This window comes from Rathayibacter sp. AC182 (assembly GCF_979253875.1).
The window spans coordinates 497458-551436 of sequence record NZ_CEEDEK010000005.1 but is presented as its reverse complement, the minus strand read 5'-3'; the positions used below and the strand labels follow the sequence as shown (position 1 = coordinate 551436).

The window sequence follows — 53979 nt, the reverse complement described above, 5'->3', positions numbered from 1 at the left end:
ACGCCGAGTCCCCGCACGAGCGACCGGGTGCGGTCGTCGACGGTGCTCTGTCCACCGTTGATGAGAAGGACGGGTGCTCGGACCGAGCCGGCCGCGGCGGCGGCGGCGAGGGCGTCGGGGAACCTCGCCGGTGGCGAGCCAGGCCTGCGAGGAGCCCTTCGGGAAGGCGGCCTCGACGAGCTGGGCGGCGGTGTCGTAGCGGTCGACGCCTCCGATGCGCTGGACCTCACCGGTCTTCGCGTAGGCGGCGAGCTCGGTGGCGAGGCGCTCGCTGATGCTCAGGTCGGAGCCGACGACGACGATCTTGCTCGGCTTGAGGCGGCGCAGCTCGTCGCGGACCGGCTGCGACATGGAGTCGCGGTCGACCAGCAGCAGCGGTCCGTTCTGCTTCGCGGCAGCCGGAGCGGCGGCGAGTGCGTCGGGGAAGCTGCCGCCGGTGGCGACGAAGACGACGGGCACGTTCGCGGCGAACGTCGCGGCCGAGACCTTCGCGGCGGTGTCCTGGCGGTCGGTGCCCGCGATGCGGGTGACGGTCACCGGGCCCCGGGCGTCGGCGTCGCAGTGGGCGTCGCGGTCGGAGTGCCGGTGGGCGTCGCCGTCGGAGTGGCCGTGGGCGTCGCGGTCGGGGTGGCCGTCGCGGTGGGCTCCGGCGTCGGGACGGCGGTGCCGGTCGGCGTCGGGGTCGGCGTGGCGGTGCCTCCGCACGACTGCGCGGTGACCCGGTAGCGGTACTGCACGTTCGCGGAGCTCGCGGCCCAGACCTCGAGGGTGTCGCCGATCTCGACGGGCACAGGGGCGAAGGCGAAGGCGCCGCCGGCTGCGGGCTGGGTCTTCCGCTCGACGGTGACGTCGTTGCGATCGAGGCCGAGAGCGGTGTCGCTCGCGGTGGCGTCGCTGGTTCGGAGACGACGGCGCCGACGGGGCCGTCGGCGTCGCGGGTGACGGCGGTCGAGGCGGAGGGAGCGGCAGCGGCGCTGAGTGCGGGGGTGAGGCCCGCGGACCCGGCGATCAGCGCGGCGGTGATCAGGGCGAGGCGGGAGCGGCGCGAGATCTTCACGGGGCCACCACCGCAGAGGTGCCGAGAGAGGAGAAAAGGAGCGTTGACGACATCGTGTCGGCTTTCTCGAGAGGGCCGGATCGGACCGTCGACGTCCTCGTCGGAGGGCCCGTTCGCTCGCGGCGAGACGCGACGATGCGACCGGATGCCGGGGACCGACAAGGAGTGGAACGGTCTTCGCAAGCTATCGTCACGCTCCGCGCCCGGGCAATGGGGACCGGCGCTGCGTCTCAAAAGGGGGTCCGCGACCGGGGCGCGCCACCGTGGCGGCGTCCTTCCGGGCTCGCGACACGCCGAACGCGCTCCCGCGACACGCCGAGCGGAGCGACGTCCGGCGACGGTCTTCCGACGTGACGCGTCATGCCTCTCGGATTGTGAGAGCGATCTCTCGGGAAGGGCGTTCCGCGCCTCCAGGGACGGCATTCGCGCTCACGTTGCTCTCCTCGGCGGAATTCGGCGGCGGGTACGGGGGAATCGGGCGCCAGCACTCCTTTCGAGCGGCCCTGCGGGGGCGGGACCGCACTGCTCGCGCCCGATTGTCGATGAGCGGCGGCGAGGAATGCGAATTCGAGTCGAGAGGCGCTGCTGATCCGCGTCGACGGCGACTCCGGAGCGGTCGGGGAGGTTGAAGCGGACACGAATGAGCTGGTCAGAAGATCTTTCGGCGCTACTCGTCAGCGTGCGGAACGGCCCGGAGAACAATCGTTCTCCGCCAGGTCCGACTCCTCATCAGGAAGAGTGATCGAAGCAGAGAACGATCATTTCTCCCGAGCGTGAGAGCATTGCATTCCGGAGTGACTTCTCCACGCTTCTCCCACGTCTTCTGCACACGTGACGCGAATGGCTGATGCGCCGTTATCCGCAAGGCCGTCCCCGAGAAATGCCGGAGCTCTCGACAAGCACCGCGAATCAATCCCGAGAGCCTTCTCGATGGCAACCCCCTCACGCGCCCCATCCGGGGGTGAAACTTTTTGCTGATTCTTCACCGTCCGGCGCAGTAGCTTGATCATCGAGCAACCCGATGCTCCGTGATCTGGTACAGACCGCAACGCTTCCCCCGAGCGACGGCCGGTCCCCCCTCACCCGTCGTCCGGCGACCCGAATCGCCTCACGACGGTCATCGGTGCGCGTTCCATCCGATCGAGTGAAGGACCCCTGGCCTTGACAGCGCACTCTGCGGGCGTGATGCCCGCTGCCCGGACGACCCCTGCGTCCGGAGCACCGACACGAGCGACCGCCCCCACGGCGACCGCCCGCGCCCTGACCCCCGCCGCGCCGTTCCGGTCGCTGGCGGCGGCGGGCGCCCCGCCGCTCCCCGTGCGCTTCGCCGATGCCCCGACCGGGAAGGCGAAGGCCGAGACCCCCGCTCCCGTGCGCCGGACCGCCACCGCCACCGCTGGACGCCACGCGTCCCTCGGTGGTCGGACGCCTCGTCGCCGTCCTCCCCGCGCACAACGAGGAGGCCGGCATCGCCGCCGCCATCCACGGACTGCAGAACCAGACCTCCCGCCCGACCGCATCGTCGTCGTCACCGACAACTGCACCGACGGCACCGCGCGCATCGCTCTCGAGGAGGGCGCCGAGGTCTTCGCGACCGTCGGCAACACCGACAAGAAGGCCGGCGCGCTCAACCAGTTCCTCGAGGTGCTGCTGCTCGAGCTCGAGGACGACGACCTCGTCCTCGTGCAGGACGCCGACTCGGCCCTGGACCCCGACTTCCTCGCGATCGCCCGCCTCAAGGTCGGCATCAAGCGGATCGGCGCCGTCGGCGGCGTGTTCCGCGGCACCCCGAGCGGCGGCGTCGTCGGCCACCTGCAGCGCAACGAGTACGCCCGCTACGCCCGCGACGTGCGGCGCCTGAACGGCAAGTGCCTGGTCGTCACCGGCACCGCCGCCGTGCTCAAGGGCGGACTGCTCCGCGAGATCAGCCAGGCCCGGCGCGCCGGGACGCTCCCGCGGGCGACGGCCGCGGCGGCATCTACGACACCACGGTGCTGACCGAGGACAACGAGCTCACCTTCGCGATCAAGCACCTCGGCTACGACGTGCTCAGCCCCCGCGGGCTGCACCCTCGTCACCGAGGTCAGCTGCCCACGTGGAAGGAGCTCTGGCACCAGCGCCTGCGCTGGAAGCGCGGGCGCCGTCGAGAACTGCGTCCAGTACGGGCTCACCCGCGTCACCTGGCCCTACTGGGGCCGTCAGCTGCTGACCATGGCCGGCTGCGTGATCACCTACGTGTACCTCGCGACCGTGATCTACGCCCTCGCGCTCGGCCAGCTCTCGATCCAGCCGTTCTGGCTCGGCATCACCCTCATCTTCGTCGTCGAGCGCATCGTCACGGTGCGCGACCGCGGGTGGAAGCACATGCTCCTCGCCGCCTCGATGTACGAGCTGTTCCTCGATCTGTTCCTGCAGATCGTGCACACCAAGGCCTACTTCGATGCGCTGACCCGCCGTCAGCGCGCGTGGTGAATCGAAAGGAAGAACCCGACCATGTACAGCAATCTCTCGCCCGCCCTCGGGGCCGGCGCCGGCGCAGGGGTCCTCGCGTCGACCGGCTTCAACTCGCTGTGGTTCGGCCTGGCGGCCTTCGCCCTCATCGCCACCGGCACCGCGATCATGCGCATCGTGCCGCGCCGTCACCGCGAGGTCCAGGAGTCCTGATCCCGAGGCGTCACCGGACGACGGCGGCCGTGGCCGTCGACGTCCGCGTGACGCTCGCGTAGCCGGTCTTCGAGCCGGTCACCGACACGGTGATCTTCAGGCCGACCAGCAGGCTCGTCGGCTTGTAGGTCGCCGCGGTCGCTCCGCTGATCGCGACTCCGTTCGCCCGCCACTGGTACTTCAGCGTCACCGGGGACGGCCCCCACGTTCCCGGCTTCGCGGTGAGCAGCGAGCCGACCTTCGCGGTTCCCGTGATCGTCGGAGTCGCGGCGGTCAGCGTCCCGGTCCCGACGGCCGCGGTCGGCAGCGACGTGCGGCTCGTGGTCGCGAAGCCGGTCTTCGTGCCGGTCACCTCGACCGTGATCTGCTTGCCCGCGGTGGCGGCGCCGAGCACGAGCGTCGGCGAAGTCGCTCCGACCAGGTCGGCCCCGTCGGCGCTCCACTGGTACGAGAGGGCGACCGGAGCCGGCTGCCACGTGCCGGGCTGGGCGGTCAGGGTCGAGCCGACCTTGGCGGTGCCGGTGATCGTGGGAGTCCGGGGCCGCCATCTCGGCCGCGGCCTCCGACCGGTAGACGGCGACGTGATCGACGCTCATCGTGCCTCCCGACGACTTCGGCGCCGCCGCGCTGTCGCAGCCGCAGACGCCGTTGGGCAGCCCGCCGCCGATCGCCAGGTTGAGGATCAGGAAGTAGTCGTTGCCGATGGCGGCGCTCCACGCCTCCGGGCTCAGCTGGGTCTGCTCGACCGTGTGGCGCACCTCGCCGTCGACGAGGAACTGCAGCCGCTCCTGCCCCGCGACCCTGCGGTCGACGAGGGCGGAGTAGGTGTGGAACTCGGTGAGGCAGCCGTCGCAGTCCTGGAACCCGCTCGTGAGCCCGTACGGCTCCTCGCACTCGCCGCCGTCCTCGAGGTCGCAGTGGAAGGTCTGGGTGACCTGCCCGGTGCCGTTGACCGCCTCGAGGATGTCGATCTCGCCCGTCCGCGGCCAGTCGATCCCGCCCTGCTCGTCCAGGCCCAGCGCCCAGAACGCGGGCCAGTACCCGGTGGCCTGAGCGGGGTTCGGCTGGCGGATCGACGCGGTCATCAGCAGCTGGCCGCCGGCGGGAGCCGAGAACGACTTGTCAGCGGTGATGATGCGGCCGGACGTCCATCCGCCCGCCGCGTCCTGCAGCGCGCGGATGCCGAGGTTGCCGGCGCCGTCGAGGAAGACGTTGGCCGTGGAGTCCGTGGTGCGGTCGACGGCGCCGGTGCCCCAGACGCCGATCTCGTGGATCCACTTCGCGCCGACGGGGAGCCGGCGGCACCGTCGAAGTCGTCGGCGAAGACGGTCGTCCAGCCCGCCGCGGGGGCGGGGGCGGCGAGGGCGACGGTGGGAGCGGGGGTGGCCTCGGCGGCCTGCGCGGAATCCGGGATGACGCCTCCGATGAGTGATGCGGCGAGAGTCGCGATCGCGGCCAGCGCGACCACTCTTGCAGAACGACGGTTCACGACGGACCCTGACCCACTCGGTGGAGCGAGGCCGTCCTCGCTCACGATCGGGGTCAGGCTAGGAGCGCGGGTCGGGACGTGAGCACCCGTCAGGCGGGGGTTCTGTCGCGAAGAATCCTCAGTCGTGCTCACGCGCTCGCCGCGAGTCCGCAGAAGTCGTCGTACTCGAGCCCGAGTACGACGACTTCCGAGGACTCGGGTCGGGCGCGCGGATCGAGTGCGCAGGAGTTGTCGTACTCGAGGCCGAGTACGACGACTTCCGAGGAGTCGCCGGGTCAGGCCGCAGCACCAGCGTCGAGAACGAGTCCGCGGGCAGCGTCGGCGCGAGCGCGACGTCGCCCACCACGATCGACACCGGCAGCGGCGTCCCGAGGTCGTTCTGCAGCACGATCACCGTGCTGCCGTCGGGGTTCGCGAACGCCAGCTGGTTCTCGTGCCCCGTCCAGCTGAAGGTGTCGAGCCGGCGGGCGCCGGGCTGCAGGAAGTGCGAGACGTGCCGCAGGAGGAAGTACTCGTGCGTACCGCGCGGTCCGCGTCACGGGATCGACGACCACGAGCGAGTTCTGCGCCCAGCCCCAGCGCGAGACGCCGCCTTCCGTCAGCGCGAGGTTCCAGTACGCGTACGACTCCACTCCCTGCGTGAAGAAGTGCTTCATCAACCCCCAGGCGTAGCGGCAGAAGCGCCAGTCGTTCCGGCCGTCGCCGCACTCCTGCTCGGTCTGGTAGAGCGCGAGCGACGGATGCGCGTGCCGCACGGCCGCGATCGCGCCCTTGCCCGCCCACTGGAACCCGACTCCCGAGATCCACTGCCCCGCCTCCGGATGCGCGAGCACCAGCTCGATCTGCTCGTCGTGCGGCCGCTCCTGCGTGCCGAGGAACACGCGCACCCCGAGTCGCGCCATCTCGGGGCCGAGCACCGCGATGAAGCGCGCCAGCCCCTCCGCCGACCAGACGCAGCTCGGGGAACACCTGCGCCGAGTTGAACTCGTTCTGCGGCATCACGGTCTCGACCTCGGATTCCCTCCTCGCCGTAGGCCTCGACGAACCGCGCGAAGTAGCGGGCGTAGGCCCGAGGTACCGGTCGTCGTCGACGCGGAAGAGGTCGGTGCCCTCGGTGCCGACCTGGTCGGGGCGCAGTCCGTTCTCGACCTCGCTGCCCGGCCACGGCAGGGCGGCCGCGTAGTGCCCGTTCGTCTTCATCCAGGTCGGCGGGCTCCAGGGCGACGCCCAGAGCCGGAGCTCCGGGTTGTGGCGCTGCGCGGCGCGGATGTAGGGGATCAGCGTGCCGCGGTCGTTCGCGACGTCGAAGTGCTCGAGGGCGAAGTCTCCGTCGACCTCGTCGAAGGAGTACCAGTCGCGCGAGAAGTCGTTGGCGCCGATCGGCATGCGGCAGAGCGAGAGGTTGAGACCGGCACCCGGTGCGAAGAAGTCGCGGAGGATCCGCTCGCGGTCCTCCTCGGACAGGAGGGAGAGCGCGTCCCAGCCGAGCTCGTTGAAGCAACCGCCGATGCCGTCGATCCGCTGGCGCGGGGCGTCGACGCCGATCATCACGTTCGGCATGCCGCGGAGCTCGGTGAGCGGCACGTCCTCCTGCCGCTGCCACGGGAGGACTCGGTGGTCGTGATCCATTCGACGGTGCTCGTCATGGTGAGCCTCTCGGTCGGCAGCGCTGCCGGGTCCTGATCCGGCCTCGCGCCGAATACCTAGCGACACTCTATATTCGCGCCGTGTACCGTGCACGCATGCGCTGGGGACGGGTCTACTTCGCCGTGCAGGCCCTCGGCGGCGCGCTCTGGTGGCTCGGCGTCGCCCTGCTGCCGGCCGTGCGGGAGGCGACGCTCGGCTCCCTCGACCCGGTGCCGATCGCGGTCCTCGACCTGCCGCTGTTCGTCGGCGCCTCGGCCCTGGCCGCGGCGGGCGTGCGGTGGGCGGCGTGGGTCGCGACGGTCTGGACGCTCCTCGTCGCCGCAGCGCTCGCCGTCGTCGCGACGGTCACGACGGAGGCGGGCTGGGGTGTCCTCGCGATGCTCGCCGCGGCGGGCGGCTCGGTCGCCGCGCTCCTCCTCCTGACCACCGGCCGCCTCCCGACCCGCTGGATCGCCTCCGGCCCCTTCGCCTTCCGCCTCGCCGCCCGCGGGCGCTCGCCGCTCGCGCACCTGGCCGCGACCGCCGCGCAGATCGTCGTCTTCTGGGGCGGGGCGCTCGCCGTGATCCCGGCGGTGATCGCGCTGCTGGAGTCCCGCTGGGGCGTGGGCGTGCCGATGCCGCCGGTCGTCGCTCCGCTCGGCGCGGTGCTGCTCGTCGCGGCCAGCGCGCTGGGCATCTGGTCGGCGCTGGCCATGTCGCTGCTCGGCGACGGCACCCCGCTGCCGAGCGCGATGCCGAACCGGCTCGTGATCGCCGGTCCGTACCGCTGGGTGCGGAACCCGATGGCGGTCGCCGGCATCGCGCAGGGCGTCGCGGTGGGGCTCCTCCTCTCCTCCTGGCTGGTCGTCGTCTACGCGCTGCTGGGCTCGCTGGTCTGGAACCACGCGGTGCGCCCGCTCGAGGAGGCGGACCTCGAGGAGCGCTTCGGCGAGCAGTTCCGCGCGTACCGCCGCGCTGTGCGCTGCTGGGTGCCCCGGCGGCCGGTGCAGAACCTCAGCTGACAGGGGGCGCTCGGCTGTCAGGCGCTGGACCCCGCTGACAGCAGAGGTTCTGAAGGCCCACCGCGCGGCCCCGCCTACGATGGACCGCGATGTCGATCGCCGCCCCGCCCCGCCCCCGGTCACGCACCGGTCGACGAGTGGGCATCGGGCTCGCCCTCGTCGCCGCCGCGGTCGCCCTGCGGCTGCTCTCGCCCGACGCGACGGGCGACGTGCTGTCCGACGCGATGCGCGACTTCCTGACCCTCTCGATCAGCGTCGTCATCGAGTCGCTGCCGTTCGTCTTCCTCGGCATCGTGCTCTCGATCGCCGTGCAGCTCTGGGTGCCCGAGGCGGTGCTGCTGCGGATCCCGCCGAAGCGCGCCCTGCCGCGGCGCCTGGTGATCTCGCTGCTCGGCGTGTTGCTCCCGGTCTGCGAGTGCGGCAACGTGCCGCTGGCCCGCGGGCTGATCGTGAAGGGCCTCTCGGTCTCGGAGTCGATGACGTTCCTGCTCGCGGCGCCGATCGTGAATCCGATCACGATCATCACGACCTACCAGGCCTTCGGCTGGGAGGACGGGATCCTCGTCTGGCGCATCGTCGGCGGCTTCGTGATCGCGAACCTGGTCGGCTGGATCTTCAGCCGCCACTCCGAGCCGTTGTCGCTGCTCACCGACCGCTTCCGCGCCGCCTGCGAGGCGGGGGGCGCGCGCCCGGCACCCTCCGCGCCCGCTCGCGCCGCAGCGTCCTGCTGTTCGCCGAGGAGACCGGGGCGATGCTGCCGGCGCTCTTCGTCGGCTCGGCGATCGCGGGGCTGATCCAGGTCGGAGTCTCGCGCGACGTGCTCACGGCGCTCGGCGGCAACCCGCTCTGGTCGGTGCTCGCGATGATGGTGCTCGCGTTCGTCATCTCGATCTGCTCGAACGTCGACGCGTTCTTCGTGCTGTCCTTCGGCTCCACGTTCCTGCCGGGCGGTATCATCGCGTTCCTCGTCTTCGGGCCCATGATCGACATCAAGATGCTCGCGCTGCTGCGCACCACCTTCTCGGTGCCCACCCTCGTGCGGATGACGGTCCTGGTCGGGCTGTGCTCCGCGGTCCTCGGATTGGCGGTCAACCATGCGCTCTGAGCGCCTCCTCACCCGCTGGAAGGGCGTGGTCCTGAGCGTCATCGGCGTCGTCTCGACGCTGTGGCTCGCGGCGACCGGACGGCTCGGCCTCTACATCCACCCCCGCTACTTCGAGTTCACGGTGATCCTCGCCGTGATCGCGGCCGTGCTGCTGGTGCTCGCCTTCGCGATCGTGCCGGGGTCCGACGAGAGCGACGGGGAGAGCGTCGAGGAATCGGACGCCCACGGCCACCTGCACGACCACGCGCCCGGTCACCCGTGGCGGGCGCGGCTCGCGGTGCTCGGCTCGGTCGCGATCATCGTGACCGCCGGAGTCGCGCTGCTCGTCGTCCCGCCCGCCGCGCTCACCGCGGGCACGGCGACGCAGCGCGAGGTCAACACGAGCGCCGTCGACACGACCGCGGTCGTCGCCGCGCCGACCGGCGGCGACTACGCCTCGTTCTCGGTGCGCGACTGGGCCACGCTCCTCCGCTCCGGGGCGAGCGAGCAGTTCCTCGCGGGCACGACGGCGACGGTCAGCGGATTCGTGACTCCGGACGCCGACGACCCCGAGAACGTCTTCTACGTCGCCCGCTTCGTCGTGACCTGCTGCGCGGTCGACGCGCAGCCCGTCGGCGTGCCGATCTACGAGCCCGGCTGGGCCGACACGTACACCGAGGGCCAGTGGCTGGAGGCGTCCGGCGGCTTCGGGGCGAACGCGAGCGTCACGAGCGCCGAGGCGGTCGTGCTCGAGCCGTCGTCGGTCGCCGAGATCGACGAGCCGGCGATGCCGTATGTCTCACTGAGCCCTGGGGCGAGGAATCGTGGGAGTCGCGCCCGCGCCGCTCCCGGGAGCCGCGCGCCGCCTCCGCCCGCGGCTTCTCGCGCGTCTTCTGGGGCGCGACCCTCGTCCTCGCGCTCGGCGTCGGCGGGCTGACCGCGGCGACGATCAGCAGGGTCCGCGGGTCGCCTCGCTCGAGGTGAGCGCTGACGGCGTCGTCGAGCGCGACGGCGGCCGCGCCCGGCTGCACCTCGACCAGGACCTCGAGCCCGACGCGCTCGACCGGGTCGGCGTGACTCCCGAGGCCGAGCACACCGTCGAGCTCGAGGACGGAGGTGGTCACCGTGACGTTCGCCGACACCCTCCGCTACGCCACGACGTACGAGATCACGATCGACGACGCCCGCGGCCGCGCGACCGGGGCGACGGCCGATGTGCGCGCCTCCTTCACCACGAAGGACCCCGACCTCTTCACCCTCGACCGCACGCCGGACCCGACCGAGCCCGACGCGATCCGCGTGCGCCCGCTGTCGGGGGGATCGGGGACGAGACCCGCGTCGTCGCCACCGCCGACCGCATCCAGGACTACGTCGTCGTCGGCCCGCTGCTCGTGCTGGTGACGATCGAGCCGGACGACACGAACCTCATCCGCACCGTCGCGCTCGACACGGGGTCGGAGGGGGTCATCCCGCTGCCCGGAGCGGGCGTCGTGCGCGAGCTGCACGCCGCGTCCGAGAAGGGCGTGCTGGGCTGGACCTTCACCGGCGAGGCGCCGACCGGCCCGCTCGACCGCGCGCTCTACTCCTACGACCTCACCGATCAGAAGGCCGAGGCGGTGGCGGTGGTCGGGATCGACGGCGGACCCTGCGCGCCCGCGACTGGCTGTTCGTGCCGGGCACGACCTCCGTGGTGACGCACTCGGTCGACGACACGGTGCTGCTGGTCGACCTGCTCGTCCCCGGGGCGATCAGCCCGCTCGGGCAGCACGCGGAGCTGCGCGGCTTCGTACCGGGCGCGAACCGGCTGGTGGTCGCGGATCCCGACCGCGGGTCGCTGATCGATCTGGCCGACGGCTCGGTCGAGACGCTCGCACTGCCGGTCGCCGAGGTCAGCCCGACCGCGTCGCCCGTGCAGCTGCTCCTGCTCGACTCGACGAGCTACGTGGAGCTCGAGGCCGAGTACTCGCCCGAGACCGGAGCGACGCAGTACTCGGTCGTGCGCGTCGACGCGGAGGGGACCTCCGAGGTGTTCCGGACGTCGCCCACCGGCCGCATCCGGAGCATCTGCCTCTCGCCGAACGGGCAGTTCCTGGCCGTCGAGGCGGTCTCGGTCGAGGGCGAGCCCGACGACTACCCGGAGGTGCCGGGCTTCAGCGCGACGTCGACGGTGCTCGTCGACCTCGAGACGGGCGACACCTCCCGCAGCGTGAACGGCGTCTCCCGCGACTGGTGCGCGTGACCCCTCTGCTGCTCGAGCAGGCCCGGAGGGTCCCCTCCTGCTGATCGAGTAGGCCCCCGGGGCCGTATCGAGATTCCCGTCACCCGAGCGGCAGGCCTCCCCGCGCGGCTACTCGACCAGCGGGGCGTCGAAGCGCTCGCCCTCGGCACGGCCGGGCATCAGGAACCAGATCATCAGCACCACCCAGCCGGCGATCGGGATCAGGATGATCAGGAACCACGTCCCGCTCCGACCGACGTCGTGCAGGCGCCGCCAGATCAGCGCGAGCCCGGGGATCAGCGTCGCGAGCGCGATCAGGACCGACAGCCCGGTGACCCAGGGCGTCGAGAAGTCCGATCCCGTCGTGAACGGCGAGGTCGTGAAGGTGTACCGCGACAGCGACCCGTCGGCCCACCGCAGCAGCAGGTTGACGACCAGTGTCGCGAGGATGATCCACCAGTACTCGCGCGGCTCGCGCGCCCGCTGAAGGTCGCGTACTTGCGGAAGAAGCGGGCGATCGCCTCCCCGGCGGGCGCTCCCGGGTAGGGCAGGTGCAGCGGAGGAACCGTGGTGCGGCTCATGCGGAAGCTCCGGAGTCGGTGGTCGTCTGGGCCATCCTCCGACGCTACGCCGCGGAACGCCGCGCGCCCTCCCTCGCGAGGGGAGCGGACGTGCTCGGCAGCGGATCGCATCCGCTCGTACTCGGCGGAGCGCTCGAGACGACGCGGGACGGGGTGCGACGACCAGCGACGGCCCGGTCCGCGCCGACTCCGTGCGCCGGGCGACATGCCAGTGGACGCAGGACGGGGTGCGACGACCCGCCAGGGCCCGGTTCGCGTCCCGTCGGGCACCCGGGCGCCTCGCGAGTGGAGGCGAAACGGGCGCCGGCGTCGGCTACGCGCTCACCCGCTCCGCCCGACCCTGCACCGGCGCCGCCGCGCGCCCGCGCGCCACTCCACCAGCAGGCTCACGACGAGCCCGAGCGCGACGATGCCGAGCGCGACCCACGGCAGCGCGCCGAGGCCGCTGCCGTCGATGACCAGGCCGCCCACGATCGCTCCGCCGCCGATGCCGATGTTGAACGCCGTCGTCTGCAGGGCGGCCGCGAGGCTGCGCAGCTGGAACGACGCGGTCTTCAGCATCCGGGTCTGCAGCATCGCGGGGATGCCTCCGAACGCGATGTTCCAGACGATCGCCGCGACGACCACGAGCGCCGGCACTCCCTGAGCCCGCCGCGAAGGACAGGCCCGCGAGCGCCGCGAGGACCGCGAGGGCCGCGACGACGAATCCGGAGCGGGGGAACCGGTCGGTCGCGAAGCCGGCGAGCACGAAGGCCCACGGCACCGCGCCGCCGAAGGCGAACAGCACGAGCGGGATCGAGTCGGGCGCGAACTGCGCCTCCCCGAGCCACGGCGTGATGTAGGTCGAGAGGGTGTTCTGGCCGATCAGCACCAGGAGGATCACGAGGCAGACGCCGAGGATCCGCGGCAGCGAGCGGTCCTTGCGCGCCGGGAGCCGGATCTCGCCGGTGCGCACCGGGACGATGTGCTCGACCGCGGGCAGGTAGCGGATGACGACGAGCGCGAGGATCAGCACGATCCCGCCGAGGATCGCGAACGTCGGACGCCAGCCAGCGCGTGTACCGAGCGCCGTGCCCACCGGCACGCCGAGCACGAGGCCGCCGAGCCTCCGCCCGCCGTGATCGCCGTGGCCCGGCCGAGGTGCTCGGGAGCGACGAGGTGAGCGGAAGTAGGCGGCGACGACTGCCCAGAACAGCCCGTGCGCGAGTCCGCCGAGGATCCGCGCGCCGACCAGCAGCTCGAAGGTCGGCGCGAGGGCGGCGAGGACGTTCGCGACCGCGATGACGCCCAGCGCGACCAGCACGAGGCTCTTGCGCGAGGAAGCGCTGCGTGACGAGGGTCCAGCGGAGTTGTCGCCACCACGACCGTCGCCGCGAAGATCGTGACCAGCTGGCCGGTGAGCGGGATGCTCACGCCGAGATCGCGCGACATGTCGGGGATGAGCCCGGTCGGCAGGAACTCGCTCGTCACCGACACGAAGATCGCGCCGGCCAGCGTGAGCAGGCCGATCCAGGGGAACACGGGGGTCTTGACGTCGGTCAACAGGGTCCAAGCGGGGAGGGGCGGAGGGGGACCCTCCAGCGTCGCACGCCGGGGCGGCCCCGTGCGGGAGCCGACGGATTCTGGACAGCGGGTGTTCACCCGGGCGGGTCAGCCGGGGCCGGGCTGCGAGAGGTACGCGTGCCAGGCCGATTCCCCGTCGACCCACTCGATGCGCGCGTCGCAGACGGATCCCTCGGGATCGGTGAGGAGGATCCGGGCGGAGGTGGGGATGATGTCGGCGTGGATCGCGGGGGCGGGTGCCCGGACGGCGATCGGACCACAGCTCGCGGCCAGGGCGGCGAGGGCGGAGCGGTCGGTCGCCGGGAAGTGCTTCTCGAGGTCGCGCGACGGAATCGACCGCGGACAGGTCGTCGGCGAGGATCGCGGCGACCCGCTCGTTCTCGCCGTCCGGAGGACGTCGTGGCCGCGATCCGCCGCGAGCGTCGCGATCGCCGTCAGGACCCCGCCGACGAGGAGCACCGACGCGCCGCCCACCGCCCACCAGCGCTCACGCATGCACGGATCGTTGCGCCTGCCGTCGTCGACCGCAAGTGCGGACTTCCCGCGCGTGTTCCGCCGACCGCTGTCGTGGACCTACGGTCGTAACCATGCCCACGTCCGTCGCCCGCCGCCGCCTCGCGATCTTCGCCTTCATGCTCGTCTTCGGAGTCGGGATGGCGTCGTGGGTCGTCCGCACGCCCGCCGTCCGCGACCTCCTCAGCGCCTCGACCGCGCAGATGGGGCTCGTGCTGCTGGGTCTCTCCGGTCCGGCTCGATGACCGGGGTGCTCTCCTCCGCCGCGATCGTGCGCCGCCGGGGAGTGCGCTTCACGGTGACGATCGGCGGCCTCTCGTTCACGAGCGGAGTGGCGCTCGTCGGCCTCGCCGCGAACCTCTCGTCGGCGCCGGGCGTCTTCGTCGGCCTGGCGCTCGTGGGCCTGGGCATCGGCGTGTCCGAGATCGCCCTCAACCTCGAGGGCGCGGCGCTCGAGGCGGTGTCGGGCCGCTCCGTCCTGCCCGCGCTGCACGGCTGCTTCAGCCTCGGCACGGTGATCGGCGCCGTCGCGGGCATCGGACTCACCGCCGTCGACTTCCCCGTCCTCTGGCAGCTGCTCGCGGTCGCGGCGCTCAGCCTGGCGCTGCTGGTCACCGTGATCCGCTCGGTGCCGAGCGACACCGGCAAGATCGTGCCCGGCACGCTCCGGAGAGCCGGCGGCCGTGCGCACCGGCGGTCCGGTCTGGCGGCAGCCGCGCGTGCTCGCGCTCGGCGCGATCGTGCTCGCGCTGGCGCTGGCCGAGGGCTCGGCCATGGACTGGCTGCCCCTGCTGATGGTCGACGGCTACGGAGCGACCGCCACGGTCGGCACCATCGTGTTCGCCGGCTTCGCGGCCGCGATGACCGTGGGCCGCTTCGTCGGCGCTCCGCTGCTGGCCCGGTTCGGCAACGTCGCCGTGCTGCGCGCGAGCGCCCTGGTCTCGGCCGCGGGCATCGCCGTCGTCGTCGTCGCCGACAGCGCCGCGATGGCCGGAGTCGCGGTCGCGCTCTGGGGACTGGGCGCGGCGCTCGGCTTCCCGGTCACGCTGTCGTCGGCCGCCGACAGCGACGACCCGACGGCCACGGTCTCGGCCGTGGCGACCGCCGGCTACGTCGCGTTCCTGGTGGGTCCGCCGCTGCTCGGGTTCCTCGGCGAGCACTTCGGGCTGCGCGGGGCGATGATCGTGGTCCTCGTGCTGGTCGCGGCGGTGTCGCTGCTGACGGGAGCGGCGCGTCCGCGCGCGACCTCCGCTGCGGAGCCGGTGGCCGAGGCGGCCTGACGCGGACTTCTGCACCGGAGGCGGCGCATCGAGCGGCGGCGTCGGAGGTGCCCGGACGGGCCTCGGAAGTGAGGCTCCGCGACGCGATCCGGCGATTCTCGCCCTGATCTCCGCGCTCGGACTTCGTTGTGCAGGCCGAGTTGTTCGCAACCGAGGTCAGGAGCTGCTCGAACGGCTCGAACGGACTCCGCGAGGCCTACTGGCCTCGGTTACGAACAGGAGCAGAGGGCGGCGAGGCGGGACGCGGATGCGTGCCGGTCGAGTAGCGCCGGAGGCGCGTATCGAGACCCCCGGCTACGATATCGGCGGCCTGGGCCGGCTCAGTCGAGCGTGTACGCGCGCCCGTTGATGAGGAGGGTGTCCGAGGAGCTGTCGACGCCGCGGTCCTCCGACGTGTTCGACGTCTCGGCGGCGGCCGCCGTCTGGGCGGCGACGCCCGACGTGAGCAGGAGTCCGGCCGCGAGGGCGGTGATCATCTTCGTGCGGTTCATCGGCGTCGTCCTTGGCGTCGTGGTGTCGGCCGCACTCCGGGTCCGGAGGCGTCGTGCGGGCGAGACCACGGTCGGAGTCGAGGAGGGCCCTGGGTCGTTGCTGTGACCCGTCTGTGCGTCGTTGCGGCGGAGCGGCCGAGCCGCTCTCCACCCTATGTTCACCTCGCCATCCGCGGAAGAGCTGCGGCGGCTCACTCCGCCTCGGGTGGGAACACCACGCCCTTCTGCAGCACGAAGCAGCCCCACGGCGCCGGATCGAGCACGTGCACGACGGCGAACGCCGACCGCGCGCGCTCGTAGAACTCGAGCCGCGGGATCACGCCCCACTCGAGCGGCCGCGGGTGCGCGCGTCGGGCGATCGCGAGCACCGCGTCCTGCTCGGGAGTCGTGACGGACGGGTCGCCGTCGACCTCCATCCGCTCGAGCGGGGTGTCGACGAAGACGTCGAGCGGGAAGACGCTGAGCACGGCGCTCATCGCCCGGCTCATCGTGGCCTCGCCGAGGTGCACGACGGGCAGACCGGTGGCGACGGCCGGGAAGTTGCGGTCGACGAGCAGCAGCTGATCGCCGTGGCCCATGTCGTCGAGCAGGTGCAGCAGCGCGCCGAGAGCAGCGGATCGACGCCCTTCAGCACGGGAGCGCCTCCGCTCGGCCGGCAGTGCAGGGCGCGGTCGGGCGCCGGGAAAGGGATTCCACGGGTCGTTCTCCTCATCGTCGAGTCGAAGTGGCTCGGAATTGGCGAACCGGTTGACAGGCTACCGAACCACGTGCCACCGTGCCATCAGCAGCTGCACCGGATGTCCCGCGCCAGCCGCTCAGCCGGCCCGCCGCCCGCTGCCGTTCACCGCCGAACACCTCCCCTGGGAGCGACATCGATGTCCCGATCCTCACGACGACCCGTCCGAGCGTGGATGGTCCTCACCGCTCTCGCCGCCGTCGTCCTCGTCGCCGCGGCCTTCAACGTGAAGGTCGTGAGCGCCTCCGACGCCGACACCGCCGCGTCCGAGGGGCAGCTGGATCCCGCCGCCTACGCCGCCGAGCGCTTCGACGACATCGCCGCGCAGGTCGAGGACGAGGCCGTCCCGCTGGCCGACCTGCTCGCCCGGCTCGAGGGCGGCGCCGACGAGGCCGAGTTCGGCAACACGTCGGGAGCGAGCAGCGCCTACGCGTTCCCCGTCACCTTCACCGCCGTCGCCGGCACCGCGACTCCGCCGATCCTCCCGGTCACCGTCGAGGGCGTGCCCGCCGAGACGACCGTGCAGGTGCAGATCGGCCCGGCGCTCAACGGCACGGCGCTGCGCGACGTCACCGGCGAGATCTCGTTCAACGAGTTCACCAACCAGCTCGAGTACCAGAACGTGTCGACCGAGCTGAACGACCTCGTGCGGACCGACGTGCTCGAGGGCTTCGACGCCGCGGCTGCCGCAGGGAAGACCGTCGAGGTCACCGGCGCGTTCCTCCGCGTCAATCCGCAGCTCGTGTCGGTCGTCCCCGTCTCGATCGAGGTGATCGGATGACCGGCGAGGTCGTGATGCGCGCCGTCGGCATCACGAAGGTCTACGGGGCGACCCGGGCGCTCAAGGGCGTCGACTTCGAGATCCGGCGCGGATCCGTCACGGTGCTCTTCGGCGAGAACGGCGCGGGCAAGTCGACGCTGATGAAGATCCTGAGCGGAGTCGAGACCCCCACGGCGGGCACCCTCGAGCTCGACGGCGAGCCGCTGCAGCTGCGCGGCACCGTGGACGCGGTCGAGAAGGGCATCGCGATCATCCATCAGGAGCTGAGCCTCGCCCCGAACCTCAGCATCCAGGACAACATCTTCATGGGGCGCGAGCTGGCCCGCGGCGGGCTGATCATCGACTCCCGGACGCAGGCGTCGCAGACCGTCGAGCTGCTCGCGCGGCTGCAGGAGCCGCTGGACCCCAAGACGCTGGTCGCCGACCTGCGTCTGGGCCAGCAGCAGCTCGTCGAGATCGCCCGGGCACTGGCCGGTGACGCGCGGGTGCTCATCATGGACGAGCCCACCTCCGCCCTCAGCGGCAGCGAGGTCGAGGTGCTCTTCGAGTCATCCACGACCTGACCTCGCGCGGCGTCGCGATCGTCTACATCTCGCACCACCTCGAGGAGGCGCTCGAGATCGCCGATCACGCGGTCGTGTTCCGCGACGGCGAGCTCGTCGCCCGCGGCGACCGCCACGAGATCGACATCAACTGGGTGATCGCGAACATGGTCGGCCGCAACGCCGACGACCTGAACCCCGATCTGCTCGAGACGTTCGGCGAGCCGGTCCTCGAGATCGACGGCGTGAGCGTCGCCGATCCGTCCGAACCCCAGCCGCCTCAGCGTCGACCGGCTCAGCCTGACGGTGCGGGCCGGGGAGATCGTCTGCCTCTACGGCCTGATGGGCGCAGGCCGCACCGAACTGCTCGAGGCGGTCGCCGGGCGACTGGCCCTGCGTGACGGGGACGTGCGCCTCAAGGGCGTCTCGGTGAAGGGACTCGACGTCCGCCGGCGCATCGCCCGCGGCCTCGCGCTCGTGCCCGAGGACCGGCAGCGGGACGGACTGGTGCAGACCATGTCGGTCGGCGAGAACCTCTCGCTCGCGTCGCTGCTCGACTTCGTCCGCGGCGGCTTCCTCCGCCGCGGCCCCGAGCGCGCCTCCGTCGACGCGGGCGTGCGCGACGTGCGGGTGAAGACCGCCGGACCGCAGGCCTCCATCACCTCGCTCTCGGGAGGCAACCAGCAGAAGGTCGTCATCGGGAAGGTCCCGATGACGCAGCCCGACGTGCTGCTGCTCGACGAGCCCACCCGCGGCATCGACGTCGGAGCGAAGGCCGAGATCTTCGCGCTCATGGCGCGGAGGCGCGGCGCGGACTGGGCGTCCTCTTCGCGACGAGCGAGATCGGCGAGGCGCTCGGCGCCTCCAACCGCGTGATCGGCGTCGAAGGGCGCATCGTGCGCGAGTTCGACCCCCGCACCGCGGAGCGGGACGACGTCATGGTCGCCAGCGGCGAGACCCATCAGGACCCGGAAGAAGAGGCGCGCACACCGATGACCAGCAGCACCAAGGCCGCGACGAAGCGCGACTTCGACCTCGGCGCGCTCCTCCCGGAGGGGCGGGCGTTCATCGCCCTGATCGCGCTCATCATCATCTTCTCGCTGCTCTCGGACGCCTACCTGACGCTCCCGAACCTCATCACGATGACCCGACACGTGGCGATGAACGCGATCCTCGCGCTCGGGATGCTCTTCGTGATCCTCAAGGGCGGCATCGACCTCTCGGTCGGCTCGACGGTCGGGCTTTCGGGCGTCGTCGCCGGGGTCCTGCTGCAGGGGCTGCGGATCGACGCGCGCTCGACGTGGTCCTTTATCCCAAGGTCTGGTCGTCGTCCTGTGCTCGCTGCTCGTCGGCTAGCTCGTGGGCCTCGTGAACGGCCTGCTCGTGACCCGGTTCAACGTGGCTCCGTTCATCGCGACGCTCGGCATGCTCTACATCGCCCGCGGTGCGGCGCTGCTGATCTCGAACGGATCGACGTACCCGCGGCTCCAGGGCGACGAGTCGCTCGGCAACACGGGCTTCAACCTGACCGGCGGCGGCCGGTGCTGATCCCGATGGCGATCTGGATCATGATCGTCTTCGCCGTCATCGCGCTGATCGTGCTGCGCAAGACGCCCTTCGGCCGCTGGGTCTACGCCACCGGAGGCAACGAGCGGGCCGCCGAGCTCGCCGGCGTGCCGACCAAGCGGGTCAAGATGAGCGTCTACATCATCAGCGGCTTCGGCGCCGCGACCGCCGGCCTGATCATCTCGTCCGAGCTGACCGCCGCCGCCCCGCAGACCGGCGAGAGCTTCGAGCTCAACGCCATCGCGGCCGTCGTCATCGGCGGAGCGGCGCTGACCGGCGGCCGGGGCAACGTGCGCGGAGTGCTGCTCGGCGCCTTCGTGATCGGGTTCCTCAGCGACGGCCTGGTCATCGTCGGGGTCTCGACCTTCTGGCAGATCACCATCAAGGGCGCCGTCATCGTGCTCGCCGTGATGCTCGATCAGACCCAGCAGAAGATCACGCGCAACAAGAACGCCGCACTCGCCTCGTCGAAGGGCGCTCCAACCGAGCCGCCCGCGACGGGGAGCGACGACACGCGGCGGGCGCCTCCGCGCCCGTCGGGAAGCTCTGACCGGCAACGGCGTCGGTCAGCACAGAGAAACGAAAGGTACCGGACACATGATGCGACGCAAGCTCGTTCTCGCCACCGCGACCGTGGCGGTCGCCGCCCTCGCGCTCGTCGGCTGCTCCTCGGGGGGCGGCACGGAGACCAGCGGTGGAGGGGAGTCCAGCGCCAGTGAGGCGGGCGGTCTGATCGCCATCATCACTCCGCCGCTCGAGAACCCCTTCTTCAAGGCCGAGGCGGACGCGGCCCAGGCCGAGGCCGAGAAGCTCGGCTACGAGACCTCGGTCGCGTCCCACGACGACGACCCCAACCGCCAGAGCGGGCTCATCGACTCGGCGATCAGCCAGAACGCGAAGGCGATCATCCTCGACAACGCGGGCGCCGACGCCTCGATCGGCCCGATCCAGAAGGCCGAGGACGCCGGAGTCGCGGTGTTCCTGGTCGACCGCGAGATCAACGCGACCGGCATCGCCAAGTCGCAGATCGTCGCCAACAACGCGCAGGGCGCCGCGGCCGTGGCCGAGGAGTTCGTCGCGGCGCTGCCCGACGGCGGCAACTACATCGAGCTGACCGGCAAGGAGTCGGACACCAACGCGGGCGTGCGCTCGGAGGCGTTCGCCAGCGTCGTCTCGCAGTACCCGCAGCTCGTGCAGACCGCCAAGGAGACCGCGAACTGGAGCCAGGACGAGGCCTTCTCGAAGGTCGAGACCCTGCTGCAGCGCGACCCCGACGTGCAGGGCATCATCGCCGGCAACGACACGATGGCCCTCGGCGCCGTCGCCGCGGTCGAGGCCGCGGGTCTGATCGACCAGATCAAGATCGTCGGCTTCGACGGCAGCCCCGACGCGGTCGAGGCGATCAAGGCGGGCAAGCTCGTCGCCACGGGCCTCCAGCCCGCCGTGCTCATCTCGCAGCTCGCGGTGCAGCAGGCCGACGCCTACCTCACCGACGGCGAGACCGGCGAGGACGAGAAGCAGTCGATCGACTGCATCGTCATCAACGCCGCGAATGCGGAGTCGTACACGCTGTTCGCCCTGGAGTAAGAGGAAGCGGGTTCCGCTCGGGAGCACCTGTTCCTCGCTCCGACGCCCTTGCGGGTGGTCGGGGCGAGGGGCGGGTGCTTCTGCGTGTGGGGATCCGGCCGGGTCGGCAGGGGCGCGCGGCCCCTCGGATCCCGCCGCGTCCGACGGCAGGACGACGGACGGCCCCGGCGCTGGTGCACCGGGGCCGTCCGTCCGCTCGCGGGTCAGACCCGCTTCAGTGCGATCGGTGCGCTCGTGGTCGTGTTGCCGTCGGTGTCGACGGCCTTGGCGGTCACGGGGTAGGTGCCCACGGCGAAGCCCGCCGCGTTCACGGCGAGGGAGTAGCGGCCGTCCTCGCCGAGGACGGCGTCACCGAGCTTCGTGGTGCCGACCCAGTAGCCGACTCCCGCGACGCCCTTGTCGTCGGAGGCGACGGCGACCAGGGTCACGACTCCGGTGACCGACGAGCCGGTGGTCGGGGCGACGATCGCGACGGTCGGTGCCGAGGAGCCGACGGGCGCCGGGGTGGCGGTGGCCGTCGCGGTCGGCGCAGGGGACGGGGACACCGTGGGGGTCACGGTCGGCGTCGGCTTGCCGGGCTTCGGCTTGCCGTTGCCGGGCTTCGCGGTGGCGGTGGGCGTCGGTGTCGGGGGCGTCGGGGTCGCGGTGATGGTCGGCGTCGGCGCGACGGTCGGCGCAGGCGTGACGATCGGAGTCGCGGTCGGCGTCGCTGTCGGAGCCGGAGTGGCGGTCGGCGTCGGGGTGGCGGTCGGAGACGGAGTCGCGGTCGGGGGCTGGGTCGCCGTCGCTGTGGGCGTCGGCGTGGCCGTCGGCGTCGCGGTCGCGGTCGGCATCGGAGTAGCGGTCGCCGTCGGGGTCGCGGTGGCCGTGGGGGTAGTGGTCGGGGTCGCGGTGGCCGTGGGGGTAGCGGTCGGGGTGGCGGTAGCCGTCGGAGTCGCCGTGGGGCTGGCGCTGGGCGTCGGGGCGGCTGTCGGGGTGGCGCCGGGCGTCGGGGTGGCCGTCGGAGTCGTGGCCGCGACGACAGTCAGCTGGATCGGCGCACTGGTGCCGGTGTTGCCGGCGGCGTCGCCCGCCTTCGCGGTGACCGTGTAGGTGGTCCGGGCGAGCGTCGACGTGTTCAGCGGGAGCCGCCATGTGCCGTCCGAGGCGAGGGTCGCGGTGCCGAGACGCGTGGTGCCGGCGAAGAAGCCGACTCGGTGGCGGCGACGTCGTCGGAGGCGCGTGCGACGAGCGTCACCGTGCCGGAGACCGAGCTGCCGGAGGTCGGAGAGGTGATCGCGACCGTGGGGGCGGTGCGGTCCAGCGGGGCCGCGGTGGCCGTCGGGGCGGGGGTGGCGCTCGCCGTCGCGGTCGGCACCGGCGTCGCCGTCGGAGTGGCGGTGGCGGTCGGCACGGGCGTCGCGGTCGGCGTCGGCGTCGCCGTCGCGGTGGCGGTCGGCGCCGGCGTCGCGGTCGGCACGGCCGTCGGGGTCCCAGTGGCGGTCGGGGTGGGCGTCGCCGTGGGCGCCGGCGCTGCGACGTCGTCCCAGATCCCGGCGAGGTACGCCGTGGTCGGCTTCGTGCTCAGCGCGTCGAGCTGGGCGGCGGTCATCGATCCGAGCGTCGGGTCGACCGTGAAGCCGCCGGTCGTCGCGGTCTTGCCGGTCATGTTCGTGCGGGTGTTCACCACGGTGTCCCACAGCGGCTGGAGGGAGCCGATGAAGGTCGAGTCCGAGGCGTCGACGTTGCCGCCGCCCGAGCCCTGGACGGCGCTGAGGCTGCCCGGACCGTTGATGGCCCCCGCGTATCCGGCGCCGCCCGCGAGGAACGGGTAGCGCTGGACGGCGGCGGCGCCGCCGAGCAGGAGCGCCTCCTGGAAGTCGACGTTCTTCACGCCGCCGATGATGGTGGCGCTGTTGTTCGAGGCGAACACGACGGTGTCGCGCACGGTGACCTGACCGGTCACTCCGCCGCCTTCGATCTGGAGCGTGTCGGTGTGGGGTCGAGCGGACCGGTGCCGCCGTAGACCGCGTCGACGTAGTAGGAGGGAGCGATGTAGCCGCTCGACCAGCACGTCGCTCATGATGTCCGGCGCGTACGCCTTGATCTGCGCAGAGTCGCCGTTCTTGAGCTTCGACTCGGGGGCGACGACCTCGATCAGCTCGACGTCCCGCACGGGGATGCCGGCCGAGGCGGCGAGGCCCGTCCAGTTGTCGTTCACCCGCAGCCAGGCGAAGGAGGAGGCGTCGCGCCCTTGACGTCCAGCGAGGCGATGTCGAAGCGCAGGAGCGTGATGCCGGTGACGGCACGCAGAGCCCAGGCGCCGCCGGTCACCGATCGGAAGCCGTCGCGGGCGGTGATGAGCACCTCGTGGTCCCGGCGTTCCGGTAGCCGTTCAGCGCCGACAGGTCGGCGATGTGCCCCGGAGCGACGCGGATGACCGCGCCGGCCGCGATCTGCGCCGTCGTGAGGGCGTCGAGCGCCCGGCGGATCGCGAGACCCGAGGCCGCCACGTCGACGACCGTGAAGCCGGAGTAGGAGGAGCGGATGTCGGGGGTGTCCGACGGGTAGTGCGTGCCGTCCGGCCCGAAGGACGAGGACTCGGCGGCCGAGGCGGGTGCCGCGGTCTGGAGCGCCGCCCCCGTCACGGCGATCCCCGCGGTCAGCGCGATCGCCAGAGCGCGAGGACGGCCTTCCTCCCTCTCGTCGAGGGCGATGCCGGTGCCGTCGGCCTCCGGTGGGGCGACGTCGTGGCGGGAGTGGCTCTGGCCATGTGCGGTGTCCGATCGACTCGTGCTGGGGCGGGGGAGGGGGTCGCCGGAGCGCGTCGTGGCGGAGGCTTCGACGTCGCGTCACGGACCGGGCCCCTCAGCGGGGGAGGACTCCGGCTGCGCGCGTCCCTCCCTCGGGGGCGGGGTCGGACGTGCGCTCCCGTGGCTACCTGCGGTGACGCTATCCGCCGCTCCGAGGCCAGCAGGGCGGGTGAAGAGGAAGCTCCGCGATCGGGGCCCTCGAAGGCGGGTGGCGATCGACGTGAGGCCGTCATCGGAGACCCTGGATGACCCTCGTTCGGGCCGCTCGATCGCAGTGTTCCCGGGCCGTGCGGACTCGTCGCCCGAGAGTGACGGGCGCCACGAGCACCGGGGTCACCGCGCCAGCGCCGCCAGCTCCGCGCGGTTCCGGGCCCCGGCCTTCCGCAGCAGGTTCGACACGTGGAACTTCGCCGTGTTCTCGCTGATGCCGAGGTCGTCGGCGATGCGGTGGTTCGAGGCGCCGAGGGTGATCAGGTGCAGCACCTCGCGCTCGCGGGCGCTGAGGTCGGCGAGGTCGAGGCCGTCGGGCTGAGCGGGCGGGTCCAGTGGCAGGCGGATCGACAGGGTCGAGCCCCAGCCGGCGGTCGAGGCGATGCCGAGGTCGCCGTCGAGACCGCGCACGCGCTCGGCGATGGGGCGGAGGGCCTCGTCGCGGGCGGTGAGCTCGCCGCGGCCGTCGTCGCGGATCTCGATCAGCAGGTTCAGGCCGTCGCAGTCCCACTGGATCCGCACGCGCCGCGTCTGCTCCGGCTCGACGAAGGCGAGCACGGCGCTGCGGACGATCGCGCGGGCCGCGTGGGCGACCTCACCGGGCAGGGCGCGGCCGTTCGCGGGCGGCTCCACGAACTGCACGTCGAGGTCGCCGAACCGCACGAGCGGGCGCAGGTCGCTCGGAGGCGCGCGAAGGCGCCCACGACCGGCTCGAGCATGGCGCTGCGCTGCTCGTCGGTGGCGGTGCGCAGCTCGACCAGGGCGTTGGCGGCGATGTCGATCGCGACGGCGCGGGCGGCGCGGTCGTCGAGGCGCTCGGCGCGCAGGGCGGCGAGGACCGACTCCAGAGCGGCCGCTGCCGGTCGGCCTGCTCGGCGACGGTGCGGGCGTGCTCGAGCAGCAGCGCGCGGGAGGCGGGGAGGAGTCCATCCGACGAACCTACCCGTCCTATCCGTCGAGGAGGCCGCCTACTCGAACGGGTAGGCGGGCCTGCTCCATCAGGGGGCCGACTCCGCCGACCGGTGCGCGCAGGCTGGAGTCATGCCCGACATCGAGGACCACCGCTGACCCCGCGAAGGCTCTGGCCGTGATCGTCGCCGAGGTGACCGCGGCGGCGACGTCCCTCACCGAGGACGACCGTCTCGAGCCCGTCGCCGCGCTGCTCGCCGACGCCGACCGCGTCTTCGTGCACGGCGCGGGCCGATCCGGTCTCGCCCTGCGGATGACCGCCATGCGCCTCATGCACCTCGGTCTCGTCGTGCACGTGGTCGGCGACGTCACCACCCCCGCGATCCGGGCGAGGGCGACGTGCTGCTCACGGCGAGCGGCTCCGGCACCACGGGCGGCATCGTCCGCGCGGGCTCAGTCGGCCGTGGACGCCGGAGCGCGCGTGGCCGCGATCACGACGGCCGCGGGATCGCCGCTGGCCGGGCTCGCCTCCGCGGTCGTGATCGTGCCGGCGGCCGAGAAGCTGCGACCGCTCCAGCGCCGCCTCCGCCCAGTACTCGGGCGGGCTCTTCGAGCAGGTCGTCGTGCTCACCGGCGACGCCCTGTTCCACGCGCTCTGGAAGCGCCGCGGCGAGAGCGCCGACGAGCTCTGGCCGCGCCACGCGGACCTCGAATGACCCGCGCACTCCCCGCACTCCCTACAGAAAGCAGAACCTCATGAAGCTCCAGTTCGCCATGGACACCCTCAGCACCGAGGCCGCCCTCGAGCTCGCCGCCGCCGCGGCTCCGCACGTCGACATCCTCGAGCTCGGCACCCCCCTCATCAAGAGCGAGGGCCTCTCGGCCATCACCGCGATCAAGGACGCCCACCCCGACAAGATCGTCTTCGCCGACCTCAAGACCATGGACGCCGGCGAGCTCGAGGCCGACATGGCGTTCAAGGCGGGCGCCGACCTGGTGACGGTCCTCGGAGTCGCCGGCGACAGCACGATCGCGGGTGCGATCGCCGCCGGGAAGAAGCACGGCAAGGGCGTGGTCGTCGACCTCATCGGAGCTGCCCGACAAGGCCGCCCGCGCCCGCGAGGTCGTCGCCCTCGGCGCCGAGTTCGTCGAGATGCACGCCGGCCTCGACGAGCAGGCGGAGGAGGGCTTCACCTTCGACACGCTGCTGCGCGACGGCGAGTCCTCGGGCGTGCCGTTCTCGGTCGCGGGCGGAGTGAGCACCGCGACGATCGAGTCGGTCCAGTCCGCGGGCGCCGTGGTCGCCGTCGCGGGCGGCGCCATCTACGGTGCGCCGGACGTCGGCGAGGCCGCCGCGGCGCTCCGCGCGAAGATCTCGTAGCCGGGTCGGGGCCGCCCCGCATCTCCGCTCGCTCGACTCTCCAGAAGTTGTCGTACTCGAGCTCGAGTACGACAACTTCCGCGGAGTCGCCGGGCCTGTCCTCCCCGCAGCCTGCGCGTGCGCGCCCACCTCACACAGTCGTCGTACTCGAGGCCGAGTACGACGACTTCTGCGGACTCGCCGCGCGGACGGGGTCGCCGCACCCGCCTCACCGGTCAAGCCCCTCCCGGCCCGCCGCTCCCCGCGATTGCCTGGAGGACCCGACACGACAGGAGCACCCTTGCATCCCAGCACCACCCGCATCGCCCCCATCGAGACCTACTCCGACGACGACGGCTGGCACAACCGCATCGCCGACGCCCGCGTGCCGCTGACGCACCACGCCGACCGCGACGAGGCCGAGCGCGAGGGCGCCCAGATGGCCCGCCAGCGCGGCGGCGGCCACGTGGTCCGCGACTGACGCGCTCCCGACAACCGTCCCTTATCGCTCCGTCTCCCGCACGGTCAAGTCTCTGTCCGGCCCCGCCGCCCCGGCCTAACGTTGCCCGTCGTGCCGTCCGACCCCGGGTGCGCACGCGACGAGAGGACGACATGGCGACCACGAGTGGCCCCACGGCACGCCACGCAGGCAGGCCCGACGCGGGCGCCGACGGACAGAAGCTGAAGCGCCGCATCACCGGCCCCCTCCTCTTCTTCTTCATCCTCGGCGACGTGCTCGGCGCGGGGCATCTACGCCCTGATGGGCACGCTCGCGAACGAGGTCGGCGGCGCCGTCTGGATGCCGCTGCTCCTCGCGCTCGGCCTCTCGCTGCTGACGGCCGGCTCGTACGCCGAGCTGGTCACGAAGTACCCGAAGGCGGGCGGCGCCGCGATCTTCGCCCAGCGCGCGTTCCGCCGTCCGATCGTCTCGTTCCTCGTCGGGTTCGCGATGCTCGCGGCCGGAGTGACGAGCGCGGCGGGTCTGTCGCTCGCCTTCGCCGGCGACTACCTCGGCACCTTCCTCGACGTGCCCACGGTGCCCGCCGCGATCGTGTTCCTGATCCTCGTCGCGTGCCTCAACGCCCGCGGCGTGGCGGAGTCGCTCCTCAGCAACACGGTCATGACCGTGATCGAGGTGAGCGGCCTGCTGATCGTGATCGCGTGCGTCGCGCTCCTCGTGGCGGGCGGCGGCGGAGACCTCTCGCGCACCGTCGAGATCGGCGGCGAGCAGGGACCGGCCCTCGCCGTGCTCGGCGGGGCGATCATCGCCTACTACTCCTTCGTCGGCTTCGAGACCTCGGCCAACGTCGCCGAGGAGGTCCGGGATCCCAGCCGCGTCTACCCGCGCGCGCTCTTCGGATCGCTCCTCGCCGCGGGCGCGGTCTACGTCCTCGTCGGCCTCGCCTCCTCGATCGCGCTGCCCGCCGACGAGCTGAGCGGATCCTCCGCCCCGCTGCTCGACGTCGTCACCGCCTCGGGAGTGGGCGTCCCGGCCTGGCTCTTCAGCCTCATCGCGCTGATCGCGGTCGCCAACGGCGCCCTGCTGACCATGATCATGGCCAGCCGCGTCACGTACGGCATGGCCGAGGAGCGGCTGCTCCCCGCCGTGCTGAGCAAGGTCCTGCCGAAGCGGCGCACCCCGTGGGTCGCCATCGTCGTGACCACCGTGGCCGCCTGCCTCCTGACCCTCGTCGGCGATCTGGCGACGCTCGCCGAGACCGTCGTGCTCCTGCTGCTGCTGGTCTTCATCAGCACCAACGTCGCGGTCCTGGTGCTGCGCCGCGACCGCGTCGAGCACGAGCACTTCCGCGTCTGGACGGCGATCCCGGTCCTCGGAGTCGCGTCCTGCGTCCTCCTGCTGACCCAGCAGGACCCGATCGTCTGGGCCTACGGCGCCGCCTTGCTGGGCGTCGGAGCCGTCCTGCACCTCGTGACGAAGCGCCGGAGCGAGCGCGGCGAGCGGGTCCGCGACCGCGACTGAGCGAGGGACTGCAAGGGTCCGAGACGCCGCCGCGCGGCCCGAGCCGTCGTCCCTGTACGGAACCGAGGTCGGGAGGGCTCGCGGGGCCCGCTCGAGTCGTCCGGGCCGCTCCCGACCTCGGTTGCGTACCGCTCGGCCTGCACATCTCAGGCTGAGCGCGGAGATTCGAGCGGACAACCGCGGATTCTGGTCGATGAGCCTGAGTTGTGGGGCTCGCCGGAGGCGGTGGGTCTCGAGACGCCGCCGAGCGGCTACTCGACCAGCGAGGAGTACCCGCTGATCGAGTAGCCGTCAGCCGCAGCGCGGCCGCTCAGCAGCTCCGAGCCGGATACGACGCGGTCGTCGTCGCCGATGCGGCAGCGCCGTCGACGGTGGCCGAGGCGACGACCGTGGCCGAGGCCGCCGGCACCGAGCGCGCCCGCGTCGTGAACGCCTGAGCGGAGCTCGCTCCCGGCGCCACCGTCGCGACCGACTTCGCTCCCCAGGCCGTGGTGACCTGCAGGGCGACGGGCACCGTGCTCGTGTTCGTGCTCGTGACCGTCAGCACGACCTTCCCCGAGACGCAGCGTGTCGAGGCTGCCGCCTGCACCGTCAGCGCCGGGGCCGCCGACACCGTGGTCGGAGTGCCGAGCGAGACGGGGGCGATCGTCACCCGGTCGATGTTCGGGGCGAACGCGGTCGCGTTGCTCAGGACGATCGGAGCCGTGCCGGTGGTCAGCGCGACCGGGATCGTCCGCTCCCAGAAGCTGTTCCACGAGATCGTGTAGCGGAAGTACGCGCTGCCGAGGTGCCGGCGACGCCCTTCTCGCTCACGTCGATGCGGCGGTCGACGACCTGCGGGTTGTAGTCGTGGCGTCCGCTCAGCTCGGCGTTCGAGTAGGTCACGGCGACGTCGTACAGTCCCGCCGCGGCGATGCCCGCGGTGCGCGGGATCTCGATCGTGCTGTCCGCGCCGTTGCCGACCCAGCCGACGTACCGTCCCGAGACGTTCGACCCGGTGCTCGCGTCGAGGGAGGAGGCCGCGGCCGTCCCCGTCAGCGTCGCGTTCTCGGCCTCGATCGTCACGGCGGCGGAGTCGGCCGAGGCCGCGCGCGTCGTGGTCACCGTGCTCAGCAGCACGCCCGAGGGCGAGCGCAGCTCGATCTCGTTGATGCCCTGCGAGAGGTGCAGGCGTGCGGTCGAGACCTCAGTGGCCCGCCGCGTCGGCGGTGACGCTGGTCACCGGTCGGCCGTTGACCGAGACGTCGATCCTCGAGGCGGCGGTCGTGCGGTAGTCGAGCGCCACGTCGTAGTAGCCGGTCTGCCACGCGTTCGCGTAGACGTCGGCGCGCTGTTCGCCCGAGATGCTCGCGGAGCCGCGGGCCCCTGGGCGGTCGTAGACCATGGAGGCCCCGCCGGCGTAGCGGAGGGTCGAGGCCGGGTAGACCGTCGTCTCGCCGTCGGTGATGTCGGTCAGCAGGAGCTTGTCGAGCGTGATGTCGGCGTTCGGGAGGACGGTGGTGCCGTTCTCGCTCGCGCGCAGCGAGAGCACGTGCTGCCCGGCGGTGAGCTGCACGGTCACCTCCGTGCTGCCGCGGTACTGCCACTTCTGCGTGCTCGTCAGCGCCAGGTCGGCCGTGTACTGCACGAGCTGGTTCTTCGCCCCGTCGACGAAGAGCGCGTGCTGCCCGGGAACGCCGGGCGTGGCTCCGATGACCTGGAACCGGTAGGTGCCGTCCCGGGGCACCGTGACGGTCCAGTCGGCCTTCGACGACACGTTGTTGAAGCCGCCGACGTCGCGGCCTCCGGAGGCGAGGAACTTCCAGCCTCCGCCGTCGGTCGGGTTCTGCGTGTACACCTGAGCGCCGGTCCAGAGCGGTGCTCTCGGCCTCGATGCTCGTCTGCCAGACCGGGGTCGTGGTGACGACGCGGTCCTGGGTCGGAGTGATGACCACCTGGTAGGCGGCGTAGCGGTCGTAGCCCGGGATCGACAGATCGAGCGAGCCCGAGGCGAGAGCCGCTCCGTCGAGCGCCGCGACCACGCGGGGGTGCCGTGCAGACCCTGGGCGCCCGAGAGGGTCGCCTCGCGGACCTCGACGTCGACGCTGGTGCCGAAGATCGCGGGATCGAGGCCGTCGAGGTCGAGTGCGACGTTCCCCAGGTCGGCGCCGCCGTACAGCACGGTGGCGCGCTTGTTCACGGTGTCGACCGCTCCGATGCCCTGGAGTGTGTCGGCGACGTCCAGCTGGGGCGGAGTGACGGCGACGGTGTCGGCGCCCTCGAGGTCGCCGTACCACTTGAACATCCACCAGCCGGCGTTCGCGGCGTTGGCCCGGGCGCTGTTGTCCGAGAGGTTGCCGGCGTAGTTCCAGTAGGCCGTCTGCGCGTCGACCTTCTCGTCCTCGAACATCGCGAGCCACTGGATGAGCTGACCGGGCGTGCCCATGTCGCGCAGCATCCCGTACTCGGTGATGTTGATCGGGATGTCGGCGATGCCCCTGGCGTCCTCGAGACCGCGGTAGTGCTCGAGGTGCGAGCGGAAGGTCGCGAGGTTGTCGATGCCCAGCTCGTGCCAGATCATGATCTGCGGCAGCGTGCCCGACGCCTTCGCGTGGTCGAGGAAGTCGGCGGTGCGGACGGGCTGGTAGGCCGCGTCGCCGGGACCGCCGACGCGCGCGGTGCCGAGTCCGTGCCGCGCGTAGACCTCCTGGATCTTCTCGTAGGCGGCGTCCCAGTCGGCCAGGAAGGTGTCCTTCAGCGCGCCCCAGTCGTTGTACCAGTTGCCGCCGTCGGGCTCGTTGAACGGGATGTGCACGTAGTCCTCGGGGCGGTCGGACTGCGTCGCCACCGCCTCTGTCACGAACTCGACGATCTCGAGGTAGTCCCACACCCCGTTGGGCGTGCTCGTGTACGTGCCGGTCGCCTGGTCGTAGGTGCGGGTGTCGCCCGGCCGTCGGCCGCCGTTGTACGCCCAGTCGGGGTAGTAGTCCTGCGTGTAGATGTACATGTCCTCGCCGTGCTTCGCGAAGAAGCCGTCCTCCACCTTGAGCGAGTCACCGCTCGGGTGCTGGGTGCCGTACGGCGCCTTCTGCGAGGTGTTGGTGATGTGCGCGCCGTCGATCAGCGCCTGGGTGGGCGCTCCGGCGTCGCCGAAGCCGTAGAGCGTGCCGGTGGCACCTCCGCGGAAGGCTCGGTCGACTGCGAGAAGTCGACCGCGAGGGTCTCGGTCCCGTCGGCGGCGGAGGCGGGCGCGACGGCCGCGAGGCCGAGGCTGCTGAGTGCGACGCCGGCGGCTGCGGCGCAGGCGATCGTTCTGGAGGCTTTCTTCATCGAATGCTCTTCCCGTGAGGCGGGGCCGGCACGGACGTGCCGGCGGGGGAGAGGATCCGGCCGGTGCCGGGGCGGGCGCGGCGCTCGGACCCTCAGGGAGGGACGATAGCGATTTCATGCGGGGATGACCAGCACTTCGTGAAATCGCTACCAGGACTCGCCCGCCCCCGTGACCGCGGGTAGATAACGCTTTCATCACACGCTTGCGCTTTCGTGAAATCGGTATCAGTATCTCCCCAGTCCCGAATCCGGGGCGACGCCCTTCCCACTCCACGACGACGAGGAGCTCCTGTGCCCGAGCAGCTGACCTGGGGGACCCGCGAGGGTCTCCGCCTGACCTTCGACTGCTCGCCCGGAGCCCCGGTCGCCCTCGTCGCCCTCGAGGCGGCCGACGTCCGCCTGGAGGCGACGCACGTCGCTCCCTTCTTCGAGATCACCACCGCCGCCGCGGGTCACGACCCCGCGACCTCCCGCCTGACCCACACCCGCATCGGTGCGGCGATGCGCTACGTGTCGCACCGCGAGAGCCTCGTCGACGGAGTCGCCGTCCTCGAGATCGAGGCCGAAGCGCCGTCGTTCGGCGTCGTCGCCCGCGCGGTCCTGCGGCAGGTCGCCGGAGTCGCGGCGGTCACCTCCGAGGTCGCGGTCGGAGCGCTATCGCGCCAGGTGCTGCGCTCGGTCGCGTCCTGGAGCGCCGACCTCGGCGCGGCATCGGGCGCCGACGGCAAGGACGCCTTCACCCGCTGGTCGCTGCTGCGCGGTGAGAACGACTGGCTGGGGAGGGGCGCTGGCGCACGGCGCCGGTCCGCGATTCCGGATTCGTGACCCTCCGCGAGGACATCACCGGCCACGACCCGCGCGGCGCGGTCGGCGCCGTCTCGACCGGCAGCTGGTCCACCGGGTCGCACCTCCCCGTCGGCGGGCTGATCGCCCCCGACGCCGCACTGCTCTGGCAGATCGAGCACAACGGAGCGTGGCGCTGGGAGGTGGGCGAGGACATCGACGGCGGAACGCTCGCCCTCACGGGCCCGACCGACCTCGACCACGGGCTGGATCCGCGCCCTCGAAGCGGGGGACGTCTTCTACGTCGGTCCCGGTGACCGTGGCGCTCGGAGCCACGGCCGACGCCGCGGTCTCCGCGCTGACGCACCACCGCCGCGCGAACCGCCGCTCCCACCCCGACGACACCGCCCTGCCCGTCGTCTTCAACGACTACATGAACACCCTCGACGGCGACCCGACCACCGCGAAGCTGCTGCCGCTGATCGACGCCGCCGCCGACGCGGGAGCCGAGATCTTCTGCATCGACGCCGGCTGGTACGACGAGAGCGGCGTGCCCGGCGGCTGGTGGAGCAGCGTCGGCGAGTGGCAGCCGTCGGCGAAGCGCTTCCCGGGCGGTCTCGGCGAGGTCGTCGAGCGGATCCGCCCCGCGGACCTCGTCCCCGGTCTCTGGCTCGAGCCGGAGGTGATCGGCGTCGACAGCCCGAGGGCCGGCCGCCTCCCCGACGACGCGTTCCTGCAGCGGTTCCGGCGTCCGGATCGAGGAGCACGAGCGCTTCCACCTCGACCTGCGCCACCCCGCCGCCGTCGCCCACCTCGACGAGACGGTGGACCGTCCGGTCGCCGACTTCGGCGTCGGCTTCTTCAAGTTCGACTACAACATCGACGCGGGCCCCGGCACCGATGCGGCCGTCGACTCCGTCGGCGACGGACTGCTGGGCCACAACCGCGCCTACCTCGCCTGGCTCGACGCGCTGCTCGACCGGCACCCGGCCCTCGTGATCGAGAGCTGCTCCTCGGGAGCGATGCGCAGGACTGGGCCGTGATGTCGCGACTGCAGATGCAGTCGACCTCCGACCAGCAGGACTTCCGCCTCTACCCGCCGATCGGCCGCGGCGCCGATGATGCTCCTGCCGGAGCAGGCGGCCAGCTGGGCCTACCCGCAGGCCGACATGGACGACGAGGAGATCGCGTTCTGCCTGGTCACCGGGCTGCTCGGCCGCTACTACCTCTCGGGCTACCTCAACCGCATGTCCGAGCCGCAGCTCGCCCTCGTGCACGGGGCCGTCGCCGCAGCCAAGTCGCTCCGCACGGCGATCTCCTCGGCCACCCCGCGCTGGCCGCTCGGCCTGCCCGGCTGGACGGACGACGCGATCGCCCTGGCGCTGCGCACGGACGGCGAGCACCTCGTCTCCCTCGGCGCGCGCCGGGACCGAGGACGTCGTGCTGCACCTCCCCGAGCTGATCGGGCGGGACGTCGACCGTCGGTCGCCCTCCCCGTGACCTGCGGCGTGGGCACCGAGTGGGATCCGGCCGCCGGCCGCCTCACCGTCCGCCCCACCGGTTCCGGCCCTCCGCCCGCACCCTCCGACTGTCCCTCCGCACCACCTGACCCCCGCCCCCTGCCGGGTCCACCCGTCCCGGCGTACCTCTCTCTCCACAGAAAGCCTCCGAGTATTTCGATGAAGAAGCGTCACTCCTCAGCTGCCGGCCGTCCTCACGGCCGCCTCCGCTCTCCTCCTCGCCGGCTGCAGCGACCCGAGCGCCGGCACGGGCGGCGCCTCCGGCCGCGCCCGCGTCCTGGCCTCGCGTGCAGGACGCCGACCTCGAGGGCACCGAGCTCTGCCCATCTCGCCGCGCAGCAACCCGAACACCGTCCCCGAGTCGGTCGTCGAGGGCTTCGAGGAGCTCACCGGCGCGCCCGTCGAGATCGAGACGATCCCGGACCCCTACGAGCAGGGCGTGCAGACCAAGGTCGCCACCGGCGACAAGCCCGACCTGGCGTTCTGGCAGCCTGTCGACCGCCTCGCAGCTCACCGCGCCCACCGCGACCACCAACCTGCAGAGCCTCGACGGAGCCCCTGGCCCGAGGACGCCGACCCCGCGCTCGCCGACATCACCGGCACCCTCGACGACACCCGCTACGCGGCCCTCATCTCGACCCCCGCGGTCGAGGGCGTCTACTACAACAAGAAGGTCTTCGAGGAGAACGGCATCACCGAGCTCCCCACCGACTGGGCCTCGTCTCTTCGAGACCGCGCGCCAGCTGAAGACCGCGGGCGAGACGCCGTTCTACGAGATGGGCGCCGACCGGCTGGGCCACCCAGTGGCGGGTGCAGGTCCAGCTCGCCGACGCCGCGGCTCGACGGCCTCTCGGACCGCGTGAACGCGGGCGAGGAGAAGTTCACCGACCCGACCATCCAGGGCGCGATCGACTCCTACAAGGGCCTGATCGACGAGGGCCTGTTCAACGAGGACATCAAGACCGCCACCTTCGAGGACCAGGGCGCCGCCCTCCTCGCCGGCGACGCGGCCATGGTCGTCCAGGTCAACTTCGGCCAGCTGCAGTCGCTGTCCGACACCGAGACCCTGAACGACACCGTCGGCTTCTTCCCGATCTCGCCTCCGGCAACGTCGGCACCTTCATCCCCGACCAGTCGAACGCGCTCGTCGCCTTCGCCACTGGCGACGCGGAGAAGGAGGCGGCCTCGCGCCAGCTCCTCTCGTACTGGCTGGGCGACGGCTACGCCGACTTCGTCGAGGCGCAGAACACCATCTCGCTCGAGCCCTCGGTCGCCACGCCCGATACCGTTCCCACCGCGCTCATCTCGGTCAGCGAGTCGGTCGGCACCTCGGTCGGCTCGATGCAGGCCCAGGCCATCGCCAACCCGGACCTGTACATCTTCCTCGCCGACATGATCCAGGGCACGAAGACCCCGGAGGAGGTCGCGCAGGCGACGCAGGACCAGTTCGCGCAGCTCGCGAAGGCTCAGGGAGCCACCGGCTTCTAGCCACTCGACGCGGGGGCCGGCCGTCCTGCGGCGGGCCCCCGCTCCTCCTCTCTCGAAAGGCAGTGCCCCGCGTGTCCACCACCCGAGCCGCCGCACCACCCCGGATCCTCGCCCGCGCCGCGAAGCCGGTCGCCGCCAGCGGTCGCCGCTCCGATCATCCGCTCGTCTTCCTCGTGCCGGCGCTCGTCGTGCTGGTCGTGTTCTTCTTCGTGCCGACGCTGTTCAACTTCGCCTACGCGTTCACCGACTGGTCGAGCTTCAAGGCGGCCATCGGATCTCGTCGGGTTCTCGAACTTCGTCGACCTGTTCCAGAGCGGCACGCTGATCCAGGCGCTGCGGGTGACGCTGGTCTACGCGGTGCTGGTCGCGGTGTTCCAGAACCTGTTCGGGCTGATCCTGGCGCTGCTGTTCGAGAAGGACACGCGGGTCAACCGTTTCGCCCGGGTGATGTTCTTCATCCCGGTGATCATGTCGGCGCTCGCCGTCGGCTACGTGTTCCAGGCGCTGCTGAAGCCCGACGGCGCGCTCAACGGCATCCTGTCGTTCGTCACCGGCCAGACCGTGTCGACCGCGTGGCTCGGCGACACGACGTGGACGATCGTGGTCGTCGCCCTGATCCACTCGTGGAAGTGGATGGGCCTGTCGATGCTGATCTACCTGGCGGGCCTCAAGACGATCAGCGGCGACGTGCTCGAGGCCGCGCGGCTCGACGGATCCTCCTGGTGGCAGACGTTCCGCGACATCCGCTTCCCGCTGATCGCCCCGGCGCTCACCTTCAACGTGGCGACCGCGCTGCTCGGATCGATGAACGGCTTCGACATCGTGCAGGCCACCACCGAGGGAGGCCCGGGCGGCACGACGGAGCTGCTCAACATCTTCATCTTCCGCACCTTCGGCCAGGGCCTGCTCCGCCCAGGCGACCACCATGAGCCTGATCCTCTTCGTGGCGGTCGCCCTCCTCGCCTTCCCCGTCATCCGCATCCTGCGCCGTCGAGAGGACGTGCCGTGAGCACCCCGGTCGAGAAGCCCGCTCCTGTCCGCCGATCCGCCCCCGTCGAGTCGAACCGGCCCTCCGCGGCGCGGACGCTCGCCCGCCTCGCTCAGCCGACCGCCGCGCTGGCGGCCGGTCGTCCTGCTGCTCGGCGTGCCGTTCTGGCTCATCGTCAGCACCGCGGGCAAGACCCAGGCCGAGGCGCTGAATCCCAACCTCGCGGCCCCGTCGCAGTGGCAGCTGGTCGAGAACTTCGCCACCGTCTTCACCGACGGGCGCATGGTGCAGGCGTTCCTCGGCAGCGTGCTCGTCATGGTGCCGTCGGTGCTCGGCGTGCTCGTACTCGGCCTCGATGGCCGCGTGGATCCTGGGCCGCCGCACGGGACGCGGGATGGCCCTCGTCTACGCCCTCGCGATCAGCGGCATCGTCCTCGCCGCCCGCGGTGGTCACGGTGGTGCTCCTGCTGCGCCAGCTCGGACTCGCCGGCACCGCCGTCGGCATGGTCGGCGTGTACATGGGGATGTACCTCTCGACGGTGATCTTCTTCGTCACCGGCTTCGTCCGCACCATCCCGGCGGAGCTCGAGGAGGCGGCCCGCGTCGACGGGGCGCGGCCGATCCGGGTGTTCTTCACGATCATCCTGCCGCTGCTGATGCCGGTGCTCGCGACGGCCACGATCCTCATCTGCCTGTACATCTGGAACGACGTCTTCTACGCGCTGTTCGTGGTCGGCGGGCGGCTCGACACCCTGCCGCTGAACCTCTACCAGGTGGCCAGCGCGGGGCTCTACCTCCAGAACTGGCACCTGATCTTCTCCTATATCATCCTGATGAGCCTGCCCCTCCTCCTGGTGTTCGTCTTCGCTCAGCGCAAGATCATCTCGGGCATCACGAGCGGCGCGGTGAAGTGAGCACCTCCGAGACCGATGCGGTGCCGATCGCCTCCGCCCCCTCCTGGCTCGCGATGCACCGGCGCGACGGCCGAGGACGGAAGCGGGACGACATGAAGCGGGACAGGGCGGCGAAAGCCCCGGTCATCGCCGATGTCGCGGCGCTCGCGGGAGTCTCGGTGCCCACGGTCTCGCGGGTGCTCACGGGCAGCCGCGAAGGTGGCTCCCGACAAGCGCGAGCGCGTGCTCGCCGCCATCGCCGAGCTGAACTACCGCCCCAGCTCCGCCGCGCGCGCCCTCGTCACCCGCCGCTCGCGCACCATCGCGGTCGTCGCGGGCAACACGTCGCAGTACGGCTACGCCGAGGCGATCCGCGGCATCGAGGAGGAGGCGCGCGCCGGCGGCTGGACCGTCACCATCACGGTGATCGAGTCGGCCGATCCGGACGACATCGAGAAGGCGCTCTCGCTCGTGCTGAGTCAGAGCCCCGACGGCGTGGCGGTGCTCAAGTTCGATCCGCCCGGGGTCGCCATGGTCGCGGCGCTGCCGCCCGAGGGCCGGTCGTCGCGCTCTCGGCGTGCGCGGGCGGGGGATCCCGCAGGCCGTCCTCGACGAGCTGCACGCCGCGCAGGCGCTGACGGAGCACCTGCTCGAGCTCGGCCACCGGACGGTGCACCACGTGCGCGTGCCGCCGTCGCGCCGCGAGGACGGCCGCACGACCGGATGGCGCCGCGCACCGAAGGCGGCGGGCGTCACTGCGGCGCCGACTCCGCTCGAGGCCACGTGGGAGCCCGAGTCGGGGCGGGCGCTGGCCCATCGCCTGGCCGAGGACCCCGAGGTCACCGCTGTGTTCTGCGGCAACGACGAGATCGCCATGGGCGTGATCAAGGGCCTCAGCGAGGCGGGCCTGCGCGTCCCCGAGGACATCAGCGTCGTCGGCTTCGACGACCACCCCCTCGCCCGGATGTGGACACCCGCGCTGACGACGGTGCGCCAGGACTTCGCGGGCCTGGCCGCCGCGGCTTCGGACTGCTGCTGCGGGCGATGGAGGACGGCGGAGGCACGACGTTCTCGTCGGAGCGCCCCGAGCTGATCGTCCGCGAGAGCTCGGCGCCGCCGCGCGCGTCCTGCTGGACGGGTCCGCTCCGGGCAGCGGGTCTCGATACGCCGCTGCGCGGCTACCTCGACCAGCAGGCACCTTGCTGATCGAGTAGCCCGCTTCGCGGGCGTATCGAGATCCGCGTCCTCCGGGAGCGGTGGGTCTCGAAGCTCCTATTTGTCAAGGTCGGCAGAGGTGGGGGAAGAGTTCTCGGCAGAGGGCTCGTTTGGAGGAGGCGGAGGGTGTCTTTGGTGGTCTTGCCGTTGGCGAGGTGGGCGTCGCGGTAGTCGCGGGCGCGTTGTTCGTGGGAGAGGCGGACGACCGCGATTTGATAGAGCGCGGAGTTCGCTTGCCGGTTGCCGCCTCGGGAGAGGCGGTGCCGGTTGGTCTTCCCGGAGGACACGGGCTGCGGGCGGCGCCGAAGAGTTTCGCGAGGGCGGCTTCGGAGCGGATGCGGTGGCCGTTCTCGCCGACCGCGACGAGGAGTTGCGCGGCGGTGATCGCGGCGACGCAGTAGACCTCGAGCAGGCGTGGGGCGCGGAGTTCGACGAGGACGCGGAGTTGCTTCTCGAGCGCTGCGGCATCGGTGTCCAGAGCGATCCACCGGATGGCGTGCTGCGCAGCAGCCGGGTGAGGGTGTCGGCGACGACGTCGCCTGTGGTGTCGTCGGGGAGGGCGGCGAGGCGGCGGCATCCGGTGCGGCGGATCCAGTTTCGAGGGAGGTCGCGGATGCTGTCGGGCGCGGTGATCAGGAACTGGTCGACTTGACCTTGCGATCTCTTTCTGCTGCTTGACCAGCAGGATTCCGGGTCGCGCTGAGGAGTCGCAAGGCTTCGACGGTCGAGGTCGTGTCCTTCGGGATCCGCGGGTCCTGTTCCTCGAGCGCGCGTCGGGCGGCGGCTTCCGCGTCGAACGCGTCGGTCTTGCCCCGCCGGCGGCGCGCGGCCGAGCATGTCAGATGGTGTGCGTAAGGAGCGGGCCTCCTGATGGAAGGATTCACACTGTTGGCAATCGATAGGGCGTCGCGTGAAGTGCGGCGGAAGGCTCAGGAGGCGGGCGCTTCGTGTCTGATCGAGTCGAGCGTGATGGATGACCTGTTCGCGAAGATCGACGCGGGCGAGATCGAGTTGGAGGGTGCCGGAGGGCTGATCCAGCAGCTGATCAAGTCCGGGCTCGAGCGCGGGCTGCAGGCGGAGCTGACCGAGCACGTCGGATACGAGAATGGCGACCCGGACGCTCCGTTCCACGAGAACTCCGGAACGGGTCGTTTCCGAAGACGGTGGCCACGAATGTCGGCGACGTCGAGTTGCGGGTCCCGCGGACCGCAACGGCACGTTCACGCCCCGGCTGGTCCCGACGGGCAGCCGACGGTTGTCGCAGCTGGACGAGATGATCGTGTCGCTCTATGTCGGCGGGATGACGGTCCGCGATATCGAGCATCACCTCGCCGCGACGGTCGGCACGGAGCTCCGCGCGAGACGATCTCGAAGATCGTCGACGAGATCTCCGACGAGGTCCTCGCCTGGCAGCACCGGCCGCTGGAAGCGTTCTATCCGGTGATCTACCTCGACGCTCTCGTCGTGAAGGTCCGCGACGGCGGGCACGTGCGCAACAAGGCCGCGCACCTCGCGGTCGGCGTCGACATGGACGGCATCAAGCACGTCCTCGGGATCTGGGTCCAGCAGTCCGAGGGCGCGAAGTTCTGGGCATCGGTCCGCGCGGAACTCGCGAACCGCGGCGTCCGCGACGTGCTCATCGTCTGCCGCGACGGACTGACCGGGTCCCCCGAGGCGATCGAGGCGACCTGGCCCGACTCGATGGTCCAGACCTGCGTCAGTGCACCTGATCCGCAACGCCATGCGGTTCGTCGCCTACGGGCAGCGGCAAGGCCGTCGCCGCCGCGTTTGAAGCCGGTCTATCAAGCGCTGACCGCGGACGCCGTCAGGACGGCGTTGAAGGCGTTCACAACGTCGGAACTGGGGCGCGCGAACCTGCACGCGGCGGCAGTGTTCGAGAGCGCGTGGGAGCGGTTCCACACCGTTCCCTCGCGTTCCCGCCCGAAGTCCGCCGGGTGATCTATACGACGAACGCGATCGAGTCGCTGAACTTCCAGCTCCGCAAAGTCACGAAGAACCGCGGCCACTTCCCGAACGACGCGTCCGTGATCAAGCTGCTCTGGCTCGCGATCTGCGACATCGAAGACAAACGAGCCCGCGATCGAGCCCGCGACCGAGGACGCCCCGCCGCCGAACGTCGAGCCGAGGGACGCCTCGTCGAAGGACAAGTCGTCACCAACTGGAGAAAAGCCCTCGAGCAACTCTCCATCGCATTCCCCGAACGAATCCACCGCTACCTCTGAACCCCCGAGGACCACGCACTTACACGACACAGCCTGACAGGCTCCGGATGGCGCTTCCAAGGACGCAACAGATTGTGCGTCAACTTGGGACAGTTCGCGGAGTCGCCGTCGGTGACGATTGGTCCTTTAATATCCGCGTCGCTGGGCCCACGAGGCTGCTCCCCACCAGCGTGGAACTACCCGTGCATCACTCACTTGCAGTGTCGACGATGACGACGGCACTTCCCGGCCCCAGGGAGATCCATCATGCAACAGGAACTAGCCGGAACGTCGGCGGATCGGCCTGACACCGGTCACGCCTCGCAGTACGCCCTTCGCGGGAAGATGGGCACATTCGGTCTCCTCTTCACCGTACTGGCTTTCACCGCGCCGCTGGGTGTGGTCTTCGGCTTCATCTCGGTGAACATCTCGTTCGGCATCGGCGTTCCCATTGCCTTCATCGCCGTCGGAATCCTCGTCGCCTTCGCTCTAGGTTTCACGAGCATGTCCAAGGCGATTCCCCGACCCGGAGCCTTCTACACGTACATCTGCGAAGGTCTCGGTCGCCCGCTCGGCCTCGGGGGCTCGTTCCTCGCGGTCGGCACCTACGGATTCAACATTACTTCGGCTATCGTCGTCGGCGGTATCGTCAACAACATGTTCAGCGCGTTCACCGGAGGAACTTTGCGCCCTGGTGGGTCTGGAGTCTTGCGATGCTGATCGCCGCGTGGATCCTAGCTACTTCAACGTCGAGCTCTCGGCGAAGGTCCTGTCGGTCATCCTCGACGAGGTCGCCGCGGTCGCGATCTTCGACGTCGTGCTGATCGCGAACGGTGGCCCGGAGGCCATCGGTCGAGCTGAGCCCGGTGAACCTCATCACCCCGACGATCGGGGTGCTCCTGCTCTTTAGTATCGGCGTGTTCAATGGCTTCGAGGCCACGGCGATCTACCGCGACGAGGTGAAGAACCCGTCGAAGACGATCCCTCGCGCGACGATGCTGGCGGTCGCTTTCCTCGCCATTTTCTACGCGATCTCGGCCTATGCGCTTGTTCTGTCCGTCGGCACGTCGAACGCGGTGGCGTCCGCCTCGGAGAACGCGACCGAAATGATGCCCAATGCCTCTGCTCGCCTACTTCGGGGTCTTCGCGAACCAGCTGATTTCGATATTGCTGATCACGAGCTACTTCGCTTCGATGCTGTCGTTGCAGAACATTCTCTCCCGCTACACGCACTCGCTGTCGGTCGATGGGGTCTTTCCGAGGGCGCTCTCGGCCGTGCATGAGAAGCACGGTTCGCCTCACCGTGCGGCGGTCGCAGTCGGAGCCGTTCTTCTCGCGGTGCTATTAATCCTCATCTTTTCCGGGGGTGATGAGGTCGCGCTCTACGCTGCGGCGGGCGGCGTCGCGTTCTACGGGATGCTGCTCCTGCTCGCCCTGACCGCGGTCGCGATCATCTTCTACTTCCGTCGCAATCCCGCCGGCGCATCGGTCTGGCGAACCTTCATCGCACCGGCGGTCGCGTTCGTCGGTATCGGCTTTGCGCTCATCACTGGGACGCTCAACATGGACCTGCTCGTCGTCGGGAGTCCCCTGCTGTTGACAGTCCTGGTCCTCATTCCATATGCCCTCATCGTTGCGGGGATCATCTTGGCCGTCGTTCTGCGGCGGCGCCGACCTGATGTCTACCGCCGCATCGGTCGTGCGCTCGACTGATTCGACCTCTTCGGGTGCGGCTCGGATCACACCCGGGCAGCGCCTACCTGTCCCGCCCTCCCAACGAGAAAGTCGGCTGCACGTGCCCAACTCACGTAAATCCTTGCTCATCGCACCCCATCAGTTCCCGGATCTCCGACGCGAGAAGGATCTTGCCGACGAACTCGATCTCGACCTCGTGGTCGCCGTCGACCAGCAGCAGTTCACCTCCGGCATGCCGGAGGCCGCGATTGTCATGGTCACCCCTTACGCGAAAGTGCACGAAGCCGAATTCGCGCTGATGGACGGTTGCCGGGGGTCGTCCGCTACGGCATCGGTTACGACAACATTGATGTCCTTGCGGCCCGTGCGCACGGCGTGCCGGTAGCCATCGTCCCTGATGCCTCGACCGAGGAGGTCGCCTCGCACGCCTTCGCGCTCGGCCTCTTGCTGAGCAGGCGGATCCCGCAGGGGCAGGCGGCGATTGCATCCGGACGCTGGGCGGCGGATGTGCCGTTCGATGGTCCCGTGCTGAGTGAGTTGCGGATCGGCGTGATCGGCATGGGCCGCATTGGCCGTCGGGTCGCGACTTGCGTGGCGCGATGCGGGAGCGCAAGTGACGGCCTTCGACCCGGTCGTCACGTTCGCGGACGTCCCCTCCGCCTCGGTGGACGAGATCCTCGCCAGCTGCGATGTTGTCTCCCTGCACGTTCCTGCTGACGGGCGAGACTCGGCATATGATCTCCGCCGAGTCGATCCTTCTGATGAAGCGCAACGCCGTCATCGTGAACGTGTCGCGCGGCGGATTAGTGGATGAGATTGCCCTCGCGGCGGCGTTGTCCGAGTCGAGACTCGCGGGCGCGGGCCTCGACGTGTTCGAGGCTGAGCCACTGCCGGCCGATCATCCGCTCCGCTTCTCACCGAACGCCGTGCTGACCCCGCATTCCGCGTGGAAGTCGAGCAGCCTTCGCCGGCGCTGCAGTCCGGTGCCGTGCAGCGGGCGCGGACGTTCCTGCGGCGGAGAAACGCCGCCTGACATCGTTTCCTGATTTCGATGCGTCGATGAACGGCGAAGCCCCCGATCTCGTCGCAGACCGGGGGCTTCGCCCGCCGTGAGCGCGTGAGGTCAGTCCGTGCCTCCTGCTGTCATCGTCGATCTGGTTGCACGCTAGGCCGGGGAGAGTGGGCCGTCTGCTCCGGATGGGGACGGCCCGAGGCCGTGTGCGACCGCGTTCGCTCAGTCGACCTCAACGTCGAAGCCGCGGGCCGCGTACGTCTCGAGCTTGCGATACAAAGTCGATCGTCCGATTCCCAGCAGAGCCGCCGCGCGCAGGCGATTTCCGCCTGACTCGATCAAGGCCTCTCTGATTTGGTGCAGCTCCGCCTCTTCAAGACGGGTGAGGCGACTCACCCTGCAACGCCCGCTGCTGCACGTCGGAGAGGTCCGAGAGCCTGAGCTCGCTGCCTTCCGCACCGCCGGCTACCGTCTCGACGAGTGTGCGGAGCTGCCGCGCGTTACCGGGCCAGTCGGCGGTGACGAGCGTATCGCGCATCTTCGCCGAGAGGCGGCCGCTCGTGAAGCCGGCCTGGTCGAGGAAGACGCGGGCGAGCGCGGGGATGTCCTCCCGGCGTGAGCGCAGAGGGGGCATCGTGATTTCGATCCCGCGCATGGCCGACACAACAGCGGCGACATTCTCCGTGACGACGCCCGTCGTCACGATGATCTGCGGCTGATCGAGCAAGTGCAGCAGGGCCGCCATTTCTTCCAGCAGTTCCGCCGGAGCGCGGTCGACGCGGTGCAGGACGGCCGAGCCGCCTGCCGGGACGGCATCGAGCTCATCCAGGAGCTGGACGGGTGAAGCTTCGGTCGGGAAGTCGACAACGGTCACTTCGTCGGCCATCGTCTCCGCGATCGTGCGTGCAAGCATCAATTTCCCCGTGCCCTGTTCACCCACGATGTAGGTCGGCATCTTGCGTAGGACGGCCGTGCTCGCCGTGTCCAGCACCCGGCGCACTGCGGGGCTATTTCCGATGATGGAGGCGAACTGGCGCAGCGGTCTCGCTTCCGGCTGCGGCCGGTGTTGCGCGGGACCGTGTCGGGGACGGTGTACTCGCATGACAGCGGCGCCGCCGGAGCCGAACTCCGTCGCCTCCATCGGTCGCAGGTGCAATTGCACGCCGACCGTCGCTGACGCTCAGCGAATGCCGCGCGTCGTTGCCGGGTTGCGCCTCGCGGGTGAGTGCGGCGAGAACGGCGAAATCGCTCTGGTCCAGCATGCTGAGTGCACTGCGACTGGCGATGGTGGTTCGGTCGTCCATCGCTACGACCGCGTCCGCGCCGCGTTTGCGGACCTCGCGCATGTATTCCGACATCAGCGCCTGCTCGCGCGCGGCGAGCCGTTCCGCGAGTCGTCGGGTGATGTCTGCGGCCGCCCCTCGACGAGCAGCAGGACCGATCGGGGTGCGACGTCTTTCGCGATGGAGAGGGGGAGCATCAGGCCGAGCACCCCGCGCGTTGACCGACGAATGGGGTCGCGGATGGGGACGGAGGTGCAGTAGCTGCCGTGCAGGGCGTCATTGAAGTGTTCGCCGCCCCACACTTGCACGGTGTGGTTCTCCTCGATCGCGGTACCGTCGGAGTTCGTGCCGATGGCGTCCTCCGCCATCTTGGCCCCGACTAGCGGGAAGAGCTGCTCAGCCCGGCGCATCTCCTTCGCGTGCCCGCGGATTACTGCGAGGGTTCCGTCGGAGTCCGTCAACACGACGGATCCGCCGACGTCCACACACACACTCCCGAGTTCGGTGAGTACCGGTTCGGCGGCGAGCGAGCTGCTCGTCGACGCGAGGATCTGGAGGTGGATGCAAGCGCTGTCGGCGCCGAGAGCACCTTCCAGGAGATGCTGCGCTGCCAGGATCGAGCGATGACGGGTCGGAGAACGCTCAGGTCGGTTCCTGCCGGGTCGGCGAGGAAGCGTTCACGGAGAGAGAGAATCGTCGCGTTCGACAGAGATCCAACTCGCGCCTGTGAGTCTTGGGTCCAGATGTCTCCGGTCAAGCTCATGGCGTCCTCCGACCAGCCGCTTAGTACGTCAGCAGGGAGCCGAGTTCAGAGGGAAGCTACGCGCCTGCTGGCGCGCGAACAGCTGGAAGTACCACTTCCTCCGGTCTGACGCCTCAGCGTGCCGCTGGCCTTCCAGCCGCCGAAGGTCTGCGGGCCTCGGCCACCATCCGGTGGTGGCGTGCCCGGGTACGTTTACGTTGACACATCCGGCCTCGATCGCGTCGAGGAACTCCTCCGCTCGGCACGGTCTCCGGTGTAGACGCCGGCGGTCAGACCCATTGTGGTCTTGTTTGCGGCCTCGAGACCGGCCTCGAAGTCCGCGACCTCGCTGATGGTGAGGAAGGAGGAAGTGCTCGACGTTGGCGAGCCGGTGATCCGCCGGTACTCCGTCGACCACGACGGCGGGAACGAAGTAGCCCTCGCCTCCCGCGATGCCCGTCGTAATCCGGAACTGCGCGTCGGTCGCCTCGGCCACGAGGGCGCCGTGTCGCGCTACGGCTTCCGGCGAGACGAGCGGGCCCTCCGAATGCGTCGGGTCGGGTGGGGTCGGTCATTTGCAGTCGCGCGACGCGCTCCGCGATCAGGGTCGCGAGGCGCTCGTGCGCGCCGGGGGTCACCAGGACGCGGGAGAGCGCACTGCACTTCTGGCCGCTGAGGTCGAACGCGGAAAAGACAATACCGTCGGCCGCGAGCTCGAGATCGGCGGAGTCCGTAACGATGACCGGGTTCTTGCCGCCCATTTCGGCGATGACGGGACGGTAGTAGTCGCCCTGCGCGAATTCGCGGAGAATGGCCTGACCGACGCCGACGGATCCGGTGAAACAGATGCCGTCGATGTCGGACGCGGCGAGTGCGCGACCCGGCTCATCGGCGCCGTGAATGATGTTGACAAGTCCGACCGGGAGGTCCATCTCGGCGACGAACTCGGCGACGGCGTGTCCTGACCACGGCCCATGGTGGGCCGTCTTCACGACCACACCGTTACCGGCGAGGATGCCCGCGATGACGGGGCCCGCGGCCTGGACGATCGGGTAGTTGAACGGAGTGATGGCTCCGAACACGCCGTACGGCTTGAGGATCGGAGTCTGCGGCGATGCCGCCCTCGTTCGGCAGGCGCTCGTCCTCGAACGCGCCCGGTGCCTCGGCGTACTCGGTGTACTGGTGCAGGAACGCCAGGACTTCGGCGCCCTCGGCGCGCGCCGCTGCGTAGGGCTTGCCCACCTCGATCGCAACACGGACCGCCCATTCTTCGACGCGGGACTCGACGAAGGGGATCGCCCGCCGCACGTGCTTGATGCGCTCGGAAAGGGGGATCTTGGCCCACTGCTTCTGTGCGGCGCGGCTGCCCTGCACGGCAGCGTTCACCAGGGAGGCCGGTGCGTCGTGGCATCCGCTGACGATGGTGCCGGGAGCGCTCGGATCCTCCCGCTCGAGAAGGGCCCCGTCGAAGCGCTCGACGCCATTCACGACATGGGGGACGATAACGGCCGGCTTCTCGCGCTGAGCGATGATCCGGGTCGCGAAGGCTGTCTGGTCGGCGTCGGTCATACTGAACGGGATCTCCAGCTCGAGGATCGCCACGGGCGTGGCCGATCCGGACTTGTGACAAAGGTACGTTCGCGTCCGACGGGCGGAGTGTCCCGTAATGGGACAAGTCATGCTTGAGCGGGACCGACTTCGTTCGACAGGGTCCCGACACGGGCGATGGAAATCGTGATCGTGTCGCCGACGTTCAGCCAGATCGGCGGCGTCCGCTTTGCCCCGATCCCCTCCGGTGTTCCAGTGGCGATCACGTCACCGGGTTCCAATGTGATGGTCTGCGACAGGTACGCGATGATCTCCGCCACGGGGAAGATCATGTTCATGGTGTTGAGTGCTGCATCTCGACGCCGTTCACCTGCGTCGTGAGTTCCAGGTCCTGAACATCACCCACCTCGTCGAGCGTGACGAGAGCGGGTCCGCTCGGCGTGGAACCGTCAACCGCTTTGCCCATCAGCCACTGGGTGCCCCGATATTGCAGATCACGCGCGGTGACGTCGTTGAGCATCATTGCGCCCGCGACGTAGTCTCAGCGCATCCTCAACCGCGACGCCCCGAGCGGTCCGACCGATCACGACCGCCAGTTCGCCCTCGAAGTCGAGTTGGCGTGTGAACGCCAGCCCGCCGATGAGATCACGCGGACCGCACAAGCTCGTCGAGAACTTTGCGAAAACGTCCGGGTACCGCGGGAGTGCGCGGCCGGTCTCGGCCACATGATCTTGTAGTTCAGACCGATGCAAAGCACCTTGGCCGGGTCGGGAACTGGTGAACTCAGCTGCGCATCCTCGAGCCGTACCTCGGCGTCAAGCCCTGCCTGAACGGCGCTCTCCACGACAGTGGCGAGCCCGCCGAGATCCGCGCCGCGCTCGGTGAGCAGCTGTCGCATCGAGAAAGCGGATTGCGGTTCATCCGGATGTGCCACGGCGCGAGCGATGTCGTAGACGTGCTCGGCGATGATCGCGCCCGCTCGCCACGTTCCGTCCTGACGGTAAGTCACGAGTCTCATGCCGTCGCCTCCGCGATCTCGATGACGGCTGCGACGAGCCGATCAGTCAGGTCCGCGACAACGTCGCCCGTCATCGGAGTCGACAGGGCGACCAGATTGGCGGATGAGAGGAGCAGTCCGCGGTCGTACGCCGCCCACCAGAGGGTTTGCTGCGTCGCAGCGGGTACCTTGCGTTCGCCGCGCGGGAAAGGGCGGTAAAGCGATCCGCTTCCGCGCAGCTCCCAGCCCGAGTCCTGTAGGCGGTAGCTCGCCTCAAGGCGAGCCATATTGCCGAGAGCGTTGAGCCTTGTGATCTCGTCCCCGGTCAGAAGACGCACTGCAGCCGAACCCGCGGCCATCGCGACGGGATTGCCGGAGAATGTCCCTGACAGTGGGATCTCGTCCGGGTGGCGGGGGTCTAGAGCACTCATGAATTCGGCGCGGCCGGCGACAGCGCCCACGGGGAATCCGCTCCCGATGAGCTTGCCCGTGGCCAGCAGGTCGGGGGTCAGGCCGTAATCGCCGCTGAGGCCGTGCGCTCCTAGTCGGATGCTGATCACCTCGTCGATGATTAGCAGCGTTCCATTCTCGGTCGCGAGTCGGCGTGCCTCCGCGACGAACTCGCGATCCAATTCGATGAGTCCCGCCTTGTTCGGGAGCAGATCGAGAACGATCGCCGCGTACCGTCGCGGACCTTCCGCGAACAGGCGCTGCAACGACTCGATGTCGTTGACAGGCAGGAGGGAGACCTGGTCGGACACGACGGAGGGCACACCGAGCATCGGCCCCGAGGTCGACAGTGCGACGTCGGAGGAGCCGTGATAGCCGTCTTTGGTCATGATGAGGTCGGAGCGGCCGGTAATCGCCCGCGCGATGCGTATCGCGGCCATCACGGCTTCCGTGCCGGAGTTGGTGAAACGGATCTGATCGAGTTCGGGCAGCCGCGTCAGCAGGAGGTCCGCGAGCTCCCACTCATCGACGTTCGGGATGCCCCACGACGCGCCACTGCGGATCGCCGCCCGCGCGGCCTCGACGATCTGTGGATGAGCGTTGCCGTGGATGAGAGTCGTGAAATTGCCGTTCGCGTCGATGAACTCCCGACCCGTCTCGTCCCAGAGCCGCCACCCCCTCGCCGCGAGCCGCGTAGGGCGAAGGAGAGCCGACGTGATACGCGGCGCGACCGTACCCTCCCGCGAGGAGAGGGAGTCCGGCTGCCGTGAGGCGGGCGTGTCGGTCCTCCGACGCGCGGACGACTGTGGGGGGCAAGTTATCGACCATGCCGACGAGTCAAACGCCGACGCCGCGCGGCCGACTGTCCTATACCGGGACAGCCCACCGCATTGCTCTGTCAGCGAGCGGTGAAACCCGCGTCGACGACGACGGCGCTGCCCGTCATCTTCCGCCGCTCGTCCAGGATGAGGAACACCGCCACATCGGCGATCCGAGACGACCAGGCCGAGGGGCTGACGGGTGGACGGGGCCGCCTCGTCGTCGTAAGAGGAATGATCAAAGAATGCATCCACCATCGGCGTCTTCACCCCGCCAGCGCATAGTCAGTTCGTGCGGATATCGTCGGCGGCGTGCTCTAGAGCGACCGATTTGATGATTATCTGAACGGCACCCTTGGTCAGGGAGCGTGCCGGGATCTCCGGCTCGGCGACGAGTGAGTTGATGGAGTCCCAGTTGACGATCGATCCGCCACCGCTGGGTATGAGCGCAGGGATTCGTACCTGCAACCGTAGAACATGGTTCTGAGGTCTGATGTCGATGATGGCATCAAGCAGGGCCTCCGTCACTTCCAGGACGGAGGCGGCTCTGGAGGTGTCCGGTGCAGTTCAACATCGCATGCAGCCCGCCGAAGATCTCCTTTGTCCTCGCGACTAATCACTGCACCTGGTCCGGTCGGCTGACGTCGAAGACCGTCGGCTCTGGCTTCAACGCCAGCGAGGCGCGACCGCGCTCGGCGATGTCGGCGGCCGTCACGCGGGAGACGGCATGCAGAAGCGCGAGGGCCGTCGCTCTGCCCTGCCCGTACCCGGCTCCGGTCACGATCGCCACTTCCCCGTCAGTCGACCCGCCATGTCGCTCACCCCTTTTCCATTCAATTTCCAGCGGCTCCGCGTTCCCCTCGACGCCCCCGCTGCACTGTCCGGATGTGACACACAAGAGCCCGGGGACCGCGCTCGATAATCGACAGACGCGTCGAACGGTCGCGGCATAACAACAGAACGGAGACCGAGATGGGTCGAGTACAAGACAAGGTGACCATCGTCACGGAGCTGCCCGGGGCCAGGGCGAATCGCACACGCGACTCTTCGCAAGCGAGGGAGCGCGGATTCTGATGACCGACGTTCTCGACGAGGCAGGGGAGGCCGTCGCGTCCGAGCTGCGCGCCGAGGGATACCGACGTGCACTATCGGCACATGAACGTCGCCGAAGAGTCGGACTGGAAGGATGTGGTCGACGAGGCGTTGGCCCGATGGGGCCGCGTCGACATCTTGCTGAACAACGCCGGTATCGTCGGTTCGCAGAAGTCGGTGCAGGACGAGGACGTGTCGGCATGGCAGCGGATGGTCGCCATCAACCAGCAGGGCGTCTTCCTCGGACTCAAGCACCTCGCGCCCGTCATCGAGCGCGACGGCGGCGGATCCATCGTGAACACGTGCTCGATCAACGGCACGGTCGGCAATCCTGGCGGCTTCTCATATCAAGCATCCAAGGGCGCGGTGAAGATGATGACGCGCGCCGCGGCGATGGAGTACGCCGCCCGCGGCGTGCGCGTGAACTCGATCTCGCCGGGCCTCGTCATGACGCACATGGCGCAGGAGGAGGGTGACGAATCCAACCGAGAGTTCGCCGCGGCCACCCCGATGAAGCGAGGCGCGCAGGCGATCGAGGTCAGCTATGGTGTGCTCTTCCTGGCGAGCGACGAAGCGAGCTACGTGACGGGCGCTGACCTCCTCGTCGACGGCGGATACACGGCACAGTGATGTCCGATGCCGCCCTGCTGAATCACGCGGTCCAGGCTCTAGGGCCTCTGGGCGATGCCCAAAGCCAGCTCACCGCAGCTGTGCACCTCCTGCTGCTACGACCAGGGGTTGCTCGAATACTCGCCACTCCGCGGCGCGAGATGACCGTCTCTGTCCCGCTGCGATCCGACGACGGCGAGATCCTCGTGTTCCTGGGGCACCGGGTGCAGCACAATTTCTCCCGCGGACCCGCGAAGGGCGGTCTGCGGTATTCACCTCATGTAGATCTCGATGAGATTCGCGCCCTGGCGATGTGGATGACGTGGAAGTGCGCGCTCGTCGATGTGCCCTACGGCGGCGCCAAGGGTGGCATCGCTATCGATCCACGCCGGCATTCGATGGCCGAACTCGAGCGCGTGACGCGGCGGTACACCAGCGAGATCCTGCCGATCATCGGTCCAGAACGCGACATCCCGGCGCCGGACATCGGGACGGACGAAAAGACCATGGCCTGGATGATGGACACTCACTCCGTCGCAAGGGGGTACACCAGTCCCGGCGTCGTCACTGGCAAGCCAATCTCACTGGGCGGCTCCCTCGGTCGAGCCAGCGCGACCAGTCGCGGGGTGACCCACATCGCCCTCGCCGCGTTGGAACATGTCGGGCTGCGGGCAGACCGATCCTCCGCTGCGGTACAGGGGTTCGGGAAGGTCGGCGCCGACGTCGCCCTGCTCCTGCATCAAGCCGGAGTCCGGGTGACTGCGGTAAGCGACCAGTACGGTGCAATTCGTGCGGATCGAGGGCTGGATATCGACGAACTCATAACGCACGTACGAAGCACCGGCAGCGTCGTCGGGTTCGGCGTAGCTGACTTCCTCGACCGGGACGAGCTGTCGCTACAGGATGTGGACCTGCTCGCTCCTGCGGCCGTCGAAGGTGTGATCCACACGAACAATGCGCGTGCCATCCGGGCCAAGCTCATCGTCGAGGGTGCGAACGGCCCCACGACGGCGGCCGCTGACGTGATCCTGCGCGATCGAGGAGTGCTCGTCGTACCAGACATCCTCGCCAACGCGGGTGGGGTGATCGTGTCCTACTTCGAGTGGGTGCAGGCCAATCAGGCCTACTGGTGGGGCGGAGACCAAGTAGAAGCGAGACTGCGGACCCGGATGATCGAGGCGTGGCAGCGCGTCGTCGCCGACGCGGCCACGCGCGGCGAGACGCTTCGAGCGTCAGCAACGGCCCTGGCCGTGCAACGCGTCGCGGAGGCGCACCTCCTGCGCGGGTTGTATCCCTGATCCGCTGCGCAGTCGCGGAGATCCCTCGGATCGCCTTTACCGTTGCGGAATTACCTGCCGACGACTGAATACCGGCCTGTCTCAAAATGGGACGCCGCGACCCGGGTATCCGGAGGACTCTGGACAACGGCCGACGCGGCCAGAAATGACGCCGTTCCTTAGCCCGAGATTCGACGATCCGAAGGAGTCCCCCAATGACTGACGCAGTGACGACGAGCGCCTTGAACGATTCGTTCTCGGCCGTCTCCGGGGTCGACGACGGCGCCCGCATCTCACCGAATGGATCGAGACGCTCGGCGCGACACTGACGTCCCGTGACCATGAGACGATGAAGTCCCTGTTCCAAAACGAGTGCACTGCCCGCGACCTGCTCGCCCTCTCCTGGGACTTCCGCAACGCCGTCGGACGCCACGACGTCGCGACGCTGCTGACCGGCAGCGACAGCATCGAGTCCGCCGCAGATCGGCATCCGCCCGGCCGCTCCCATCATCCGCGAGGCAAGCAGCGGGGCGCCGCGACAATCGCCACTTTCCTGCACTTCAAGACGGCGACCGGAGCCGGGGCGGGGCACCTCCAGCCTTCGGCCTCGACGACGACGGGGCCTGGCGCGCCGGAACGCTCATCCTCTCGCTCACCGCCTTCGACAGCCACCCTGAGCTGATCGACGAGCCTTCCGTCCCGCGGGCCGAGAGCACGGACCCGTCCCGAACCGGCTCAGCTGGAACGGAGTCGCTCGACCACGAGTTCGCGACGGATGATCCGACGGCGGCCATCGTGGGAGCCGGCCAGCAACGGTTCGATGATTGCCGCGGCGCTTGCGCGCGCCCGGCATCCCCGCGAAGGTCGTCGAGAGCAACTGGCCATCGCGGCCGGCGACAACCGGCGCAAGCGCTACTCCTCCCCGCTCAGCACACGCCCGCTCTGGCGGTGACCGCCAGCTCCCGCACTTGCCTTCCCCCTCGACCTGGACCCGGTTCACCCCGGCCGACAAGCTCGCGGACTTCCTGGAGAGCCACGCCATGCGCCGCTCGATCTGCCCGTATGGACGGGATCGCTCGTGCAGAACGCGCTTACTTCGACGTCGGGACCGAGACATGGGCAACCGACGTCGTCCGCGCGGACGGCTCTGAGCGCGGCACCTCAACCCGCGCCATCTCTGGGTTCTCGGCGACCGGCACGAACGGCGCGCCCGAATCGCCCCGACTTCCTCGGGCAGGCGGAGTTCGCCGGCGAGGTCATCCACGCTGTCGACTTCCACGCGGGAGCGAGCCGTGGGTCGGCGAGCGCCGTCGTCGTCGCCGGCAGCGGCGCTGCGGCGGCCACGACAACGCACGGTGACCTCGCCGAGCACGGTGTGGAGGGTGACCGCCATGATCCAGCGCTCCGGCATCGGCTTCAAAACGCATCCACCTTCCACAAGCGTCATGCATGCGACCCACACCAGCGGCAAGTGCTGTCTCCTCGATCAGGGCGACCTCGATCAATCGCCGCCGTGCCGTTCGGACATCTCCCTCCTACGGAGCCGGCCAACTCGCAGAAGCTGAACGCACTCTGATCGCGACATGCTCGGCGCGCGACTGGAAGGCGGGATTCGAGCCGAGCGAGCGGACCCGGAGGGCAGGGTGTCCTCGGCCTGATCTTCGGGCCTGAACGCGACCGGCTACTACTACAACGCCGGTGCATCCGGACCTCATCGCGGACGGCCTGGTCAAGCTCGATCACGGCAGTGCTCACCGGATTCGGCCCGACGGTGTCACGCTCGATGACGGTCGCCTCGTCCAAGCCGACCTCAAGCTGCGCTCGCGACGGGGTACCAGCCACCGACGCCGCTGCGCGGCAGCTTCTCGGCGATCCACCGCGGACGAGCTTCGGCGAATTCGCTCACGTCAGCGAGGACGGCGAATACGGTCGGCTCCGGCGCGGCTCCGGGCCCTGACGGGCTTTGGTCTCGCGATCTCTCCCCGG

The 53979-nt window shown here is 70.2% G+C and carries 68 protein-coding genes and 8 pseudogenes (1 of these 76 only partly in view); 44 read left to right on the top strand and 32 right to left on the bottom strand.

What is annotated here, in order from left to right; all coding sequences use genetic code 11:
• From AC0CII_RS13370 to AC0CII_RS13360, 3 genes and pseudogenes are all read right to left on the bottom strand, one after another.
• A protein-coding gene (locus tag AC0CII_RS13370; protein WP_465230910.1) for a cell wall-binding repeat-containing protein crosses the window boundary here: on the bottom strand, positions 1–230 show its beginning. 361 nt of this gene lie to the left of the window's left edge; the window shows 230 of its 591 coding nt (coding positions 1–230); it begins with the start codon at positions 228–230; its stop codon lies off the left edge, out of view.
• 202 nt (positions 231–432) lie between these two features.
• Positions 433–537, bottom strand: a pseudogene (locus AC0CII_RS13365) (cell wall-binding repeat-containing protein); the annotation flags it as partial.
• On the bottom strand, positions 534–791 hold the full coding sequence (locus tag AC0CII_RS13360) for a hypothetical protein (protein WP_465229716.1): 258 nt from the start codon (positions 789–791) through the stop codon (positions 534–536). The gene AC0CII_RS13360 and the pseudogene AC0CII_RS13365, both read right to left, overlap by 4 nt.
• A 1427-nt stretch (positions 792–2218) precedes the next feature.
• On the opposite strand from AC0CII_RS13360, the gene AC0CII_RS13355 reads away from it, so the two are divergent.
• The 3 genes from AC0CII_RS13355 to AC0CII_RS13345 all read left to right on the top strand — a co-directional run bounded on the left by AC0CII_RS13355 (position 2219) and on the right by AC0CII_RS13345 (position 3721).
• Entirely contained in the window at positions 2219–3055 is an 837-nt protein-coding gene (locus tag AC0CII_RS13355; RefSeq protein WP_465229715.1) for a glycosyltransferase, read from the top strand.
• 225 nt (positions 3056–3280) lie between these two features.
• The gene (locus AC0CII_RS13350; RefSeq protein ID WP_465229714.1) at positions 3281–3529 is read left to right on the top strand and encodes a hypothetical protein; all 249 of its coding nucleotides are present in this window, start codon (positions 3281–3283) and stop codon (positions 3527–3529) included.
• 21 nt (positions 3530–3550) lie between these two features.
• The gene (locus AC0CII_RS13345; RefSeq protein ID WP_207407022.1) at positions 3551–3721 is read left to right on the top strand and encodes a hypothetical protein; all 171 of its coding nucleotides are present in this window, start codon (positions 3551–3553) and stop codon (positions 3719–3721) included.
• Here AC0CII_RS13345 and AC0CII_RS13340 read toward each other — a convergent pair.
• The 4 genes from AC0CII_RS13340 to AC0CII_RS13325 all read right to left on the bottom strand — a co-directional run bounded on the left by AC0CII_RS13340 (position 3697) and on the right by AC0CII_RS13325 (position 6794).
• Positions 3697–4806, bottom strand: a complete 1110-nt coding sequence (locus tag AC0CII_RS13340) for a LamG domain-containing protein (protein WP_465229713.1) — start codon at positions 4804–4806, stop codon at positions 3697–3699. The two genes, AC0CII_RS13345 and AC0CII_RS13340, sit on opposite strands and share 25 nt — an antisense overlap.
• Positions 4806–5189, bottom strand: a complete 384-nt coding sequence (locus AC0CII_RS13335; RefSeq protein WP_465229712.1) for a hypothetical protein — start codon at positions 5187–5189, stop codon at positions 4806–4808. The genes AC0CII_RS13340 and AC0CII_RS13335 overlap by 1 nt, the downstream gene beginning before the upstream one ends.
• Positions 5190–5328: 139 nt before the next feature.
• Positions 5329–5634 carry a glycoside hydrolase family 30 beta sandwich domain-containing protein gene (locus AC0CII_RS13330; RefSeq protein WP_465230909.1) on the bottom strand — a complete coding sequence of 102 codons (306 nt, stop codon included), beginning with the start codon at positions 5632–5634 and terminating at the stop codon, positions 5329–5331.
• Entirely contained in the window at positions 5601–6794 is a 1194-nt protein-coding gene (locus AC0CII_RS13325; protein WP_465229711.1) for a hypothetical protein, read from the bottom strand. The genes AC0CII_RS13330 and AC0CII_RS13325 overlap by 34 nt, the downstream gene beginning before the upstream one ends.
• A 158-nt stretch (positions 6795–6952) precedes the next feature.
• Between AC0CII_RS13325 and AC0CII_RS13320 the strand changes: the two genes are divergently transcribed.
• The 6 genes from AC0CII_RS13320 (at position 6953) to AC0CII_RS13295 (ending at position 11181) form a co-directional block, all read left to right on the top strand.
• Positions 6953–7858 (top strand): methyltransferase family protein, encoded by a 906-nt coding sequence (locus AC0CII_RS13320; RefSeq protein ID WP_465227433.1) that lies wholly within the window; start codon positions 6953–6955, stop codon positions 7856–7858.
• A gap of 89 nt (positions 7859–7947) precedes the next feature.
• A complete protein-coding gene (locus AC0CII_RS13315; RefSeq protein WP_465229710.1) occupies positions 7948–8652 on the top strand; it encodes a permease in 705 nt (234 codons plus the stop codon).
• Complete coding sequence (locus AC0CII_RS13310) at positions 8610–8963, top strand: permease (RefSeq protein ID WP_465229709.1); 354 nt, start codon at positions 8610–8612, stop codon at positions 8961–8963. The genes AC0CII_RS13315 and AC0CII_RS13310 overlap by 43 nt, the downstream gene beginning before the upstream one ends.
• The gene (locus tag AC0CII_RS13305; RefSeq protein ID WP_465229708.1) at positions 8953–9879 is read left to right on the top strand and encodes a TIGR03943 family putative permease subunit; all 927 of its coding nucleotides are present in this window, start codon (positions 8953–8955) and stop codon (positions 9877–9879) included. The genes AC0CII_RS13310 and AC0CII_RS13305 overlap by 11 nt, the downstream gene beginning before the upstream one ends.
• Before the next feature lie 43 nt (positions 9880–9922).
• A complete protein-coding gene (locus tag AC0CII_RS13300) occupies positions 9923–10636 on the top strand; it encodes a hypothetical protein (RefSeq protein WP_465229707.1) in 714 nt (237 codons plus the stop codon).
• Complete coding sequence (locus AC0CII_RS13295; RefSeq protein WP_465229706.1) at positions 10630–11181, top strand: hypothetical protein; 552 nt, start codon at positions 10630–10632, stop codon at positions 11179–11181. Before AC0CII_RS13300 ends, AC0CII_RS13295 begins: the two co-directional genes overlap by 7 nt.
• Positions 11182–11289: 108 nt before the next feature.
• Here the strand turns inward: AC0CII_RS13295 and AC0CII_RS13290 are convergent, their stop codons facing one another.
• The 3 genes from AC0CII_RS13290 to AC0CII_RS13280 form a co-directional block, all read right to left on the bottom strand.
• Positions 11290–11580 carry a DUF805 domain-containing protein gene (locus tag AC0CII_RS13290; protein WP_465230908.1) on the bottom strand — a complete coding sequence of 97 codons (291 nt, stop codon included), beginning with the start codon at positions 11578–11580 and terminating at the stop codon, positions 11290–11292.
• Positions 11581–12054: 474 nt separating this feature from the next.
• Positions 12055–13044 carry an MFS transporter gene (locus tag AC0CII_RS13285; protein WP_465229705.1) on the bottom strand — a complete coding sequence of 330 codons (990 nt, stop codon included), beginning with the start codon at positions 13042–13044 and terminating at the stop codon, positions 12055–12057.
• Positions 13045–13391: 347 nt separating this feature from the next.
• Positions 13392–13799 (bottom strand): hypothetical protein, encoded by a 408-nt coding sequence (locus AC0CII_RS13280; protein ID WP_465229704.1) that lies wholly within the window; start codon positions 13797–13799, stop codon positions 13392–13394.
• 92 nt (positions 13800–13891) lie between these two features.
• Between AC0CII_RS13280 and AC0CII_RS13275 the strand changes: the two genes are divergently transcribed.
• Together AC0CII_RS13275 and AC0CII_RS13270 are read left to right on the top strand one after the other, a co-directional pair.
• On the top strand, positions 13892–14062 hold the full coding sequence (locus tag AC0CII_RS13275; protein WP_465229703.1) for a hypothetical protein: 171 nt from the start codon (positions 13892–13894) through the stop codon (positions 14060–14062).
• A gap of 438 nt (positions 14063–14500) precedes the next feature.
• Complete coding sequence (locus tag AC0CII_RS13270) at positions 14501–15097, top strand: MFS transporter (RefSeq protein WP_465229702.1); 597 nt, start codon at positions 14501–14503, stop codon at positions 15095–15097.
• 320 nt (positions 15098–15417) lie between these two features.
• Here the strand turns inward: AC0CII_RS13270 and AC0CII_RS13265 are convergent, their stop codons facing one another.
• Together AC0CII_RS13265 and AC0CII_RS13260 are read right to left on the bottom strand one after the other, a co-directional pair.
• Positions 15418–15588 carry a hypothetical protein gene (locus AC0CII_RS13265; protein ID WP_465227440.1) on the bottom strand — a complete coding sequence of 57 codons (171 nt, stop codon included), beginning with the start codon at positions 15586–15588 and terminating at the stop codon, positions 15418–15420.
• A 191-nt stretch (positions 15589–15779) separates the two neighbouring features.
• Positions 15780–16178, bottom strand: coding sequence for an RbsD/FucU family protein (locus AC0CII_RS13260; protein ID WP_465230907.1), 399 nt, complete (start codon positions 16176–16178; stop codon positions 15780–15782).
• 321 nt (positions 16179–16499) lie between these two features.
• On the opposite strand from AC0CII_RS13260, the gene AC0CII_RS13255 reads away from it, so the two are divergent.
• The 6 genes from AC0CII_RS13255 to AC0CII_RS13230 all read left to right on the top strand — a co-directional run bounded on the left by AC0CII_RS13255 (position 16500) and on the right by AC0CII_RS13230 (position 20800).
• Positions 16500–17105: a DUF2291 family protein gene (locus tag AC0CII_RS13255; protein WP_465227442.1), complete on the top strand. Its 606-nt coding sequence runs from the start codon at positions 16500–16502 to the stop codon at positions 17103–17105.
• Positions 17102–17668, top strand: a complete 567-nt coding sequence (locus AC0CII_RS13250) for an ATP-binding cassette domain-containing protein (RefSeq protein ID WP_465229701.1) — start codon at positions 17102–17104, stop codon at positions 17666–17668. Before AC0CII_RS13255 ends, AC0CII_RS13250 begins: the two co-directional genes overlap by 4 nt.
• 74 nt (positions 17669–17742) lie before the next feature.
• A complete protein-coding gene (locus AC0CII_RS13245; RefSeq protein WP_465229700.1) occupies positions 17743–18048 on the top strand; it encodes a hypothetical protein in 306 nt (101 codons plus the stop codon).
• The gene (locus tag AC0CII_RS13240) at positions 17990–18523 is read left to right on the top strand and encodes an ATP-binding cassette domain-containing protein (protein WP_465229699.1); all 534 of its coding nucleotides are present in this window, start codon (positions 17990–17992) and stop codon (positions 18521–18523) included. Before AC0CII_RS13245 ends, AC0CII_RS13240 begins: the two co-directional genes overlap by 59 nt.
• Positions 18520–19932 (top strand): ABC transporter permease, encoded by a 1413-nt coding sequence (locus AC0CII_RS13235; protein ID WP_465229698.1) that lies wholly within the window; start codon positions 18520–18522, stop codon positions 19930–19932. The genes AC0CII_RS13240 and AC0CII_RS13235 overlap by 4 nt, the downstream gene beginning before the upstream one ends.
• Complete coding sequence (locus AC0CII_RS13230) at positions 19814–20800, top strand: substrate-binding domain-containing protein (RefSeq protein ID WP_465230906.1); 987 nt, start codon at positions 19814–19816, stop codon at positions 20798–20800. Before AC0CII_RS13235 ends, AC0CII_RS13230 begins: the two co-directional genes overlap by 119 nt.
• Positions 20801–21003: 203 nt before the next feature.
• Here the strand turns inward: AC0CII_RS13230 and AC0CII_RS13225 are convergent, their stop codons facing one another.
• The gene (locus tag AC0CII_RS13225) at positions 21004–21357 is read right to left on the bottom strand and encodes an Ig-like domain-containing protein (protein WP_465231109.1); all 354 of its coding nucleotides are present in this window, start codon (positions 21355–21357) and stop codon (positions 21004–21006) included.
• Between AC0CII_RS13225 and AC0CII_RS13220 the strand changes: the two genes are divergently transcribed.
• On the top strand, positions 21347–21892 hold the full coding sequence (locus tag AC0CII_RS13220; protein ID WP_465231108.1) for a hypothetical protein: 546 nt from the start codon (positions 21347–21349) through the stop codon (positions 21890–21892). The genes AC0CII_RS13225 and AC0CII_RS13220 overlap by 11 nt on opposite strands.
• Before the next feature lie 25 nt (positions 21893–21917).
• Here the strand turns inward: AC0CII_RS13220 and AC0CII_RS13215 are convergent, their stop codons facing one another.
• From AC0CII_RS13215 to AC0CII_RS13205, 3 genes are all read right to left on the bottom strand, one after another.
• Positions 21918–23000, bottom strand: a complete 1083-nt coding sequence (locus AC0CII_RS13215; protein ID WP_465229697.1) for a hypothetical protein — start codon at positions 22998–23000, stop codon at positions 21918–21920.
• 109 nt (positions 23001–23109) lie between these two features.
• Positions 23110–23427, bottom strand: coding sequence for a hypothetical protein (locus tag AC0CII_RS13210; RefSeq protein ID WP_465229696.1), 318 nt, complete (start codon positions 23425–23427; stop codon positions 23110–23112).
• Between the two features lie 498 nt (positions 23428–23925).
• Positions 23926–24732: a LuxR C-terminal-related transcriptional regulator gene (locus AC0CII_RS13205; RefSeq protein WP_465229695.1), complete on the bottom strand. Its 807-nt coding sequence runs from the start codon at positions 24730–24732 to the stop codon at positions 23926–23928.
• 172 nt (positions 24733–24904) lie between these two features.
• On the opposite strand from AC0CII_RS13205, the pseudogene hxlB reads away from it, so the two are divergent.
• The 4 genes and pseudogenes from hxlB to AC0CII_RS13185 all read left to right on the top strand — a co-directional run bounded on the left by hxlB (position 24905) and on the right by AC0CII_RS13185 (position 28052).
• A pseudogene (gene hxlB / locus AC0CII_RS13200) lies at positions 24905–25427 on the top strand (6-phospho-3-hexuloisomerase).
• 40 nt (positions 25428–25467) lie between these two features.
• Positions 25468–26092: pseudogene (gene hxlA / locus AC0CII_RS13195) on the top strand (3-hexulose-6-phosphate synthase).
• Between the two features lie 280 nt (positions 26093–26372).
• Positions 26373–26552 carry a DUF2188 domain-containing protein gene (locus tag AC0CII_RS13190; RefSeq protein ID WP_465227448.1) on the top strand — a complete coding sequence of 60 codons (180 nt, stop codon included), beginning with the start codon at positions 26373–26375 and terminating at the stop codon, positions 26550–26552.
• A gap of 131 nt (positions 26553–26683) precedes the next feature.
• Positions 26684–28052 (top strand): annotated as a pseudogene (locus tag AC0CII_RS13185) (APC family permease).
• 310 nt (positions 28053–28362) lie between these two features.
• On the opposite strand, the gene AC0CII_RS13180 reads toward AC0CII_RS13185, so the two are convergent.
• From AC0CII_RS13180 to AC0CII_RS13170, 3 genes are all read right to left on the bottom strand, one after another.
• Entirely contained in the window at positions 28363–28704 is a 342-nt protein-coding gene (locus tag AC0CII_RS13180; protein WP_465229694.1) for a hypothetical protein, read from the bottom strand.
• A 62-nt stretch (positions 28705–28766) separates the two neighbouring features.
• Positions 28767–29171 (bottom strand): carbohydrate-binding protein, encoded by a 405-nt coding sequence (locus AC0CII_RS13175; RefSeq protein WP_465229693.1) that lies wholly within the window; start codon positions 29169–29171, stop codon positions 28767–28769.
• A 67-nt stretch (positions 29172–29238) separates the two neighbouring features.
• Positions 29239–31479, bottom strand: a complete 2241-nt coding sequence (locus tag AC0CII_RS13170) for a carbohydrate-binding protein (protein WP_465229692.1) — start codon at positions 31477–31479, stop codon at positions 29239–29241.
• Between the two features lie 173 nt (positions 31480–31652).
• Here AC0CII_RS13170 and AC0CII_RS13165 point away from each other — a divergent pair, with 173 nt between their 5' ends.
• The 6 genes from AC0CII_RS13165 (at position 31653) to AC0CII_RS13140 (ending at position 37054) form a co-directional block, all read left to right on the top strand.
• Positions 31653–32186, top strand: coding sequence for a hypothetical protein (locus AC0CII_RS13165; protein ID WP_465229691.1), 534 nt, complete (start codon positions 31653–31655; stop codon positions 32184–32186).
• A complete protein-coding gene (locus tag AC0CII_RS13160; RefSeq protein WP_465229690.1) occupies positions 32183–32461 on the top strand; it encodes a hypothetical protein in 279 nt (92 codons plus the stop codon). The genes AC0CII_RS13165 and AC0CII_RS13160 overlap by 4 nt, the downstream gene beginning before the upstream one ends.
• Positions 32458–33606, top strand: a complete 1149-nt coding sequence (locus AC0CII_RS13155) for an alpha-galactosidase (RefSeq protein ID WP_465229689.1) — start codon at positions 32458–32460, stop codon at positions 33604–33606. Before AC0CII_RS13160 ends, AC0CII_RS13155 begins: the two co-directional genes overlap by 4 nt.
• Positions 33607–33845: 239 nt before the next feature.
• A complete protein-coding gene (locus tag AC0CII_RS13150; protein ID WP_465230905.1) occupies positions 33846–35060 on the top strand; it encodes an extracellular solute-binding protein in 1215 nt (404 codons plus the stop codon).
• Complete coding sequence (locus AC0CII_RS13145; RefSeq protein WP_465229688.1) at positions 35006–35152, top strand: hypothetical protein; 147 nt, start codon at positions 35006–35008, stop codon at positions 35150–35152. Before AC0CII_RS13150 ends, AC0CII_RS13145 begins: the two co-directional genes overlap by 55 nt.
• Before the next feature lie 339 nt (positions 35153–35491).
• Positions 35492–37054, top strand: coding sequence for an ABC transporter permease (locus AC0CII_RS13140; RefSeq protein WP_465229687.1), 1563 nt, complete (start codon positions 35492–35494; stop codon positions 37052–37054).
• Here AC0CII_RS13140 and AC0CII_RS13135 read toward each other — a convergent pair.
• The gene (locus tag AC0CII_RS13135) at positions 37032–37238 is read right to left on the bottom strand and encodes a hypothetical protein (protein ID WP_465231107.1); all 207 of its coding nucleotides are present in this window, start codon (positions 37236–37238) and stop codon (positions 37032–37034) included. The two genes, AC0CII_RS13140 and AC0CII_RS13135, sit on opposite strands and share 23 nt — an antisense overlap.
• Here AC0CII_RS13135 and AC0CII_RS13130 point away from each other — a divergent pair.
• Together AC0CII_RS13130 and AC0CII_RS13125 are read left to right on the top strand one after the other, a co-directional pair.
• Complete coding sequence (locus AC0CII_RS13130; protein ID WP_465230904.1) at positions 37147–37671, top strand: LacI family DNA-binding transcriptional regulator; 525 nt, start codon at positions 37147–37149, stop codon at positions 37669–37671. The genes AC0CII_RS13135 and AC0CII_RS13130 overlap by 92 nt on opposite strands.
• Positions 37611–38126: a substrate-binding domain-containing protein gene (locus tag AC0CII_RS13125; protein ID WP_465229686.1), complete on the top strand. Its 516-nt coding sequence runs from the start codon at positions 37611–37613 to the stop codon at positions 38124–38126. The genes AC0CII_RS13130 and AC0CII_RS13125 overlap by 61 nt, the downstream gene beginning before the upstream one ends.
• Positions 38127–38211: 85 nt before the next feature.
• Here AC0CII_RS13125 and AC0CII_RS13120 read toward each other — a convergent pair whose 3' ends face one another.
• Entirely contained in the window at positions 38212–38535 is a 324-nt protein-coding gene (locus AC0CII_RS13120) for a transposase (RefSeq protein WP_465229685.1), read from the bottom strand.
• A 53-nt stretch (positions 38536–38588) separates the two neighbouring features.
• Between AC0CII_RS13120 and AC0CII_RS13115 the strand changes: the two genes are divergently transcribed.
• The 11 genes and pseudogenes from AC0CII_RS13115 to AC0CII_RS13065 all read left to right on the top strand — a co-directional run bounded on the left by AC0CII_RS13115 (position 38589) and on the right by AC0CII_RS13065 (position 43211).
• The gene (locus AC0CII_RS13115) at positions 38589–38900 is read left to right on the top strand and encodes a hypothetical protein (RefSeq protein ID WP_465229684.1); all 312 of its coding nucleotides are present in this window, start codon (positions 38589–38591) and stop codon (positions 38898–38900) included.
• Between the two features lie 317 nt (positions 38901–39217).
• Positions 39218–40207, top strand: a complete 990-nt coding sequence (locus AC0CII_RS13110) for an IS256 family transposase (RefSeq protein WP_465230903.1) — start codon at positions 39218–39220, stop codon at positions 40205–40207.
• Positions 40153–40275 (top strand): annotated as a pseudogene (locus tag AC0CII_RS13105) (transposase); the annotation flags it as partial. The gene AC0CII_RS13110 and the pseudogene AC0CII_RS13105, both read left to right, overlap by 55 nt.
• Positions 40276–40293: 18 nt before the next feature.
• The gene (locus tag AC0CII_RS13100) at positions 40294–40491 is read left to right on the top strand and encodes a hypothetical protein (protein ID WP_465231106.1); all 198 of its coding nucleotides are present in this window, start codon (positions 40294–40296) and stop codon (positions 40489–40491) included.
• Positions 40492–40815: 324 nt separating this feature from the next.
• Positions 40816–41190: a hypothetical protein gene (locus AC0CII_RS13095; RefSeq protein ID WP_465229683.1), complete on the top strand. Its 375-nt coding sequence runs from the start codon at positions 40816–40818 to the stop codon at positions 41188–41190.
• A 7-nt stretch (positions 41191–41197) separates the two neighbouring features.
• Entirely contained in the window at positions 41198–41380 is a 183-nt protein-coding gene (locus tag AC0CII_RS13090; protein ID WP_465229682.1) for a hypothetical protein, read from the top strand.
• Positions 41337–41753, top strand: coding sequence for an amino acid permease (locus AC0CII_RS13085; protein WP_465229681.1), 417 nt, complete (start codon positions 41337–41339; stop codon positions 41751–41753). Before AC0CII_RS13090 ends, AC0CII_RS13085 begins: the two co-directional genes overlap by 44 nt.
• Positions 41665–42183: an amino acid permease gene (locus tag AC0CII_RS13080; RefSeq protein ID WP_465229680.1), complete on the top strand. Its 519-nt coding sequence runs from the start codon at positions 41665–41667 to the stop codon at positions 42181–42183. Before AC0CII_RS13085 ends, AC0CII_RS13080 begins: the two co-directional genes overlap by 89 nt.
• An 82-nt stretch (positions 42184–42265) precedes the next feature.
• The gene (locus tag AC0CII_RS13075; RefSeq protein ID WP_465231105.1) at positions 42266–42550 is read left to right on the top strand and encodes a hypothetical protein; all 285 of its coding nucleotides are present in this window, start codon (positions 42266–42268) and stop codon (positions 42548–42550) included.
• Complete coding sequence (locus AC0CII_RS13070) at positions 42472–42882, top strand: NAD(P)-dependent oxidoreductase (RefSeq protein WP_465229678.1); 411 nt, start codon at positions 42472–42474, stop codon at positions 42880–42882. Before AC0CII_RS13075 ends, AC0CII_RS13070 begins: the two co-directional genes overlap by 79 nt.
• A 17-nt stretch (positions 42883–42899) precedes the next feature.
• Entirely contained in the window at positions 42900–43211 is a 312-nt protein-coding gene (locus AC0CII_RS13065) for an NAD(P)-dependent oxidoreductase (RefSeq protein WP_465229677.1), read from the top strand.
• A gap of 188 nt (positions 43212–43399) precedes the next feature.
• Here the strand turns inward: AC0CII_RS13065 and AC0CII_RS13060 are convergent, their stop codons facing one another.
• The 11 genes and pseudogenes from AC0CII_RS13060 to AC0CII_RS13010 all read right to left on the bottom strand — a co-directional run bounded on the left by AC0CII_RS13060 (position 43400) and on the right by AC0CII_RS13010 (position 49805).
• On the bottom strand, positions 43400–43573 hold the full coding sequence (locus AC0CII_RS13060) for a helix-turn-helix domain-containing protein (RefSeq protein ID WP_465229676.1): 174 nt from the start codon (positions 43571–43573) through the stop codon (positions 43400–43402).
• Positions 43551–44339: an AAA-type ATPase lid domain-containing protein gene (locus AC0CII_RS13055; RefSeq protein ID WP_465229675.1), complete on the bottom strand. Its 789-nt coding sequence runs from the start codon at positions 44337–44339 to the stop codon at positions 43551–43553. The genes AC0CII_RS13060 and AC0CII_RS13055 overlap by 23 nt, the downstream gene beginning before the upstream one ends.
• A gap of 195 nt (positions 44340–44534) precedes the next feature.
• A complete protein-coding gene (locus AC0CII_RS13050) occupies positions 44535–44924 on the bottom strand; it encodes a hypothetical protein (protein ID WP_465229674.1) in 390 nt (129 codons plus the stop codon).
• Positions 44925–45251: 327 nt separating this feature from the next.
• Positions 45252–45749: pseudogene (locus AC0CII_RS13045) on the bottom strand (hypothetical protein); the annotation flags it as partial.
• 73 nt (positions 45750–45822) lie between these two features.
• Positions 45823–46284 (bottom strand): annotated as a pseudogene (locus tag AC0CII_RS13040) (aldehyde dehydrogenase family protein); the annotation flags it as partial.
• On the bottom strand, positions 46205–46804 hold the full coding sequence (locus tag AC0CII_RS13035) for an aldehyde dehydrogenase family protein (RefSeq protein ID WP_465229673.1): 600 nt from the start codon (positions 46802–46804) through the stop codon (positions 46205–46207). The gene AC0CII_RS13035 and the pseudogene AC0CII_RS13040, both read right to left, overlap by 80 nt.
• Positions 46805–46878: 74 nt before the next feature.
• Positions 46879–47270 (bottom strand): annotated as a pseudogene (locus tag AC0CII_RS13030) (fumarylacetoacetate hydrolase family protein).
• On the bottom strand, positions 47245–47475 hold the full coding sequence (locus AC0CII_RS13025; RefSeq protein ID WP_465229672.1) for a fumarylacetoacetate hydrolase family protein: 231 nt from the start codon (positions 47473–47475) through the stop codon (positions 47245–47247). Before AC0CII_RS13025 ends, AC0CII_RS13030 begins: the two are co-directional and overlap by 26 nt.
• 289 nt (positions 47476–47764) lie before the next feature.
• Positions 47765–49273: an aminotransferase class III-fold pyridoxal phosphate-dependent enzyme gene (locus AC0CII_RS13020; protein WP_465229671.1), complete on the bottom strand. Its 1509-nt coding sequence runs from the start codon at positions 49271–49273 to the stop codon at positions 47765–47767.
• Between the two features lie 27 nt (positions 49274–49300).
• A complete protein-coding gene (locus AC0CII_RS13015) occupies positions 49301–49549 on the bottom strand; it encodes an SDR family oxidoreductase (RefSeq protein WP_465230902.1) in 249 nt (82 codons plus the stop codon).
• 82 nt (positions 49550–49631) lie between these two features.
• Positions 49632–49805, bottom strand: coding sequence for a hypothetical protein (locus AC0CII_RS13010; protein ID WP_465227464.1), 174 nt, complete (start codon positions 49803–49805; stop codon positions 49632–49634).
• 350 nt (positions 49806–50155) lie between these two features.
• Between AC0CII_RS13010 and AC0CII_RS13005 the strand changes: the two genes are divergently transcribed.
• The 3 genes from AC0CII_RS13005 to AC0CII_RS12995 all read left to right on the top strand — a co-directional run bounded on the left by AC0CII_RS13005 (position 50156) and on the right by AC0CII_RS12995 (position 52675).
• Positions 50156–50737, top strand: a complete 582-nt coding sequence (locus AC0CII_RS13005; protein ID WP_465229670.1) for an SDR family NAD(P)-dependent oxidoreductase — start codon at positions 50156–50158, stop codon at positions 50735–50737.
• Entirely contained in the window at positions 50737–52014 is a 1278-nt protein-coding gene (locus AC0CII_RS13000) for a Glu/Leu/Phe/Val family dehydrogenase (RefSeq protein ID WP_465230901.1), read from the top strand. The genes AC0CII_RS13005 and AC0CII_RS13000 overlap by 1 nt, the downstream gene beginning before the upstream one ends.
• 328 nt (positions 52015–52342) lie before the next feature.
• Positions 52343–52675 carry a hypothetical protein gene (locus AC0CII_RS12995; RefSeq protein WP_465229669.1) on the top strand — a complete coding sequence of 111 codons (333 nt, stop codon included), beginning with the start codon at positions 52343–52345 and terminating at the stop codon, positions 52673–52675.
• Positions 52676–53979 lie beyond the last annotated feature (1304 nt).

Bases quoted from the DNA above. Each gene is read 5' to 3' on its own strand.
- AC0CII_RS13345 (WP_207407022.1), top strand. From the start codon at position 3,551: ATGTACAGCAATCTCTCGCCCGCCCTCGGGGCCGGCGCCGGCGCAGGG.
- AC0CII_RS13340 (WP_465229713.1), bottom strand. From the start codon at position 4,806: ATGACCGCGTCGATCCGCCAGCCGAACCCCGCTCAGGCCACCGGGTAC.
- AC0CII_RS13320 (WP_465227433.1), top strand. From the start codon at position 6,953: ATGCGCTGGGGACGGGTCTACTTCGCCGTGCAGGCCCTCGGCGGCGCG.
- AC0CII_RS13315 (WP_465229710.1), top strand. From the start codon at position 7,948: ATGTCGATCGCCGCCCCGCCCCGCCCCCGGTCACGCACCGGTCGACGA.
- AC0CII_RS13310 (WP_465229709.1), top strand. From the start codon at position 8,610: ATGCTGCCGGCGCTCTTCGTCGGCTCGGCGATCGCGGGGCTGATCCAG.
- AC0CII_RS13305 (WP_465229708.1), top strand. From the start codon at position 8,953: ATGCGCTCTGAGCGCCTCCTCACCCGCTGGAAGGGCGTGGTCCTGAGC.
- AC0CII_RS13280 (WP_465229704.1), bottom strand. From the start codon at position 13,799: ATGCGTGAGCGCTGGTGGGCGGTGGGCGGCGCGTCGGTGCTCCTCGTC.
- AC0CII_RS13275 (WP_465229703.1), top strand. From the start codon at position 13,892: ATGCCCACGTCCGTCGCCCGCCGCCGCCTCGCGATCTTCGCCTTCATG.
- AC0CII_RS13265 (WP_465227440.1), bottom strand. From the start codon at position 15,588: ATGAACCGCACGAAGATGATCACCGCCCTCGCGGCCGGACTCCTGCTC.
- AC0CII_RS13255 (WP_465227442.1), top strand. From the start codon at position 16,500: ATGGTCCTCACCGCTCTCGCCGCCGTCGTCCTCGTCGCCGCGGCCTTC.
- AC0CII_RS13250 (WP_465229701.1), top strand. From the start codon at position 17,102: ATGACCGGCGAGGTCGTGATGCGCGCCGTCGGCATCACGAAGGTCTAC.
- AC0CII_RS13240 (WP_465229699.1), top strand. From the start codon at position 17,990: ATGGGCGCAGGCCGCACCGAACTGCTCGAGGCGGTCGCCGGGCGACTG.
- AC0CII_RS13230 (WP_465230906.1), top strand. From the start codon at position 19,814: ATGCGACGCAAGCTCGTTCTCGCCACCGCGACCGTGGCGGTCGCCGCC.
- AC0CII_RS13205 (WP_465229695.1), bottom strand. From the start codon at position 24,732: ATGGACTCCTCCCCGCCTCCCGCGCGCTGCTGCTCGAGCACGCCCGCA.
- AC0CII_RS13170 (WP_465229692.1), bottom strand. From the start codon at position 31,479: ATGAAATCGCTATCGTCCCTCCCTGAGGGTCCGAGCGCCGCGCCCGCC.
- AC0CII_RS13145 (WP_465229688.1), top strand. From the start codon at position 35,006: ATGCAGGCCCAGGCCATCGCCAACCCGGACCTGTACATCTTCCTCGCC.
- AC0CII_RS13130 (WP_465230904.1), top strand. From the start codon at position 37,147: ATGAAGCGGGACAGGGCGGCGAAAGCCCCGGTCATCGCCGATGTCGCG.
- AC0CII_RS13110 (WP_465230903.1), top strand. From the start codon at position 39,218: ATGGATGACCTGTTCGCGAAGATCGACGCGGGCGAGATCGAGTTGGAG.
- AC0CII_RS13095 (WP_465229683.1), top strand. From the start codon at position 40,816: ATGGGCACATTCGGTCTCCTCTTCACCGTACTGGCTTTCACCGCGCCG.
- AC0CII_RS13080 (WP_465229680.1), top strand. From the start codon at position 41,665: ATGCTGTCGTTGCAGAACATTCTCTCCCGCTACACGCACTCGCTGTCG.
- AC0CII_RS13065 (WP_465229677.1), top strand. From the start codon at position 42,900: ATGATCTCCGCCGAGTCGATCCTTCTGATGAAGCGCAACGCCGTCATC.
- AC0CII_RS13020 (WP_465229671.1), bottom strand. From the start codon at position 49,273: ATGGTGGATGCATTCTTTGATCATTCCTCTTACGACGACGAGGCGGCC.
- AC0CII_RS13000 (WP_465230901.1), top strand. From the start codon at position 50,737: ATGTCCGATGCCGCCCTGCTGAATCACGCGGTCCAGGCTCTAGGGCCT.
- AC0CII_RS12995 (WP_465229669.1), top strand. From the start codon at position 52,343: ATGAAGTCCCTGTTCCAAAACGAGTGCACTGCCCGCGACCTGCTCGCC.